Consider the following 57,671-nt stretch of genomic DNA (forward strand, 5'->3'; position numbering starts at 1 on the left):
TCAAAGGAAAGCAAAGGAGTTGCACTGGGGCTTTCGGACGCTGCACCGCCGCAACGAATTGCCGAGGTGGAGACCGAAGATTTACCTCGTTATTGTACGGGCTCTGAGGAGCTTGACCGAGTGCTTGGCGGTGGTGTGATTCCGGGTTCTATGGTGCTGATTGCAGGAGATCCCGGTGTGGGAAAGTCGAGTCTTACGCTTCGGGTATGCGCTGACGTTGCAAAGCTGGGACGAAAGGTACTGTACGTTACAGGTGAGGAAAGCACCAGACAGGTGCGGATGCGTGCTGACAGGCTGGGTGCGATAGCCGATAATCTTTATGTTGTCAGTGAGACAAATCTCGATACGATTTCGACTCATATCGAAAACATAAAGCCTGAGCTTATGGTGATTGATTCAATACAGACTATTTACAGACCTGATATAGAAAGCGCGCCGGGAAGTGTAAGTCAGGTGCGGGAATCAAGCGTTGAGCTGCTTCGCATTGCAAAAACTTTGGGGATTGCCGCGTTTATCATAGGTCACGTAACCAAGGATGGAGGACTTGCAGGCCCAAGAGTATTGGAGCATATAGTAGATACTGTGCTTTTTTTTGAGGGAGAAAAGAATGCGGAATACCGCGTACTCAGAGCTGTAAAGAACAGGTTCGGGAGCACTAATGAGCTTGGACTTTTTGAGATGCGGGATACAGGACTGGTGGATGTACCTGACGCGTCGAAGCTGTTTCTTTCTGACAGAGCGGCAGACCCGGGAACTGTAATCGTTCCGACTGTGGAGGGAACGCGCCCGCTTCTTGTTGAGCTTCAGGCACTTGTGGCAAATACACCTTATCTTCCGCCGCGCAGAACCTCGTATGCTGTAGACATAAAAAGACTGCAGCTTCTGTTGGCAGTGTTGGAAAAAAGAGTGCATCTTTCCATAGGAAACTGTGATGTCTACGTAAAAGCGGCAGGTGGAATAAAAATTGATGAGCCTGCAGCTGACCTTGCGCTTTGCATAGCCATGGCATCAAGCTTTGCCAACCGTGTTCCACGGGATAAAACCATTGTTTTCGGTGAAGTGGGACTTTCCGGTGAAGTGCGTGCCGTCAGTCAGGCGGAGGTTCGTCTCAGGGAAGCTGCGCGTCTGGGCTTTACAGCGGCAGTAATTCCTGAGAAAAATGCCCGTCAGCTTGATGCGAAATCCATCGGAATAAAGATATATCCGGCGGCGTTTGTGGGAGAGGCTTTGAAGCTGGCTCTTCCAAAGTAGTTCGCAAAATACTTGCTGACTTTACAACAAATAACTGGAAATTATTCATTTGCAGACAACTATATAATTTATTAAGGATTTTTTACACGCACGAAAGAATGTGGTATAATCTAGTTGCCGAATTGAATTAGTGTATTGCGTCAAGGAGGTGAATGTTTGCTGCATATTGGTGAAAAGATCGTCTACCCTATTTGTGTTACACGGGTGAGGTCGCGGCAGTCCAGCCGGATGATAGACTCGACTGGAACAGGTTTTTGACTTGAGAGTCATGCCGTTTGGAACAGGAGGTAAAAGTTCCGGTCGATATTGCAGATGATGTTTAACCTTGGGTTATCCGAAAACGAGGAGGAAAGAGTTCGGAATGTTATATTACGTGCGAACCGCTGAATCGTGTGCTTGGCAAAAATAAAAGTTCCCTCTGAGTTGATTCAGCAGTGGAAGTGTTTGTGGATAGAAAAGCTGCATACGCAATCGTATCATTTGAACGATATGGAATATTTGGCGGAAAGCGGTTATATCAGGATTAACACGGCAGATTCCCGTGAAAACTCGTGTATGCGAAAGGATCATACAGGAGGTCGAGGCATGTACGGCGGAATGCTTTGACGTTGGATTCCGCTGTAATAAAATTAAAGACTAAAAAGCAGGCAGGTCGCTTTATGATGAATCTGCCTGCTTTTTCTTTTGTTTTCAGAAAAGCATGGTATATTTCTTACGTTGGAAATAATTCCTGTATTCCCTGATTGACATGGGGGCACAGAAAGTATAATCTGTATTTATGAACTGGTGAAAAATTATTCTGATTCTTATGAATCATGTAAGAGAATAATTTCATCGGATTTAAAATTTTCCATTGAAAGGGGGTGAAATTATGCTTGATAAAATTCTTCGTTTTTTCATCGCGGCTATTATGGCATTTGCCGGCGGTGCGCTTATGCAGCTTGCAAGTCCTGTGCTTACGCGTTTTATCAGCACAGAGATTTTGAAAATGGATATGGGTATTTTCAAAATGACACTTGCTACGCTTGTCTGCGTGCTTATCGGCGCGATTCTCGGCGTTATAGTGGGTCTTCTCATAGCTCCGTATTTCATTACCAAGCTGAAACGCTTTTCTGCATGGGTTGAAGGGCAGCTCAATAAAATGCCGATTCATGATGTCATTGCAGGCGCGGTCGGGTTGGTTATCGGACTCATTCTGGCAGCATTGTTGGGGTCAGCGTTTTCGCATCTCCCTATCGTAGGCAATTATATCCCAATCGTATTCAGTATTGTATTTGGTTATCTCGGCATCGTCATCACAATGAGAAAACGTGAAGATTTCGTGGCTTTGTTTGATTTCATTCCACGTCTCATCCGTGATATCGCGAAGCTTCGCGAGCGTCAGGCGGAAGAAAGTGCGGCAGTGGAGCGCCAGACGGCAGCTTCTCAGCCGGAGCAGAATCTTCCTGCGGCTGTTATTCAGCAGGACAAAGGCTATAAGCTTTTGGATACCAGCGTGATTATCGACGGACGCATAGCAGATATCATACAGACAGGCTTCCTTGAAGGCACACTGCTTATTCCGGTGTTTGTTCTTGAGGAGCTTCAGCACATTGCAGATTCGTCAGATGTTCTGAAACGTACGCGTGGACGCCGCGGATTGGATATTCTGCAGAAAATCCGCACAGAGTCAAGGATGAAGGTCGAAGTGACAAATCAGGACTTTGAGGATATCACGGAGGTCGACTCCAAGCTCGTGCGTCTGGGACAGCTTGTGGGAGGAAAAATCATAACGAATGATTATAATCTGAACAAGGTATCACAGCTTCGCGGAGTTTCGGTGCTTAACATCAATGAGCTTGCAAACGCGGTAAAACCGGTAGTCATACCGGGAGAAACAATGCAGGTTACAATCGTAAAGGATGGTAAGGAACAGGGACAGGGTGTTGCCTACCTTGATGATGGTACAATGATTGTCATTGAGGGCGGCAAACGCTATCTGAACTCCACCATCGACGTAGAGGTAACATCTGCGCTGCAGACTGCTGCGGGCCGCATGATATTTGCAAGACCAAGAAAATGAGTAATACAGCGAAGGGGGCAGAAAAATCTGCCCCTTTTTTGAAAGGAGGAAGCATTGTGGTTTCTGTTGTAGTTCCTGCCGCAGGGCAGGGTAAACGTATGCACGCCGGAATAAACAAGACCTTTTTGACGCTGCTCGGTACGCCGATGCTTGTCCGTACAATGCAAAAACTGTCGGCCTGCAGTAAGGTCGACGAGATTATAGTGGCAGTCGGGGAGGACGAGGTAGAGGGTACAAGAAAGCTCCTTGAGCATGTACCGAATATCAAGCCCTTTGCTATTGTCGCAGGCGGAGCAGAAAGACAGGACTCCGTGGCCAACGGTCTCAGGGCTGTGAGCTTTGAAGCTGATATAGTGCTGGTTCATGATGCTGCACGTCCGATGGTAAGTGTAGAAACGATAGAAAAGGTCATAGACGCCGCAAAAGAAACCGGCGCGGCAATCGCTGCCGTACCTGCCAAGAACACAATAAAGGTTGTGGATGAGGACGGCATAGTGGAAAGCACACCGGAAAGAGCATCCCTTTGGGAGGTACAGACTCCTCAGGGCTTCAAAAAAGACATGCTTATGGAAGCATATCAAAACGCCTACGCGGAAAAATTCCTCGGGACTGACGATGCGAGTCTTGTGGAGCGTTTAGGCTATCCTGTAAAGGTCGTCATGAGTGACTACAGAAATATCAAAATAACAACGCCTGAGGACCTTTTGACAGCAGAGGCATTTCTGGGAAGCGATGCGCTTGACTCGGCAAAGAAGGGGCTCGACGAAGCTAAAAAGGGAATTGATGATGCAGTGAGCTTTGTTGCCGAAAAAGCCGAGGAATTCCGCAAAAAATGGAAGGATGGTACACTCTGATGACACGGTTTGGAATGGGTTATGACGTGCATCGCCTGGTGGAAGGCAGAAAGCTGATTCTTGGCGGTGTTGATGTACCATACGAAAAAGGCCTTTTGGGACACTCGGATGCGGATGTACTTCTTCATGCGATAACGGATGCTCTTTTGGGAGCGGCAGCACTGGGAGATATCGGTAAACATTTTCCCGACACAGATCCAAGGTTTGAAGGGGCAGACAGCCTGAAGCTCCTTGCGCATGCGATGGGGCTTATCCGCGAGAAGGGCTATGAGGTTGGAAATATCGACGCTACAATTGTGGCGCAGAAGCCGAAGCTTGCCCCATACATAGAAGCGATGAGAGATAATATAGCCAAGACACTTGGCGTAGATAAAGACCTTGTAAATGTCAAAGCAACAACCGAGGAAAAGCTTGGCTTCACAGGCAGCGGCGATGGAATGTCCGCTTACGCGGTTGCAGGAATTGAAAAGAAATAAAAAAAGAGAACCCGATGGATGCATAGGTATCCACGGGTTCTTTTGTTTAAGCGGAAAATGGGGAATTTAGGCGTATAAATATGCGGGCAAAAAATAAAATGTCAAAAAATCAAAAATAACTCTTGATTTTTTGACTTGAAGTGTTTATTATAAGACTTGTGATTAGCACTCAGCTATATGGAGTGCTAACAAAAAGAAGAAATCAAATATAGGAGGAAGATAAACATGATTAAGCCATTAGGCGAACGCGTAGTAGTGAAGGTTTCTGAGCAGGATATGAAGACGGCCAGCGGTATCGTACTGCCGGACACAGCAAAAGAAAAACCGCAGCAGGGTGAGGTTGTTGCTGTTGGTAAAGGCAAAATCCTCGACAGCGGCGCACTTGCTCCGATGGATGTCAAAAAAGGCGATACAGTCCTCTTTGCAAAATACTCCGGCAATGAAGTAAAGGTAGACGGTGTTGACTACCTTATCATCCGCCAGAGCGATATCCTCGCAATTCTTTAATAGATAGAATAAAAAATTATTGGAGGCTTTTAATATGGCAAAACAGATTTTATTCGATGAAGATGCACGCCGCGCACTCGAAAGAGGCGTTGATGCACTTGCTAATGCAGTAAAAGTTACACTCGGACCTAAGGGCCGTAACGTTGTTCTCGAGAAGAAATTCGGCGCTCCGACAATCACGAACGACGGTGTTACGATTGCACGCGATATCGAGCTTGAGGATCCGTTTGAAAATATGGGCGCACAGCTCGTCAAGGAAGTCGCAACAAAGACGAACGATGTCGCAGGCGACGGCACGACGACAGCTACAGTTCTCGCACAGGCTATGATTCATGAGGGTATGCGCAACGTTGCTGCAGGTGCTAACCCGATGGTACTCAAAAAGGGTATCGACATTGCAACGAAAGCACTCGTTGAAGAAATCAAGAAAAAATCCAAGAAGGTCGCAAGCCAGGAATCCATCGCTCAGGTTGCTTCCATCTCCTCCTCCGACGAAGAGACAGGCAAGCTCATCGCTGAGGCTATGGAGAAGGTCGGCAAAGACGGTGTTATCACTGTCGAAGAGTCCAAGACGATGGAGACGAACCTCTCCGTTGTTGAAGGTATGCAGTTCGACCGCGGCTACATCTCCCCGTACATGGTAACTGATACGGACAAGATGGAAGCTGTCCTCAAAGAGCCGTACATCCTTATCACGGACCGCAAGATTTCCGCTATCAGCGATATTCTTCCGATTCTCGAAGAAGTTGTTAAACAGGGTAAAGAGCTCATGATCATCGCTGAGGACCTCGACGGTGAAGCTCTTGCTACACTCGTTGTCAACAAGCTCCGCGGCACGTTCCGTGCACTGGCTGTCAAAGCTCCGGGCTTCGGCGACCGCCGCAAGGCTATGCTTGAGGATATCGCAATCCTCACAGGCGGCCAGGTTATCAGCGAAGAGCTGGGCCGCAAGCTCGACAGCGTCACGATTGCTGACCTCGGCCGTGCAAGCCAGGTTCGCGCTTCCAAGGACGAGACGACTATCGTCAAAGGCTATGGCGACGAGAAGCTCATCAAAGCACGTGTTGAGCAGATCAAGAAACAGGTTGCTGAGACATCCTCTGACTTTGATAAAGAAAAACTTCAGGAGCGCCTTGCTAAACTCGCTGGCGGCGTAGCTGTCATCGAAATCGGTGCTGCAACGGAAGTTGAAATGAAAGACAAGAAGCTCCGCATCGAGGATGCTCTGAACGCAACACGCGCAGCTGTTGAAGAAGGTATCGTTGCAGGCGGCGGCACGACTCTCGTTGACATCCAGCCGGCTCTTGACAAAATCAAGGCTGAGGGCGACGTCAAGACGGGTGTTGAGATTGTACGCCGTGCAATCGAGGAGCCTGTTCGTCAGATTGCAAACAACGCAGGCCTCGAAGGCTCCGTTGTTGTTGAGGGCGTAAAGAAGGCCGGCGTAGGCAAAGGCTTCAACGCACTCACAGGCGAATATGTTGACATGATCAAGGCAGGTATCGTTGACCCGGCTAAGGTTACACGTTCCGCACTCCAGAACGCAGCAAGCATCGCAGCTATGGTTCTCACAACGGAAACTCTCGTTGCTGACAAACCGGCTCCGGCTGCAGGACCGGCTATGCCTCCGGCAGGCATGGGTGGCGGAATGCCTGGCATGATGTAAGGTGAAACGAAATTCCGCGAAATATCGAGGGATAATAAATTAACCATGTTAAATAATGGCTAAATAATGGTTAAAAATATTTTTGAATGATAAAATCGGACCTCATTTTGAGGCCCGATTTTTTTCTGCATAATATTATTTGTCCTTATTAAAGCCGGAGCCCTTTGCAAGCTTCTTTTCTTCAGATTTCACACGTCGCTCAAGCTTTTTTATATCCTCGGCGGGTGGTAAAGTTTCTGGAAGAATTCCTCTGTTACATAGCATAGCGCGGACAGCTTTGTTGTTTCCTACGTGTTCGTTGGTTATTGCCGTTTCGCCGAAGAGGTCTTTTTCTTCTGTATTATGGTTAGTCATTTCTGTAGCAAGATTTTTCGCGGCTATTGTAAGTGTAGGCAAAAAATCGGCCAGAGGACGTCCTTTTTTTACATTAAGTTGAGCCTTCATAGCTGCAGTAGATTTACCGAATAAAGCGGCATCACCGGCAGAACGAATCCGTCCAAAACCTCTATCATCGACACCGCGCTCATAGATGTTTTTCGATAAAAGTGTTTCTGATTTAGAAAGGCGTTGCCTAACCTCGAAACGATGGAGAAGATTTAGCCTGTCTTCAATGAGTTCTTGCTTACGTGTTTGCAGAGCAAAATAACTCTGCGCAAAAGCAATTTCATCTTTACGAGGATCTCCGTTCTGTGCAATAAGATAACACGCGTAGCGAGTGAGCTTCAAATCAGGTATTTCACGAGTAGAACCAGAACCCAATGTAACCATTTTCGTGACGTCACGAAAATGGTCTGAAAGCTGAATTTTTGAGGTCTCGCAGGCAACTTTAGCACGTTTGATAGCGGTTTCAAAATTTTCCCATCGAGCATAACCGAGCGCTGACTGAATTTCTCGGGCAAACCAAAATTCAATACCAATTTCCTCGTCATAATGAACTAACTCATCAAACTTTTTTTTCATGTTAATGATTTTTTGTTTATCCATGAATATCGATCCTTTTTAATATGCCAAAATCAATAGTTTTTGATTGCAGTTTTTGGAAAGCCGTTGCACCGGTATGATTATTTATGCACTAATGTTTTATAATCCTATTTTATCAAAAAGAACATACGATTGCAAAACATATATTTGTCATAATATGTTTTAATTTGAATAGATAGTTTTCGTATGAAAGCTTAGGAGATTCGTTGGGAAAATATAAGGTAAAAGTCCTTGTTTTTATTGACATAGGCAGTGAGAAGAAATAAAATGTCTATCTGTGAGTAAAATTATCAGTTAAATTGAAAATTGCGGGAGGGGGGTCATTCTTAGGAGATACAAATTTTAGCAAAAGTGATGAACTTCCCACGCACAGAAATAATATCAGATATTTATTGAGCGTATTCGAATGCATGCATTTATCGTGTGCGAATATGAAATAAACGTAAGGGGTAGAGGATAGTGCCACAAGATTTTTTTGAAAATGTTGGGAGCAGTTTGAAGGTGTTACGCAAAGAAATAGCTGCTATTTCTGAGCTTGATAATATAAAAAGGGATATTGATGAGGTAATTGAAAATATAAACAGTCCGCTGCTGGTTATGGTAATGGGGGAATTTTCCCGAGGAAAATCGACATTTATCAATGCGTTGGTCGGACAGTCTATTGCAATGGTCGATGCAAAGCCGACTACTGCCGTTATCACAAAGCTGTCCTATGGGGAAAAGGACAAAATTACTGTATTTATGCGTGACGGCAGTGTAAAAAATTATGATACGGACAGCTTCGCACGTTTAACTGCACAGGGAAACGATAAAAGCAATAAACTTCATAAAAAAATAGATTATGTAGAGCGTACGCTGCCTATAGACATGCTGAAGTCTATGTCCATAATAGACAGCCCAGGCCTGAATTCTATCAATGATGTACACGAAGCGGCCACCAAAAGATTTATGGATAAAGCAGACACGGTTATTTGGCTGTTTGATGCTAATGATCCCTGTAAACAGACGGAAATAGATGCTCTGAAGAGACTTAATCCGCGTCTTGCTCCACTGGTTCTTGTAAATAAAATTGATGTAATTGATGAGGATGAGGGAGATACACCTGAAAAGGTATTGGCAAAGATAGAGCGCGACCTCTCCAACAATAAGCTGGAGTATCAGAAAATTATTGGCATTTCAGCAAAAATGGCGTTTAAGGGAAAGGTGAATAATAACCAAAAACTGATTACGGCAAGCAATATCAACGAATTTTACGATGCTGTCGATACGATTATTTTGCCTAATAGAGAAAAATTCAAGCGCATATCTATGGTTGATGAATTGGCAAGGGTGTTTTTCTCTGCAGGCAGGATATTGAATGGTAAGCGTGAAGAGAATAATAATAGGAAAAATGCTGATTATTCCGCTTACATTGGAACTGAAGAAAGTCTTGCCTGTGCGTTAGATGAATTGGAAAATGCTGCAGACATTGTAATGACTGAAATAGATTCTGAACAAACAGCGCGCAGAAAACGGCTGAATCCCGCAGAAAAGACATTTTACGGTGCGTTATATTGGCACGGCCTTTTGGAAAAGAAGGATAGAAAAACGGCACAGAAGTATACGGAAGAGGCTGCTGTTCGTGGAGATGCGGTTGCGCAGATGAATCTGGCGGAGATGTATCAAGAGCTTGGACAGGAGGATAGGGCAGAATACTGGTTTCAGCGTTTGGGAAAAACACGTAAAGTTGGTGAGAATGCAGAAAGTGCGTATTCAAAGGCTGAAAAATATGCAAAAGATGGAAAATATACTGAAGCAGTAACGTGGGATTGCAAGGCAGCAGAAGCAGGAAATGCAGATGCAATGGCTAATCGAGGTTATGTGTATGACTATGGTGTTGGTGTAGAAAAAGACAAAGCTGAGGCTTTAAAGTGGTATAAGGAAGCGATTAAAGCAGGTTGTAATGATGCAACTGTAAAAAAGAGAATAAAAGACATAGAAGCAGCGCAAGCATCGGCAAGTGGAGTTCAGAATACCTACCGGGCAGAGAGTACAAATAAAAATTCATCACTCAGTGCCGAAGAAATGTACAGAAAAGCGGAACAATATTATCAAAGGCATAGCTTTGCAGAAGCAGTAAAGTGGTATCGTAAAGCAGCAGAAGTAGGAAATGCAGATGCAATGGCTAGTCTAGGTTATGCGTATGACTATGGTGTTGGTGTAGAAAAAGACAAAGCTGAGGCTTTAAAGAGGTATAAGGAAGCTATTAAAGCAGGCTGCAATGATGCAACTGTAAAAAAGAGAATAAAAGAAATAGAGTCAGCGCAATCATCGGCAAGTGGATTTCAAAACATTTACCAGGCAGAGAGTACAAATAAAAATTCATCACTCAGTGCCGAAGAAATGTACAGAAAAGCGGAACAATATTATCAAAGGCATAGCTTTGCAGAAGCAGTGAAATGGTATCGCAAGGCAGCAGAAGCAGGAAATGCAGATGCAATGTATCATCTGGGTTATGCGTATGAATACGGTAGTGGGGTAAAGAAAGATAAAATAGAAGCAGAAAAGTGGTATAAGAAGGCGGCTGGCGCAGGTTCAGAGTTCGCAAAGAGGAGAATAAAAGGAATAGAACTAGAAATATATAGTAAGGCAACAGAAGCAGGAAATGCAGATGCAATGGCTAATCGAGGTTATGTGTATGACTATGGTGTTGGTGTAGAAAAAGACAAAGCTGAAGCTTTAAAGTGGTATAAGGAAGCGATTAAAGCAGGCTGTAATGATGCAACTGTAAAAAAGAGAATAAAAGAAATAGAGTCAGCGCAATCATCGGCAAGTGGATTTCAAAACATTTACCAGGCAGAGAGTACAAATAAAAATTCATCACTCAGTGCCGAAGAAATGTACAGAAAAGCGGAACAATATTATCAAATGCATAGCTTTGCAGAAGCAGTGAAGTGGTATCGCAGGGCAGCAGAAGCTGGAAATAAGTACGCGATGTATGATTTAGGCTATGCATATGAAATAGGGCGAGGGGTAAAAAAAGATGAGAATGAAGCCGTAAAATGGTATAAGAAATCGGCGGGTGCAGGTTATCGAAAAGCAAAGCAACGCATTGAAGTGGTGGAAAAGAAAAACAGAAAAATATCAGATGTGGAAAAGAAAAACAGAATAATATCAGATGTTGAAAAAATGTACCAAAAGGGTAAATATCACTACGATTTAGGGAAAAAGCATGGCATTGGAAACTTTACGGAGGCTAGAGTGTGTTTTGAAAAAGCAGCTGAAGCAGGGCACATTGCTGCTATGTACTATTTGGGGGATATGTACGCACGAGGGCTTGAGGGATTTAAAAACCTTGAAATAGCATCAAATTGGCTATCAAAAGCGGCGGCTTCCGGATATCTAGGTGCGCAAGAAAGATTAGATGAGGTAAAGAAAGAAAAGGAACAACGAAAGCAAGAAATTGAAAAACGCAAAAGAGAACAAGAAATAGAAAAACGCCCAAGAGAACAAGAAAGTGGTTTTTGCTTCATTACTACTGCTGTCTGCAATAGTTTTCAAAAAACAGATGACTGTTATGAGCTAACTATGTTTCGGTGTTTCCGTGACGGATGGCTAAAGGCGCAGCCGGACGGAGCGAAATTGATTAAGGAATATTACGAGGTTGCTCCGAGTATTGTCAAAGCTATTGATGGTGAGAATAGAGCAAATGAGATTTATCACAGTATCTGGACAGAGTATTTGTCGCCATGCTTAAAAATGCTTGAGGACGGGTGTAATGAGGAATGTAAGGCGATGTATATGCGGATGGTGCTTGTATTGAAGAAGAAATATATTCATTAAATCTGGGGAGTGATTTTATTTGAATTTAAGTAATTATCGACAGAAGGCAACTTCTTTAGCATCATACATGAAGAAAATAAGTGCCCTTGGTGAAGAGCTTAACATGCCAAGTGCATCAGAAGAAGTCACAAGAATCAAGAGACGTCTTGAGGATGAAACGTTTCATCTTGTAGTTGTGGGTGAGTTTTCACGTGGAAAATCTACCTTTGTAAATGCTCTTTTGGGCAGACGGATTCTTCCGTCGAGCAAGAATCCGACTACCGCTATTATCAGCAAAATTGTGTATGGAGATAGCCCTTCCTATCGAATTGTTTACAAGGACAAACGGCAGGAGGCTATGACTGAAGATGTATTCAAAAAAATCACGGCACCTCCTGAGCCGGACGAAAATGATCCTGACTCTGTGATGGAATTTGCAAAAGCACAGAAAGTCATTTCATCAATAGACTTTGCTGAGATTGCATATCCGATGTCTTTTTGCCGTGATAACGTGGAGCTGGTGGATACTCCGGGAACTAATGATTTAAATGTTGGACGTATGGAAATCACCTACGGGTATCTGAATCAGGCAGATGCAGTTATTTTGCTATTGGCGGCGTATCAGCCTCTTACAGCATCTGAGGTACAGTTTCTGAAGGAACGTATACTCGGAAACAAGATACAGGATATTTTCTTTGTTATCAGTCATAAGGATGATTTGGATAATGAGGAACAGGAGAATGAAGTAACAGAGTTCATAAAAAAACATTTGCGTGAGATTTTTCCTGAAGGGTTAAGTTTGGATAATCGCATATTTCTTGTTAACAGTTTGGGCGCAGTTTATTTTCATATGCAGGAGCAGGGTGAGGAGCTGACTGCAAAGCAGGAGCTTAAGGTACCTGATAAATTCAGTGATACAGGATTTCAGGATTTGGAATCTTCACTTGGGGAGTTTCTTTCGAATGAGAAGGGAAAGGTGCTCCTGAGGAAGTATAATCGTGATGTGCAGGGGATTATCAATACCATGCAGCATGATATTTCTGTTAATATTGGTATCGTTATGCATTCTGCTGATGAGATCCGTGAAAAAGCTACAGAGCTATATCCAAAGTTTCAGCAGGCAAAACGCCAAGCAGAGAACATAATCTCAGATATGAGGATGTCTTTCGAGAGTGCTGGTTCGGATATAGAGTATAAATGTCAGTCTGCAGCGAATGCAATGCTGAACAAGGCAAAGAAAGCTGTGGAAACGCTCACTCGGGATATGTCGTCTACTGTTATGCAGGAAGCTATAGAACGTGAGGTTACAGCGGAAAAGAAAAAGTTCATAGATACAACGCTAAAGGAATGGCAGAATATTTTTAATGGTGAAAATGATAAAGCACAGCGCGCTTTGCGTGGTATATGGCATGATATAGATGTTGAGTATCAGCGAAGCTTTAATCTACCTGCTGTTATAGACAATGAAAAATCGTTGACCATTTCAGTAGTAGAGGACGAAAAAAGTTTTTCGAAGCAGGCTTATGCTTTTGCCGGAGATATGTTTCGAAGTGCGGAAAAAGAAGATAATATTTTGGGTGTTATCGGCGGCATAGGTATGGGCGTGATTGCAGGTGCTGTTGGCGTTGTGGCAGATATTTTTAGTGCATTCTTCGGAAATAAGCGTGAGACGTGGCGCGATAAGATACGTGCCGAGGTTGTCCGTACGTACAGCGGGCAGGGAGAGAAAATAGCGAAAGTTATGAAGGCACTGTATAAGGAAAAAACAGAGGCTCTTTGCCGTGACATACAAGGGAGTGTAAATGCCCGTATCGCTGACATGGAGTGGCAGCTGCAAAATATTCTCAGTGAAAAAGAGTCTAAAGAACAGGATGCCGAGAGGAAGAAATCATATCTTCTCTCAAAGCAGGCTGAGCTTAACAAAATCTCCGGTGAACTGAACCGGCTGGTATTGTAATGGGGGACGGCAAATGGAATTGCAACAGGAAAAAGACAGGATGCTTCAAATTTTGACTGAGGTTACTACGAAGCCCTACATACGTAATCATGAAAAAATCATGCAGGGGCTGTGTGAGCTTCAGAATGATATTCAGGGAGATTTTTATACCATAGTAGTGCTTGGAGAATTTAAACGTGGGAAAAGTACTCTGGTGAATGCGCTTTTGGGTACAAGGCTTCTGCCTATGGATGTATTGCCTGAAACTGCAACGATAAATGCCATAATGTACGAGGAAAAGCCGAAACTGGTTGTGGTAAATCGTGATGGTTCGACAAGAACGGGTGAAGTTTCCTATGATTTTCTCAAGAAGTATTCTGCCCGCGAGGAAGGCTCGGATGCAGAGAATGTACGGTATATCAAAATCGGCTATCCATGTGAGCTTTTGAAGAACAGGATTGTTCTCGTTGATACGCCGGGTGTGTCAGACCTCAATGAACAGCGTTCTGAGGTAACATATCAATTCGTACCGAAATCCAATGCAGTTCTTTTCGTTCTAGATGCAAATGCACCGTTGAAGAAAACGGAGAAAGAGTTTATTGATGAACGGCTTCTCCCCTTGGGGATCAATAATATTCTCTTCATCATAAACAAGTACGATGCCGTGGATGAGGACGAAGAAGAGGGGTTTCTTGATACTGTAAAGAAGCGACTGCACAGTGCATTTCAGATGAATGCGGCAGAGGCACAGCTGAGGGATATTACCGTCTATCCGCTTTCAGCCAAGATGGCTTTGCAGGGGATTGAGACAGGCAATGAAAAGCTTATCAAGGCATCCGGATTTGAGGATATAAAAGCAAAGTTAAGCGATATGCTTTTCGAGGGAAAAGTGGAGCAGGAAAAGCTGCAGGGATATCGCAAGCGGCTTCACTGGCTGCTTACTGCGCTGGATAGAGAGATTCAAAGCGAAAAATCTATGAAATCTGCGAGCATAACAGAGCTTGAGGATGCTGCATTTGCACTTCGTCAGATGCTTGAGGAAAAGACATCTGAAGATAATAATGTGGCTGAATACGTTAACTCGGCAAAGTCCAAAATTTACGCTATGGCAGACAAGTCACTGCAGCATTTTCACGGTAAACTGAAAGATAATATCTTTGAGCTTGTGGACGGATACCAGAGTCAGGATTTCAAGAATTTCATTGAAAAGGCTGTTCCAAAGCACATTCAGAGAAATATAGAAAGCTGGATAGGTGTTTATGCGCCTCATGTGGATGAACTTTTAGCGTTGATGGAACGGGAACTGGCGAGAGGGCTCAGTTACCGTTTTAATCAGAAAATCCGTTTAGAGGCTGAAAAAGGGAATGGAATACAGAATATGGGTGCTGTCCTTAACATTGAGGCAGATGATATTTCTAATACGGGTCTGCAGGCGGGGGCTATTACAGCGGCAGGAGCTGTTGCTATCATGGCGGTGCTGAATCCAATACTTGTACCTATACTCAGCATTTGGGGACGGTCAAAGATATTTGACAGTCTTTTGAAGAAAAAACTTGCGGCTGCAAAGGCAGACGTTGTCCCTCAGGTGGAAAGCCAGCTTGGGAAAACAATGCTTGAGCTTCGCGCACATATTCATAGCTATATTGACAAGCGGTGTGTTGTTATCCAGAAGAATACGCAGAATGCGTATGAATTTATCTTGTCAGATATTCAGAAGCAGATTGAGGCGCAGATTGAGGATAAGAAACAAGCGGGGAAAAATGTCCAAAAGGAAATGGACGAGTTGGCAATGCAGTCCAATGAAATTCATAGCTATATGCTAAAACTTTGTGAGGAGGTATGAATCATGAGCTTGTTTGAAATTTTTGATGCGAACTATGGTGATGGTATCTATCAGTCTGTACCTGACGGAATAGGCGGAACAGATATTATTCATGACGGCACGGTTGTAGATCACATGAATAATGACGGTGTGCTGCATTCACATGGGGCGGCAATAAGTACACATAATGTGGATGGCGGAGTAGATATAGTATCGGATGGGCATTTGGTGGTTCATACTCATCCGAATGTTATGGGCGGACACGATGTGTATGGCAGCGACGGACTTCACCATGTAAGTATTCCTAATGTGCATGGCGGGGTGGATATATACGATGGAGATATGCACATTGAGGGAATGACTATGCCTAATGTTCTTGGTGGTGAGGATTATTGGTCGATGAACGGAAACACTGATACGATTCTGAACTATGATGATCCGCTGATGCATTCGAGTGAGTACGTTATGGACCCGTTTACTGTGGGTATGAAATAGAAGTAGTGGCTGACATTGTGACTATAGCGTTATTGCAATTGAACACTCTTAAGATAGGAGGTGATGTCTTAGGACACAGATAGATTAATTAATGCTTTTATCAGTATGAACTAATTTTTAACTAGAAGGGAGGTAAAGTTATGGCACGTTGTTGTAAGTGTGGTAAACAAAAGGAAACGCCTTTTGTGTTTAGAACGGATGAACCTTTATGTAAGGATTGTGCTGCAAAATATGAGCTGTGTACGAAATGTAGTCGTTATTTCGAATATGAGAATATGAACGGGTCGTATTGCACCGCATGTGATATGTTGAGCGAAGATTAATGTTTAAAATCTGTATAGCGAGCATATCTTGATGCTTTTGCTATAAAAAGAGACGCTGAACGATATGTTCAGTGTCTTTTTTTATAACTAAGGAATTATATTTTTATAAACGTTTGTTGTCATGTATACAGTATTATTATGTATAAAATATACTGAATAGTATGTTAACGTGTTATACTTAAAACCGATACGGGCGAGTTATGTTATATGCCTGTTGAGATTATTTTGTCTGTTCAGGTTGTTCGGATGGGCAGGAGGGGGTCTTATATCATGTTTATTACAGGGTGCATAATTGTGCTGGCTACCCTGGTGCTTCTTGTAAAGCATTACGAAGCCAGAATGGTTCTTATTTGTTCGGGTATTTTGATGTGTATTATCGGCGGTGTTGCTATGTCAGGTCTTGATGCCTTCGCAAAGGGCATGAAGAGCGGCATGATTACGTCGGCTTGCTCCAGTATGGGTTTTGCTCTCGCAATGCGCTTCACCGGCTGCGACAAGCACCTCATCAACGGTCTTGCAAAGATTCTTTTGAAGGTCAACTGGCTGTTGATTCCGGGCGTTATCTTCGGTACGTATGCTGTTAATATGGCACTTCCAAGTGCTGCAGGAACGGCAGCTGCCGCAGGTGCTATCTTTATTCCTATTCTCATGGGCGCAGGTGTTCATCCGGCAATGGCTGCTGCCGCTGTTAAGTGCGGTACGTACGGCTCAATGCTGAACCCTGGACTTGCTCATAACCCGTTTGTGGCGCAGATCGCTGGCGTGGATGTCATGGATGTTATCGCGTTCCACTATCGGGCAAATATCGCATCCCTTGTTGTGGGTGCTGTTGCTCTTATGGCTATTGCTTACTTCTTCCATGAAAACAAGGGTCATGTAGCTGAGGGCCTTGAGCTGGAAGAGGATTTCAAGGTAAATCCGATTTTCGCTCTCATGCCTGTTGTTCCTATCGTAATCCTTATTCTCGGTTCTACGGGAATTGTTCCGCTCTTCAAGATGGGTGTTGCTCAGGCAATGATTATCGGTACGGTTCTGACATGTATCATCACACGTACGAATCCGGGCAATCTTGCAAAATCCTTTTTCGAAGGTATGGGGAAGGCATACGGCGATATCATCGGTATTATTATCGCTGCAGGCGTATTCGTTGCAGGTATGAATGCTATGGGACTTATCAAGGCTTTCATCGCTGCTATGATTAACAATCCTGCTATCGTCAAAATCTGTGCTTCTGTCGGACCTTTCATTCTCGGTCTTGTTACAGGCTCCGGTGATGCTGCTACATTTGCCTTCAACGAGGCTGTTACACCGCATGCAGAGGATTTCGGTCTCTCCATCCTGCAGATGGGCTCCATGGCAACTCTCGGCGGTACTCTCGGACGTACAATGTCTCCGATTGCAGGTGCTACGATTATTGTTGCAGGTATCGCAGGAATCAATCCGATGGAGGTTACGCGCCGCAACGGTATTCCGATGATTCTTGCTATGATTGTAGGTATGGCAGTTCTTCTTATGTGATCTCATGCGTTAAAATTTATGAAGAGAACTTCGTTAATCGAGGTTCTCTTTTTATTTTTATCGAAATATATGAATAATGATGATATACTGATGTTATTGATAAATATTCTCCTTTATACAAATATCAGGAGGCAAATATATGAACAGCAGCGTTATAGAAGTTTTGCTGATTCCGTTTTTGGGAACAACTGCCGGAGCGGCTATGGTATTTTTCCTGAAGGACACCATAAGCCCGAGACTGCAGAAAATCTTTCTTGGGTTTGCGGCCGGCGTTATGGTGGCGGCGAGCTTTTGGAGTCTTCTTGCTCCTGCGATAGAGCAGTCGGAGGGTTTGGGGAGGCTTGCCTTTATTCCTGCGGCTGCGGGATTTCTTGTTGGTATGCTGTTTCTGTTGGTGCTGGATGTGGTGACTCCGCACATGCACATGGATATGCAGGAGGAGGGCCCGCAGGAAACAGGACTGAAGAAAACAACAAAGCTGCTTCTGGCAGTTACGCTGCATAACATACCTGAGGGAATGGCGGTCGGTGTAGTGCTGGCAGGCTGGATATACGGTGTAGAAAATATTTCGGGTGCGGGCGCTTTGGCACTTGCCATCGGCATCGCGGTGCAGAACTTTCCTGAGGGGGCAATTGTGTCAATGCCGCTTCTGGCGGAGGGAATGACGAAGTGGAAAACCTTTGTGGCAGGGGTGCTGTCAGGTATCGTAGAGCCTATAGCGGGAATTATTACTATAGCCGCTGCAGGCTTGGTTGTCCCGATTCTTCCGTATTTTTTAAGCTTTGCCGCAGGTGCAATGATGTACGTGGTGGTTGAGGAGCTGATTCCCGAGATGTCAGAGGGGAGTCACTCGAACGTCGCGGTTATTACCTTTGCTGTCGGATTTACGATTATGATGATATTGGATGTTGCTCTCGGATAAGTAAGGCTGCAATTTAGCAGAGGCTTAAAGCCAACGCCGGGTTGCAGTCTTATTTTATTATGATGCTGACAGGTGATGAATAAGATTCACTTTATGAAAAGCAGGATTCAGGAAAAATATATCGAATTATAAAGAATTAGAATGCAGAAGGGAAGTGGAATTTTATGAGTGAACGGATTTTTGTATGCTATCCACGGTGCACGACCTGCAAGAAAGCTGAGAAATGGCTTTCAGACAAGGGTATTGCGGCAAAGGTGAGAGATATCAAGGAGGACAATCCCACGGAGAAGGAGCTTCGCCAGTGGCACAAAAAGAGCGCTCTTCCTCTGAAACGGTTTTTCAATACCAGCGGTCTCAAGTACAAGGAGCTTTCGCTGAAGGATAAGCTTCCTTCTATGAGCGAGGAGGAGCAGTACAAGCTTCTGGCTACCGACGGTATGCTTGTAAAACGCCCTATACTTGTTGATGGAGATAAGGTGCTTGTGGGCTTTAAGGAGCAGGAATGGCAGGATGCGTTGTCCTGATTTTAGGTTTTTGAGATGTTTTGGACAGGAGGTATATGAATGAACTGTAAAAAACTGACTACTATGGTTTTGGCGGCAATGATTGGCTTTGGCAGCGCAGGGATGGCGCCTGTATCGGAGGCTGCAACAAGAGCAGAGCTTGCGCAGATTACTGTCAATCAGAAGGGTTCGGATTTCAAATACTGGAACGAAAAATCTGTACCGTTTCAGAAGCTCAAAAGCTATGTCAAGGATGTAACTAATCCGGGAAGCAAAAACTTCATACCTGTAGAGGACCGCATAGCGGTTTTTGATCTCGACGGAACGCTGGTAGGCGAGACGACTCCGTGTTATTTCGAGTGGATGATGTATCTGGAGCGTGCGCTTAATGACAAGAGCTTTACTCCGAGCCCTGAAGACAGGGAATATGCCGAGGAAGTAAAACAGACAATAGAAGAGGTTGGTATTCCGAATCCAAAGCCTGAGCGCACACGGAATATGCCAAAGGATATGGACCGTCGTGAGGCCATTTCCCAGGAGTCTGTATTTTCGGGTATGACCATGCCTGAATATGAGCAGTTCGTCAAGAATTTTATGGAGACCAAGGCAGAGGGAATGACGAACCTCAAGCGGGGCGAAGCATTTTACCTTCCTATGGTAGAGGTTGTATCCTATCTTCATGCGAATAAATTCAAAATCTTTATCGTGTCGGGAACAGACCGTCAGGCACTGAGAGTCCTGACAGACGGAGTACTGCCCGTTGATAAGGACAATATCATAGGTACTGATATTTTCTATGAAGCATCAAATCAGAACGGTGCTGACGGACTGGATTATCTTTACAAGCATGATGATGAAGTAGTCCGTGGAGAATTTATTCTTAAGAACGTAAAGATGAACAAGGTAGTGAATATTGTCCGTGAGATAGGAAAGCAGCCTGTACTGGCTTTCGGAAATTCTTCCGGTGATTCAAGCATGTTCAACTATACGATATCGAACAACAAGTATAAATCTCTTGCATTCGCGCTGCTCTGTGATGATTTGGAGCGAGAGCTTGGCTGCATGGAAAAGGCAGACAAGATGCGTGAGTCCTGTGAGAAATACGGATGGATTCCTGTTTCCATGCGGGATGATTTCAAGACGATTTATGGAAATAATGTTACCAGGGCTGTTAAATAACTCGAATGCTCTAAAGAAGGTGATTTTATGAATCGGCGCGATTTCCTGAAGCTGATGACAGCAGGTGTCGGATGGCTTCTGTCAGGTGGAATATTCCAATGGCACAGACCTGTGTTGGCGGCAGAGCGTGATTATCACCATATTTTGCTTTTGAGTGACCTGCATCTTCCCTTCAGGACGAAAAAGCATAAGACAGAGGAAGCTCAGGCATTTATCTGGGAGCAAAAGAAAAAGCTGCTTGATACAATAAATTCCTGGGAAGATGTGGACGAGGCGGCACTTTTGGGAGATTACGCGGCACGCTTCGGAAATGAAGAAGAATTCGCCTGCGTGGACAGCTATTTGGCAGGTATAAGGGTTCCATGGTATGCGGTAGCAGGAAATCATGACTATGCGTACCTTGACGGGGATGATGAAAACGGACACCTCCGCCGGTGCGGAACTTATGAAGAACGATGGGAAAAGCTCATGGCATTCACGCGGAGATACAATTTGCCGGATGTGTACTACGCCCGCTCCATCGGAAAATACCGCCTGCTTTATCTGGCACCTGATGCCTGCAGCGAGCAGAATATAGAGCTTTCGGACAGGCAGCTTGCGTGGATAAAAAATGAAATAGCATCCCATCAGAACGGCCCGATACTCTTTTTCTGCCATGCTCCTCTTATGGGGACACTAAGGCAGTATAAAAGTAAAATCAACACGCCGTCAAGGACCGCACAGCCTGATGAGCCGCTGGAGGAAATACTGGCTGACTGCCCCAAGGGAAGCCTCTGGGTGTCAGGACATACGCATACACCTCCTACGGAAGAAAGCTACGCTGATGACAGCGTAAACCGTTTCAACGAAAATCTGGTAAATATTCATAATCCCACTATAGATAAGCGTCATTTGTATACCAACTCGCTTTATCTGTATGATAACCGTATAGCTGTGCGGACCTTCGACCACAAAAACGGTATCTGGGTGGAGGAATTTGACAGGGAATATGAGAATTAGAAGTTGACCTGCAAAAAGCAAAAATAATACCCCTATACGTCGATTAAGATGTATGGGGGTATTGCTTTTAGGATTTGAACCTGTATTAAACCTTGAATCTTCCGATAGCTGTCTGCAGGTCAGTTGCCAGTGTAGCCAAAGCCTGAGATGCGGAAGCAATCTCCTCGCTGGATGCGGACTGCTCTTCAGCGGCTGCCGAGATAGCCTGCGTATGCTCGGAGGTCTTGCGGCTTACATCATCTATATCATCAACTGCGGAGACGATATTCGTTGTGTTGGTGGATACTTTATCTACAGAGGTGCTGATACCGCGTACCTGCTCTTCGATGTCATTGACCATATCCATAATTTTGGAGAACTGCTCGCCGACTTCACGGATAGCGGCAGTACCCTGCTGTACCTCATCTGTACCGCTCTGCATGGAAACAACGGCTTCCTCTGTATCCTTTTGAATTACAGAGATACGCTTCTTGATTTCCTCGGCAGAATCCTGAGACTGTTCTGCAAGCTTACGGACCTCCTCTGCTACTACAGAGAATCCGCGTCCTGCTTCACCGGCTCTTGCAGCCTCGATAGCGGCGTTGAGAGCGAGGAGGTTCGTCTGATCTGCTATAGCGGAGATAGACTCTACAATCTGCCCAATCTGCTGTGAATTTTCGCCAAGCTTCTTTACGACATCGGCAGAGCTCATAACACTCTTTTCAATCTGCTCCATGCGTGTCATAGCACCCTGCATAAGGGATTCACCGCGTATTGCGGCTTCCTTGGTGCTGGCAGAATTCTCGGCAGCCTCACGGGCCTGTACTGTCATGCTGTTGATGTCCTCGGATGCGGAATCAACATTTTCTTTGGCTGTATCAATATTTGTCAGCTGTTTTTCCATGCCGCCTGCGACCTCAACAACTGTTTCAGCAACATTTGTGGCGGCCTGTGCCGACTGCTGCGCACCTGCGGTAAGCTCTTCGGCGGAGGAGGCAAGCTGCTCAGAGGTCGAAGTCATCTGAGATATAAGAGACTTCAGATTCTTATGCATATCATTAAAGGCCTGTGTCAAGGAGCCAATCTCATCAGCAGAGGATACAGGGATATCCGGCATATGGAGATTGCCCTTTGCCATCTCCTTCGCGCTGCCCTCAAGCTCGATGATAGGACGGGTGATGCGTCCGGCAAACTGCAGGCAGAGGAAAGTGATAAGCACGATACCTGCGATGCTCAGGATACCGTAGGTGATTTTCAGACGGTTGAGAGATGCATAAACAAAATCGTAGGGAACGGAAAGACCTAAAATCCAGTTTGTAGACGGAATCGTCATGTAAGCAAAGACCTTTTCGCCTTCAGGACTCTTAAATGTGAAGAAGCCCTCATGATTCTTTGCCATCTCATCGTAATGAGCGCCGATACCGGGGACTGATTTGAGCTCTGACATCGGCTCAAGACCGTTGGAAGCGGCGAGGATTTTACCTGCCTTATCGACTACGATACCGATACCTTCACCGTGGTATTTAAGCTGATCAACCTGTTTGGTAAGAACATCAAGACCTAAATCAGTGCAGAGTGTTCCTCCAAAGCTGCCATTAACCTTGAAAGGTGCTACCGCGGATACAACGAGCTTGTTCGTGTTGCGGTCAACATACGGATCGGTGAAGACTGTCTTGCCTGCCTTCTTGGCATCGTTGTACCAGGGGCGGGTTCTCGGGTCGAGACGGCCTGTGCCGTCGCCTGTCTTGAGGGATGCGAAATATCCGTCCTCAGCACCGATGTTGAGGTCGAGGATATCGGGATCATCCGCAACAAGAGACAGCGAATCAATAGATTTGATACGTGCCATGTCCCCCTTGAAGCCGGTCATGAGACTTGCTGCATAGGTTGCCGATGCCCCTTTTTCGCTGAGCCATCCTTCAAGCTCTTCGCCCTGCGCCTTAATGGTAGCACGAATCTCCTGCGAGATACTCTCTTCAAGATTGTTCTTTGCTGTAATGAAGCCCACTACAGATACTACGGCCAGTAGGAGTCCGACAGCACCTGCCAGCGCAAAAAACTTTTGTCTGATACCCATATAACCATCTCCTTTTAGATTCTCTAAAAATATTTATATAATGTATTCGCTGTAATTTTAATTTTTCCTTCATGAAATAGAAAATAATTTTACAATTTCATGAATTAAAATCTGCCAGACCGTAACCCTTCATTTTGAGCAGTAGGAGACGTGATGCTTTAATCTATTTCTGTGTTTTATTTGGAAACAGTTATATACCCGAATTTTCTCTTGAGGAGCGCATTAATTTGAATTGTATATTAAAACACCCGGTTGCCGATGATTCGGTAACCGGGTGTTTTGGTCGTTAAAGTTTTTTCATTACTGATTGTTTTCGGAATCGTATCCGCCGCCATAGCAGTAGCCACCGCCGTAGCCACCGCAGCCATAGCCTCCGCCGTAACCGCCGCGTCCGCGTCCACGCCCGTATCCGCCGCAGGTATAGTCAGCGTTGACATTCTGCTCGAAAGCCGGTACGTTTTCAGCACGCTCCGGGGCTGCCGCAAAAGCTGTTCCTGTAGTTGCGATGACAACTGCTGCCATCATGGTTAAGATTGTCTTTCTCATTGTAATCTGCCTCCTCAATTTGGTTGATGTTTTCTTTGTTGATTGTATTATATGAGGCAGTTGTGACAAAAATGTGTCAGGAAAATTTTTTTTTAGCGATATGTTACCGTTTCACTCAGAGGCTTGCGGCTGTCGTGAGGAGGAAGGGGCTTTGCGTCAGCGTCGGCATAGCCTATATCAATGAAGATTGTCACGGCTTCGTTGTCAGGAAGTTTAAGAAGCTCATGGGCTTTATCCGGGTCAAAATAATTTACCCAGCATGTGTCAAGCCCCACGGCCTTTGCAGCCAGTACGATATGCGTTGCAACGATGGCCGCGTCCTCTGCCCCTGAGTTATACTTGCCGCCGGGATACTCGAAAACATTGCCTGTGTCATAAGCAATAGCAAGCACCGTAGGTGCGTTGTAGCGGCAGGGCGTAATCTTGTCTGCAATCTCAAGCGAATCCTTGGTTTCAAGGACATAGATGTGCTGCGGCTGATTGTTTTTTGCCGTAGGAGCGAGACGGCCCGCTTCCAAAACCTGTTCAAGTTTTGCAGTTTCTACAGTTTTGTCCGAAAATTTCTTGCACGAATAACGTGCCTTTGCAAGTTCAAGAAAATCCATTGTATTGACCTCCTTACCGAAAAATAACGCGATAAATCTCAGAATCAGGGTATTTTACCGTTTGTGTTTAATGAATGGTAAAGTGATTCTTTTTTTCAATTATACCAGTAAAATATTTTACTGTCTTAGAAATGTCAAAAATTGAGCGGTGTACACTTAAAAATAGATTTCTATGGATTTTGACAAAAAAATTCTTTATAATATCATAGAATGTTAGAAAATTAAGGAAACAACGAATAAGTAAAGTCGTGCTGCCAAAGAGTAATTTTTGTTAGTCAGGGTAGAATACTACTGTGATATGCCTTCGGCAGGACTTGCTTGGCGTGTCTATGAAAATGGAGTGGACTTTTTGAAACTGAACATAAAACATCGCGTTTTGCTGTGGGGACTGTTTGCATCCCTGCTGACCTTCCTGTTGGCGGGCGCGATTTATTTTTATTCTATGTCGGATACGAAGGATGCGTTTGCCAAACAGGGGGCGGCATTGGGGGACGATGTCGCGGAATCCGTAGGGCAGATTTCCGGGCAGGATGCAAAGGAACGTTTGCTGGCATCGGCTGTCCTCAAAGCGCGCCATATCGACCGTGAGCTCGTCCTTATCGGCGAGGATGTGGAATATATGGCGGACCGGATGTCCATGCTTTTGACATCGCCAAACAGGTATCCTCCGAGAACTCTTCAAAGCACTCGGGACAGTGCAAGCATAACATCAGGAACACCTTATATCCATTTCAGCCCAACCCTTTCAAACGCACAAATAGAGAGTGATTTGGCGGAGGAAATCGAGACCGCCGGAAATATTGCCGACACTCTGAGCCTGATGAGCCGTTCCTACAGTGGCTATCGTTCCTGTTTTTTTGTCGTTTCGCGAAAAGGCTATTCGATTTATCTTGACATTACGGCGGACGGAAAAGGAAACGTGCTCCCCGACGGAGAGGCCCGCGAGGATATGCTCTCCGGCTTTGACCCTCGGGAACGGTCGTGGTATGAAATCGGACGAAACGCGAGCAATGCTACATACACTGCACCTTATGCCGGTATCGACGGGCTTCTGAATATCAATTGCGTGGTTCCGTATTATGACGCGGACGGATTCGCCGGCGTTGCGGGTATCGTTTTTCCTATGGAGGAAGCGTATCGTCAGATTGCCGAATTTGTTACCGGCACGTCCGATATAGTGTTTGCTGTTGACCGTCGAGGCGAGGTGGCGTTTTCCTCTTTGGAGTCTGCCGTACTGACTGAGGCACTGGCAGACGCCGATGCCCGGGAGGCTGGAGAAGAATCATTTGCAGCGGCGATTAAGCGCATGACAGCCGGTGAAAGGGCTGTTGTGCCCGTCACCTTGAACGGAGAAGCGTATTATTTGGCATTCGCTCCTATGCCGTCCATCGGCTGGAGCTTTGGCACGCTGGTCAAAACGGACAAGGTAATGGCACCTGCCGTCGAAGCGCGGAAAAACATATTGGATTATACGAGTGAATTCCAGGCCACGCTGGAAGGCATCTTCGCAGATACCACCCGAAATGCTTTTATTGCCCTCGTGATAGCGGCATTGCTTCTCCTGATTGGAAGTGAAACGCTGGCAAGCCGCATTACGAATCCTATACGAAAGCTTGCCGACGGCGTGCGGACGATTGCAGGCGGCAATCTCGAATATAGGCTGGACGTTAAAACAGGCGATGAGATTGAGCTCCTCGCCAACAGCTTCAACAATATGACGGAAGAGCTCTCGGCGTATATGAAAAACCTGGAGCGCACCACCGCAGAAAAAGAACGTATTAAGACGGAGCTCGACCTGGCACGGAATATACAGGACGGTATGCTGCCGAAAGACTTTCCGCATCAAAAGGAATTTGATCTCATTGCGACGATGCACCCCGCAAAGGAGGTCGGCGGCGATTTTTATGATTTCTATTTCCTCGATGAAACTCATCTGGCGGTGACGGTGGCAGATGTGTCAGACAAGGGGATTCCTGCGGCGCTTTTCATGGTCATTGCGAAAACTCTGCTGAAGGACAACACTGTAGGGGCTAAAAATCCCGAAAAGCTGTCGGAAGCCGTAGCAAAGACAAATGAAGCTCTCATCAGCAGTAATCAGGAGGGGATGTTCGTCACCGCCTTTTGCGGTATTCTTGACCTGAAAACAGGGGAATTCATATACGCGAACGCGGGACACAATCCGCCACTTATTCGTCATGGCACGGAATTTTCCTATTTCAAGAAGAGTCGGAACCTGGTGCTTGGCATTATGCCGGGAGAGGCATTTGAGACGGAAACGATTACTCTCGCTCCGGGCGATGCGATTTTCATATATACCGACGGCGTCACCGAGGCGCTGGACACGAACTGCGAAATGTTCAGGGAAAACAGGCTGAAGGAGACGCTTGACAGCACGCCGGAAGGGTCTGATGCTGCCGGGTTGGTTAGTGCGGTCAAAACGACACTTGAAAGCTACACAGAAGGCACCGAACAGTCGGACGATATTACTATGCTTGCCCTCGTATATCACGGAAATAACGGGCCGAAGCCATCTTAAACGGTCAGCACCTGAATATTTTGAGCACTTTCACTATTGAAGACATTGTAAAGGGACAAAAAACGGAGGTATATTCATGGATATCAGTATTACGAAAAAAATTGATGGGGAGACGCTTACGCTGTTTTTGACGGGGCGGTTGGACAAACTCACGGGGCCAACGTTCGACGCGGAATTTCGCGCTTCAATCCCCGGATTCAAAGAGACCGTGCTGGATGTTTCAGGGCTTGAGTATCTTTCCTCTGCAGGACTCCGTTCATTGATTACGGCAAACAATCAAATGAAAAAGCAGGGCGGTGGCCTGACGGTCAAAAATCCGACGCCTGATGTGATGGACATATTCGAGATGACGAATTTCGGGCGGCTGCTCCGGATTGTAAAGGACGAGTATGGCGGGCAGGGCGAAGAGAAGCCCCCGCAATATTATCCATTGCGTCCAATTCAGCGTTGGCTGGTCGATACCCATTTCCAAAAAGCGAACTCGACGATGATGAACATCGGTGCTTTGGTGCGGCTTGATGCATCTATCGATATGGAGCGCATGGCAGATGCACTGAATGATATCCTGTCTTCCTATGATATCTTCCGCTGCCGTTTGCTGTTCCACCCGGAAACGGGAGAGGTCTGCCAGCGCTTCGACGGAGAAGTGGCACGGGTATATGTGGAAACGCTTTCTGACGAGGCTTTTGAAAAACGTAAACTTGACCTCAAGGAACCATATTCAATTATTGACCGTCCGCTCTATCGGGTGCACCTGATGGAGACTCCATCAGGAAAATATATTTACGCGGACTTTTATCATGCCACAGTGGATGGCATGGCAGTCGCACTGATTTTTTGGCGTGAACTCGACAAACGCTATGTGCGTGGAATGGAGAACGCTATTGCACGAAAGGCGCCGAGCTACGCGGAATATGTCCTCGCAGAGTCTAAGATTTCACCGGAAGATTTGGAGGAAGGGCACGCTTACTGGCGAAAAACGCTTGACGGCTTTGATGAGAATAAGCACCTGCCTCCGGCTGATGTCGAAAACGCAGGAGCATGGAAGAAAAACGAGTTTGAAATGCCGTTGAAAACCGCAATTGCCAAAGACTTTTTCAAGGGAAAAGATTTTACGGAAAACACCTTTTTTATGGCGGCGGCGATGCTTGCGATGGCGAAATCCGCAGGGGTTCGCGAGTCCATCATGAGCTGGGTGCACAACGGGCGAATGAACGCTGCAGAGCGTCGCCTGCTGGGACTTATGCTGAATCAGATTCCTATTCGCTGGGATTTCGAGGACGGGCTTACTGTCGATGCGTTCCTACGCGGACTGGAAGCGCGGATTGCGGAAGGAATGAAATATGTCAAAAGTTTGGATGTAGTGTATAACGAGGGGCTCGAAGACCTGTGTGCTACATTCATATTCCAAAAGGGCACCACGGGACGGCGTGGCAGTGCGCGTCTCGGAGGCACGGAAGCCGTGTACGAGGAGATGCCTGAAAACGAATGGTCGGCGGCGGAAAATACGCTGGACATCGAACTTAATGCCCGTACCGACGGGACGTTTTCATTGGTGATGAATTATGATGCCAGCCGCTACTCCGTAGATGCCATGCACCGATTCGCCCGGACGGTGGACGAAATGATAGGGGCGCTCACGGATGGGAATCGGAACGTAACGGAACTTTTAAAAGCGTGAGGATGGCCTATGCACAATAAAACTTGCAGCGCGATTTGTATTCTTGGTCATCTGCTGATGGCTTTCGGAGCGATAGTGTAATGGAAAATTATTCGTCGCTTTCGGCGTATTTTACCCGAAAAATGTTCCTTCGGGCAGTATTGCCAGCCCCTTTGGCAGGCATTGGGCTGGCACTGGCTGAAATGGGTGATACCATTCTGATCGGTCACGCTATCGGTATGGACGGTATTGCCGCCATTGCTTATATTTCCCCACTTTTTCTGCTGGCGACCTTTTTCGTTTTTGGCCTATCAATGGGCGGCGCGGTGGTTTTTTCGACGCTGATGCACGAGGGGGAAAAGAAACAGGCACTGGCAATCTTTAACTTTTTCATGCGCCTCTCCTGCGTCATCGGCTTTGGCATCATGGCGGCGGGGCTTTTCATGGGGGACAGCCTGCTTTATATACTGGGCGCGACACCTGATGAGGGTGTCGTGTTCGATATGGCGAAAAGCTATGTGTTCTACATTCTTCTGGGGATTCCCTTTCAGATTCTGCTGGGCGTGGTGACGGCATATCTTCGGAACGACAATGCCAATGCGTTTTCCGTTGCGCTACAGACGGCGGCTGGCGTCGGCAACCTTATTCTCAGCGCGATTCTGCTGCTCTTTTTCGATTGGGGTGTTGCAGGATGCAGCTTCGGCTTCTTCGCTTCAAACGCGGTTGCGTTTCTCATCGGTTTCCTCTATCTCTTCCTGGGGAAAGGGGAACTCAGAATTCAGCGTGAAACCGCTTCCTTTGCCGATGCGGTTAAGCCGCTGCGGCTTGGCTTTGCAACCTCCTTTGAATACATTTTCGGAGCGATATTTGCTCTTGTTTCCCTTCATATTCTGACGAATCTGGCGGGCACTGAGGGAGCGGCGATTTTTAATATCGTAGAAAATCTGTCGCAGCTTTTCATCTTCATGTACGAACTCATCGGAAAGACGGCACAGCCCATTTTTTCAACGTTTTTCTCGGAATGTAATTTTCGCGAGCTGCACCGTATGTTCAGGTACTGCCTCGTCTATTCGCTGGCGGTGGGCGCCGTTGCAACTATAGCCGCGATTATCTATCCTGAAATCGTGGACCTGTTATTCGGGCTTGAGGACATAAGGGACGCGGCGGCGGCCTATTACGCGGTGCGGGTATTTTGTATCGGGGCGATTTTCATGGGCGTATGTCTCCTGCTGCAAAATTACTTCCAGTCAGAGGAGGATGAGCAGGGCGCATTTCTCGTCGTTTTTTTGCGGCGGATGGGCATAGGCGTTGTCTTGGCACTGGTTCTGTCCCGTTTTGGACTTGATGCCTTTTGGATGGTGTACCCGCTCTCCGAGCTTCTGACGCTGCTGGCTGTTATCGTTTACAAACGCTGCCATGGCGAACGGACGAACATCGACCCTGCGCGGGTATATGCCTCCGCTTTTTACGGCAACGCCAAAAACGTCGTCGAGCATCTGGATGCCATTGACGCTTTCGCAGCCCACTGGGGTGCCGACAAGCACAAGCGGTTTTTGCTTCGCATGGCTTTGGATGAAATATCGGGCCTCATCAACGAACGCGCCACACGCCGCGCCAATACGAACGTCCTGCTGCAGCTTACGCTGATTGCCAAAGAAACTACCGGAATGCAAAGTCCCGAATTTGAGATTCACCTTCGGGACGACGCGAAAAATTTTGACCCATTCCTGATTCCCGTAGGGCCGATTTCTGTCGTGCCGGAGCGGACGGAGGATTTGGACGTGGAGGCACTCGGCATGTACTTTGTCCGAAGCCGCGTTCATAGCTTTTTCTTCAGAAACTACCAAGGCTTCAATACGACAATGATGGTGATATGAGCGGGTTAAAAAATAAAGCTTTTTAATGCTTGATATAGCAATTAAAGTTGCAAAAAAGATTGAGGACAGAGTTGAAAATGTCGGTTTGAACAAAACAGAAAAAGCTGTACTTGGATTGTTGATTGCTTTGATGGAATGCTCCCCGCATGGACTATTGGCACAGCCCCCAATGCCGCACTTGTAAACAGCATGTTGTATAAAGCCATAGCAACCCTGTCGAAAGAAAAACATCCCTTAGTTCATTCAGACCGTGGCTGCCATTATCGTTGACCAGGATGGATTGAACGTATGGAAACCCGAAAACTTACCTGTTCAATGTCGAAAAAGGGATATTCCCCTGATAATTCAGCATGTGAGGGCCTGTTTGGCAGGCTGAAGAATGAAATGTTCTACAACAGGGATTGGAAAGGTGTAAGCATACCGGAATTCATAGATGTCCTCAATGAATATCTTGTTTGGTATAACGAGAAGAGGATTAAAGTGTCACTTGGAAATATGAGTCCCGTAGAGTATAGACAAAGTCTTGGATTAGTCGTATAAACTGTCCAAGAAAATGTCCGCACCCCCCTATAAAATTTGACAACCTAATGTTGTACTTTTTTATATTGGCATTATAATTCGTACAGAGGGACACCTCACAACAGAAGCGAGAGTTTATGACTTTGGAATTCGCATGAAGAGGTTTCTAACAAGCGGGATAAAAGCGGTGAAACTATTGGAGAGAAATAGAAATGAATAAGGATTTATTTCTTCAAAAAGCAACTATTGACTGGAAGAAGATTGACGAGAACAGCTATCTTCATGATATTCTCGCGATTAGCAAGATTAAAAGTCTTTCATTCAATAGTCCTGTAACATTTTTCGTAGGGGAAAATGGAAGTGGAAAATCCACAATGCTTGAGGCAATTGCTATAGCAGCTGGGTTTAACCCCGAAGGTGGAACAAAAAATTATTTTTTTTCAACTTATGATTCTCATTCTGAACTCTGTGATGCAATCCACTTAACGCGTGGTTTACGGAGAGAAAAATGGGGCTATTTCTTTCGTGCAGAGAGCTTTTATAACGTAGCGACGAAAGAGGAAGAATATAGTAGGCTTGGTGGGGTACCACGATGTTACCATGAAAAATCGCATGGGGAAAGTTTTTTTGCCCTGGCGGAAGATAATTTTCGTCCCAATGGTCTCTATTTTCTCGATGAACCTGAGGCAGCACTTTCGCCACAGCGACAGCTTGCATATCTACGGAAAATATATCTCTGCGCTCAAAGAGGGGCTCAGTTCGTAGTTGTTAGTCATTCTCCGATTTTGCTTGGATTGCCTGGTGCTGAGATTTTGGTTTTTGATGACAATAAACCCCATCGGTGCTCTTATGAGCAGACAGACAGCTATGCTGTGACATCACTGTTTATTAATCATCGTGAACGGTTGTTGCGTGATTTGTTGGATGAATAACTGATATGGAGAATTTTATAATTGTAATAAGAACGGTGCTGATTAAGGCAGGTGTGTAATGTGGAAAAGGGATTCATTTATATCATGACAAATCCTGCATTAAGGGATATGGTCAAGATTGGATATGCAGCGGATGTGGAGAAGCGACGGAAGCAGCTTTCTTCGACAGGTCTTCCATATGATTACGAGGTTTATGCTACATATGAAACCTCAGGGAATCTGGAAGATTTGAAGCTTCATAAAATGATTGACAAGCTTAATCCTGATTTGCGTGTTGTTTCCAATAAAGAGTTCTTTGTGATGACTCCACAAGAGGCATACGAATTGTTAGAGAATATAGCAACTATCAGTGGTACAATGGACAAGTTGAAGAAGATTAAGGTTGATGAGACAAAGAAACAGACTGTAAAGAAGCCAGCTGTGAATTTTGCAAAATGTGGTATTCCTGTCGGGGCAGAACTTGTTTTCACGGAAGATCCAACTGTTAAGGTAACAGTTATCAGTGACCGTAAAGTCCAATGGAATGAAGAGGAGACATCTTTGTCAGCTGTGGCTGCTCTGTTAAAGCATTCAAAAGCAATACAGGGTTCTGCTTTTTTTACTTATAACGGAAAATTGATAACCAAGATTGCTGAGGAAACTCAGTGGAATGATTATTGATAATTATAGAGCAATTTTCGTATACCGAAATCAGGGGCAGCGACTATCATATTACCGTTCATTTGTGACGGATAAGTAGCCGTTGATTTTCATTATCTGCAACAATATTGTAAAGACAGAAGACTATTGCACTGATTGTATTTATTCGTTTGTAAGCTTACTGTATGAATTTGAAATACTCATTTTTTAACGAACGTTAATTTTGAGATATACAGCAATAAAAAAGATGGGATTCATCATCCCATCTGCAGAAATCAGTATGCTATGGATAACTTGTTTTTTTGAAGCAGGCTAAGTAGTCTGCTGCTTGGGCCAGAAGGCTTGTTGCGACCGGTTTCCCATGCTTCAACTGTTCTGGTGGATACACCAAGCCATTTTGCGAACAGAGATTGTGTCAGGCCTGTACTTTTTCTAATTTCTTTTATTGTGTCTGCACTATAGTCAACAAGCGGTTCTATCTCTATGGAGATGGTTTCTGATTTTAAGATTTTGTTTCCGGATTTGGCATCAGCAATTGCTTCATCCAAGGCTGCGGACAAAATATCAAATTCCTTACTCATGGTATCACTCCTCGCATTACTGGCCCAGTTTTGGGATTGGACAAAAGGTCACGCTGTAGACGACGTAAGTCGTCATCCTTGAGCTTTAAATTTGCCCATTCCTTCTCAAAACCTGTTCCAAGTATAAATTTGCGTTTTATAAGCATGAAACGACTTCTCCTGAGGGATTAGTTTTATTCTGATGTCATTATACTACGATTTAATGGTAGTTTTCAACAAGAAGGTTCCACATGGTGAAAATTTACGGTTATGCCCGAATCAGCAGAAAAGAGCAGTCTATTGACCGTCAGATCAGAAACATAACAGTAGCATGTCCAGATGTCCATATTGTGCAGGCGGCATATTTTTTATAACTCGGCCCAAAGATGTCACCAACTTCTGTAAGTGGGGTTGGAACAAAGGTGTTATAACATTTTTACAACTTTTTACAACTTATTTATGCAATTTTTTGCCGAGTCAATAAAATAATTAAATTGCTGGAATGCTCGATATATCAAGGATTCAAGGGGGAGTGGGAAAATGGAAAAAATCATATTCATTTGCCACGGCAGCAGACTAACTTATTGACTCAATTCCTTGATTTGACGGGGTTTTTTGTTCGATGGTATCGGTAGTTTACAACTTTTTTACAACTTTTCAAAACATCAATCTTGAGAAGAGCTTCAGCAATGAGTAATAAACGTAAAGATACCGCCCGCTTTCAACGTATTTAGGGATTTACCCCAACGAAGAGAGCGAGCGGTTATATTTTAATGGATTGGGAATAAAACTTTATACTTAGACGTATTATGTCCATGCTAAGTTATATAATAATCATAAAGAAGGAATCAGCCAGCAGATCATATTATGTCTAAGTAAAACAACGAAAGTAAGCCTTTGATGGAGGAGTTGGCTGCAGAGATTGCGGAGTTTACTAAAGGCGAAGAGGAAGGAGGGTCATTTTGAGTATGGCAAAGCTATCTAAGGAGGAAAAGGACAGACTATCCGCAAAGCTATATACCACAACAGATCCGACGAAGATTCTTGAACAGCATGACTCAATGAATCCTCAAAGGATATTCGAGATAGGGAAGGGGCTTCAGTTAGATATAACGATGGAAGAAGCCGAGAAAATCGCCGAAGAGAACCGACTGTTTAATGGAACTATAGCCTTGCAATTAGCCATGACAGAAGAAGAGGTCCGCGCAGCGGTGGAAGTTATGCCGGTATTTTCGGGGGAAGAAAAGGAAGAGTTTATACAGAAGATCTTGGAAGGTGACAAGGAGAGATTTTCAAAATGACGAAAGAATCAAGAAGCGATATGATTTGTCGTTATTGATACAAGAAAAATGGTGGAGCTGTTCGATAAGGGACAAAGATTATAAAAGAAACCTAAGGTTATCCCCTTGGTCTTATGGCCAAGGGGATTTTTTTAGCTGTCCAGATTTATATCATTTTTGACTGAGATAAAATGTACTGCTTTAAACTTTCACGAGGGATTTTCCATACTCTGCCTATTTTAAACCCTTTTAGCTTTCCTGATGACAGTAAAGAATATATAGTATTACGTCCGGCCATCAGCTCTTCGCAGGCCTCCTCTACCGTTATTAGAGATGTGCTTAGATTTTCCATACTTTTTACTCCTTTCAAGGTACTTATATTACGGTAATGTTATTTAAATATAAAAAAACAATACAGTGCTTCAATGAGCATATTTCTTCAAGTTGGTGCGCATATAGTCTTCAATAGCAAAATCAGGTATTTTCCAAGCATTATGCCCTTCTTCTTTGTAGGCTTTTAGTTTTCCTGTACGGATGAGGCCATATATCATCTGTGAGCTGCAAGATAATAATGTGGCAGCTTCAGAAACATAGAACGTGCTTTTATTGATTAACATAGCTTTTCACTCCTTTCTTTTTCGTATTTATTATTATGTTAGCTATTTTGAGATTCCTTTTGATTTCGCTTGGTTGCGTGTGTAAGAGTCGAAAAAAATAAGCATATATCGTATATATGACATTAATTGCCCGGACGATACATCCGGGCATTTTTTATGCTACTTGTAAACAATTTGAGGGAGGAAAAAACATGAAACAGGGACGAACATTAGAGGAACTTGGGCAGGAATTAACAAGACAGAGAAAGGCAAGGAAAGATTATATTTCTGATACTCGATCATTGGAATTTGAGTCAGACAATGGAATTTCGAAGATGAGATTGTTCATGGACGATACGACGCATGAGTTTACTGTGGGAGAGATTGCACATCAGCAGATTGCTAATCGGCTGCAGATTCCTTATCGCTACTACCAGAAAATGCAGGCAGAGTATCCGCAGCTTTTGGACGAGAATGTGAACGGCTGGTTCAATCAGAACTTTGAACGAAGAATGGTAAGAGTGTTGGACGGTAATATCCGTGCATTCCTTTCTGACCGCTATCGCAGACTGGACAATTTGGAGCTTTGCTCTGCGGTACTTCCTGTCATACAGGAAATGAAGAATGCAGAGATAATGAGCTGTGATGTTACGGATCGTCACTTGTATCTGAAGGTGGTAAACAAGAAGCTTAAAGCGGAGGTGGCTTTGGGTGATGTTGTCCAAGCAGGGTTTGTCATTTCTAACAGCGAGGTTGGACTGGGCAGCCTCAAAGTCGAACCACTCATTTACAGGCTCGTCTGTAAGAATGGCTTGATTGTTAAGGATTACACGCAGAAGAGGTATCACGTTGGTAAGCAGGTCGCAAATGATGATGATTCGGCTTATGAGCTTTACTCTGACGCTACTCTTGAGCAGGATGATAAGGCTTTCTTCATGAAGGTACAGGACACGGTGAGATGTGCTATTGACGAGGCTAAGTTTCAGCTGACTGTAGACAAGTTGCGTCAGACAATGCATACGCCCATAGGAAACAATCCGGTACAGGCAGTTGAAGAATTGGCTGACCGTTTTCTCCTTAACCAAAACGAGCGCGGTGATGTACTCAGACAGCTCTTTATGGGTGGAGATAACAGCCGGTATGGCCTGATTAATGCTGTGACAGCTGCAAGCAAATTGGCAGATTCCTATGAAAGAGCTACAGAGCTTGAGCGCATAGGTGGCGAACTTTTAGCAGCACCGATTCCTATGGCGTTGAAATCCGCAAAAACAGAGGATTATGGAGAAAAGAATGTAACGCCGAGATATAAAATGCTGGCGTAAAGCCAGGAGAAAAGGAGTGTATAAGATGTCAACGTATAACTGTAATTGCCTGTCCTACGAAGAACTTCGCGGGCGAATATACGAGTCGGATGGAGCAATCTTAATGAGCCTTGAAACGGAAAAGTCGGCAGAGAGTGTTACTCTCATTTTGAATCCAATACAGACAAAGATTCTGGCAGAAGGGCTGAATAACGTAGCATTTCAGGCTGCTGTGAACATGAAGAATGAAAACCGATTGTACGGAGGTTTGGTTATTGATTTCCCCGTTGAAGTTGTAAATGCGAAACAAAAGTTGGAGAAGTATGAAGCTGCAGAACAGATTAAAGAGAAGCCTGTAGCATAAGGAGGAAGCATTATGCCCAATTTTGCATCAAACACGCTGCGGCTTATCGGGGAGCATGATTTGCTGCAGGCAGTAACCGAAAAAGTAAAAGGAAAACCACCGTATGCGTTTGATTTCAACAAGATTATTCCAATGCCCAAAGAACTTGAGGGGACTTTTTCTCCCATGGAAATAGAACATGCACTTGCGTTTTATTGCTTACGGGAAAAGATTCAGTTACCCGAGGTGAAGGGTTTGTTTCTGCTGAGAGATAAGAATATTCGTGAGCTTGCCAGGTTGTTCCCTGAAGAATCAGCAGAAGAGACTTATAAAGCGGGAAAACGCTGGTATGAGCTTTGGAAGCGTTTCGGATATGTCAGCTGGTATACATGGGCCTGTGATAACTGGGGCACAAAATGGAATGCCTTGGACTCAGACGGCCCTACATGGGAGAGTGATAATGCTGTCATGTACACATTTGACACAGCGTGGTCGGCACCGCTTCCTGTAATTACAAAGCTTTCTTACCAGAACCCTGATATTACATTTGAGCTTGAGGTCATATATGAAGGGGGTGAACCTGCAGACCGTTTCATTATTGAGCGTGGAAATATGACCGACAGGCAGGAAGGTAAACGCATTTTAACAGATGCGAAAAGCGGAAAGGTATACGAAGATTATTGTGATATCCCGGAGGATGCGGATATTGATGAGTCTTATGAGTGGGAAGACAGTTCAACCTTCGACTTAAGTAACTACTTACATGGTATGGCGGGTGAAACACATGGGGCCGCTTACTGAGCTTACCAATGAGGCTTTAAGAGGGATTATCAGTGATCCTTATGAGAAATTTTATGAGGAATATTTTCGGAGGAAAAAACGAGATTCAAGAAGGGGGAAAATATGGGTACGCTTTATGAAATCAATGACGGAATACTAGACTGTATCGATTTTGAGACAGGAGAAATTCTTGATGAGGAACGGCTTGAAAAGCTCAATATGGACCGAAAGATAAAAATTCGCAATATCGCCTGTCTTATTAAAAATTTGAGAGCAGAAGCAAAAGCCTGTGAGGAAGAGGAAAAGATTTTCTGTCAGAGGAAGGTTACTGCAAGGAATAAAGCAGAACGTCTTTCACAGTATCTTTCTGCGAATATTTCTGGCGAAAAATACAGCGAAAAGGAGTTTGTGATTGGCTGGCGAAAATCACAGCAGGTACATATTGCAGACGATGCAAATATTCCGGATGCTTTTATGATTCCTACTCCGTATAAGATTGATAAGATGGGCTTGAAGTATGCATTGCTTCACGGCGAAACATTTGATGGAATATCTTTGGTCGAAAAGAATAATATACAGATTAAGTAAACGGAGAGATGCAGCATGGGAACACTGAAGGATATAGCGATTATTCTCGGTACGATTATTGATGTTATGGATAAAAAGAGGAAATGACATGAGGTGAGCCTGCGGAATTATCCGCAGGCTTTTACTTTTTGGAGGGATTAAAATATGAAAAGTAAAAATAAATTCTACTTGACATAATTGGTATATTGTTACTAAAATGATGACAGAAAGTAATTTGGGAGGTGAACGGAGATGGAAAGTCAGGCACAAACTATAGCGCAATGGATAGAAAAGCAGCCGGAGGATAAAATTCTAACGGCAAATCAGATTTATGCGCAGATGCCAAAAGATATTTCTGAAGCAACATTTTATCAGGCATTAACACGTATGGTAAAGCGGAAGAAGCTTTGTCATTTGACAAAAGGTCTGTATTATCGTCCGCGCCGTTCACGCTTCGGATTGATACCTTTGGGCGAAACCACGATTGTCCAACACTATACGGATAATAAACAGGGAATGGTTATCGGATACCGACTGTATCAGCAGCTTGGTATCACCACACAGATATCCAAAAATGTGGAGATTCTTTCCAACGCCGTACAGGACAACAAAAAGACGATTCAAAATGTAAAGGTTAATCGGCTTGAACTGCGCTTTACAGAGCCGATTCGCTACGCTATTGCAACTCTGGAGCTTTTGCAGAATTACTCGAAGATAGAGGATATTAACCGCAGAAGCATGGCTAAATACATGAAGCGTTTTGCTGAGAATTATTCGGAGGAAGCGGTAAAGACGGTACTGAAAAAGAGAAGGTATAAGAAATCGACCATAGCCTTCTTAGCAATGTTCCTTACGTTTTGGAAGGTGAAACATACGTTGCATGAGTATCTTTCCGCACTCTCGGTTTATGCTATCCCACGTATGGAGGAATTTTATGAATCTGCATAAGCATGAAAGAGATTTTAAAGATTTAAAGGAATTGGCTGCAAGCTTTATTGGAATACCGTCAGTAGCAGTCGGACGGGACTATTATATCGTCATGCTGCTAAAGAAACTCTCTGACAGTGCCTTTGCAGAAGATTGTGTTTTTAAGGGTGGAACATCTCTTAGCAAATGTTATCCGGGCTCTATTGAGCGTTTTTCTGAGGATATTGATTTAACTTACATTCCACAGGAAGAACTTGGGAATAAGCAGTACGATCGCCGTTTGAAGCAGGTTGAAAAGGTAATGACAGAAGGCTTTCGTCTAGAAAAAATCGTTGAAGAGCGGAATGACAGAAATAAAAGTGCCTTTGTTTGGTTTGATGACAGCGATAGTGTTAATGGTCGAATAAAACTGGAAATCGGTTCTAAGGTTCGTCCAGAGCCATATCGCCCGATGAAGGTTAAGACATATATTCAGGAATACTTGGAATCACAACAGTTGGATGAGGAAGTTAAAAATTTTGGATTAACTGAAGTGACGGTTAATGCTCTTGCCATTGAGCGAACATTTTTGGATAAGGTTATGTCTGTTAAGCGACATGCATTTTGCGGAACTCTGTCTGAAAAAATACGTCATGTATATGATGTGACAAGACTTTTCAATTTAACTGAGATACAAGCGTTTCTTGCTAATACAGATGAATTAAAGCGTCTGTTCAAGCTCACTAAAGAGACGGATAGCTTCTATCTGCAGAAACGCAATCTGCCGGAGGATTATACTCCTCTGGGACCCTATGGATTCAGTACGTGGAGAGAGCGTTTTGATGAAAAGGCAAAGCAGAGTTACGAAGTATTGCATGAATCACTTCTTTACACCAATGAAAAACAAGATTTTAATAAGGCGATGGAAACGTTTACTGAATTGGATAGATTGTTTGATTCAATCGGTGAATAAACCTAGCTTGATGATTTGAGTTATTTAATAATAAGGCCTGCGGCGATGTTCCGCAGGCCTTTATTTTTGGAGGGATTGAAATGCAAAAACTGGCAAAGAAGTTCATTGAGGTAATGAAAGAATGCAGCCATATTGCGAAGGCTGGAACCAATAGCTTTCACGGGTATAAATATGCCACGAGTGCTGATGTAATGGATAGGGTAAACTCTTCGTTAGCTAAACATGGTATCGCCAGCGCTGCACGTCCTGAGCTTTTGAGCCTGCAGGACGTTACGACAGTAAAGGGTAATACGGAACATTTAGCCACAGTAAAAATGACGATAGAGCTTACAGATGTGGATTCTGGCGAAAGCTGCTCTATCACGGGGCTTGGTTCTGGGCAGGACGCAGGGGATAAAGCAGTGATGAAAGCACAAACAGCAGCTATAAAATATGCGTATATGCTGAGTCTTGCGGTGTCTACGGGTGATGACCCGGAAGCAGATATTCATACTGATCAGGCTGGTGAGGAGCTGTCTGTGGTACCTTTGAAGCCAAAGCCTATAAGAAAGCGAGTGTCTCAGAATAATGCAACAGTTTGTGTGGACTGCGGGACGCCAATCTCTGACAAGGTATTTGATTTCTCAGTAAAACGGTTTGGTGCTGCTCTCTGCATGGACTGTCAGAAAAATCATCAGGCAGTGTGAAGAAAATAACGCCGGGGATATTCCCCGGCGTTTAATTTTTAATAACACACAACTCATATTTTGTAAAAAGATTTGTATATAGACATATCGTGTCCATGATGAGTGATATGGAGAATTTTGGTATCTTATATAGTCCTATATCCTGCTTAACAGGACAGCCCCACTCTGAAACGAGTAGGGCTGTTTGTTGTGCTTATTTGTCTTTGTTGTCTGGATTGTCAGGGACATCATTATCCTCGCTATTAATCTCTGTTTCGTGCTCGTGCTCGTTCTCACTCTTTTTTGCTGGGGTTTTAAATAAAAGATATAAGCAGCCAAAGAAACACAATGTCTCACTTATGATACCAGAAGGTGTTGGGGGAAAGAGAAGCGTGAATATAGCACCAATAAAGTCTAAGATGCCTGGATTAGCCGGTTTTCCGCCGAATAAATCCATAATGTCTCCTAAAAGAAATAATCCCCATAAACAAGTATATATCAACGCTCTAATACGCCTTGAGAGAACGGATTTGTCTTCCAGTTCATTATTTGTCGCACCAATTATTATCGAAGAATTTATAATCGCAATTATAAATGGGGATTTTGCAGGTGTTGTACTAAAAATCCACCAAGCAATTTTTTCTACTATGAATTCCGCAAGCCAGCACACAATAAGGTATCCGACTATCACCAGTAATACGTTTTTTATAGATGTTTTGTTCACGATAATAACCCCCCTCAAAACTAAAAAACAAAACATGGATCTAGGCGACAGAAAAATTTTATTAGGCTTTTTCCCAGCGAGGTTTATGATGTCCATCTGGACTTGAAGGACACTTGCCAGACCCTGCGGATGGGGTTGCTGTTGGAGCTCCAGCACTTTCAGATCTACTCATACCGCCACCACATTTCTTGCCACAAAAAATACATATCGGTTCCCATTTGACCATACTCATAACAACATCTCCCGTTACATGTTTTTTATGAAACTTTTAAGGCTTGCCCAGACCCATGCTTGTTATTGGTAAATTTATAATTTGAACGATTGCCAAAAAACTTTGAAATCTTAACATTTACAAAGGATTTATTCTACAAAAATTAAAAAATTCCTGCATGCAAAAAAGAATTCTTTAATAAAGTCTTAAATACAAAGACAATTGATTTAAAAAAGTCTGTGAACTTTTTCATTTCGGGAAAAATCAAAAAGCTATAAAAAGGACAACTTAATGTTGTCCTTTTTTTTATATTGGCATTATAATTTACTAAAGAAATAAATTGAATAATTGAAAAATAAGGGGTAATGGAATGATGGAATCCAGCAATGAGAAAATTCAAGAGGTAGGCAAAAATATACAGGAAAAGGCTGCTCTCGTTTGGTCTGTTGCGGATGACCTTGTAGGTGCTTTCAAGCCGCATGAATACGGCCTTGTGGTGCTTCCTATGGCGGTTATCAAGCGTTTTCATGACTGTCTGCTTCCTACCCATGACAAGGTGCTGAAGACTTACGAAGATGTAAAGAATTTAGCTGTAAAAGACGGATTTCTTAAGAAAGCAGCAGGCTATCAGTTTTACAATACAAGCAAGTTTACCTTTGATTTGCTGACGGCAGACCCGGAGAACATAGAAGCAAATTTTGAGGATTTTCTCAATGGATTCTCTGAGAACGTTCAGGACATACTGGCCCGCATGGACTTCTCTTCGCAGGTAAAGCGAATGATTGAAGGCGGGCTTCTTTATCGTGTCGTTTCGGATTTCAACTCGGAAAAGGGAGATTTCTCGCCAGAAAAGATTGCAGCAGTGGATATGGGCTACATCTTTGAAAACCTGGTTCAGAGATTCTCTGAGTCATACAACGAAGAAGCAGGAGCACACTTCACCAGCCGTGATGTCATATACCTCATGTGTGATTTGCTGGTGGCAGGGGATAATAATGCCTTTGAGGATGAAGGCATATCCAAGACTGTATATGATATGACAATGGGCACAAGTCAGATGCTCACCTGTATGGAGGAACGGCTTAAAGCCCTTGATGCCGATGCGGATATTGATGTATTCGGACAGGAGTTCAATCCATTTACATTTGGTATCGCAAAGGCTGACATGCTTATCCGTGGCGGTGATCCGAACAACATGCAGTTCGGAGACACGCTCTCCGACGATAAATTTACCGACTATCACTTTGACTACGTTATTTCAAATCCGCCCTTTGGTATTCCTTGGAAAAGAGAAGAAAAAGAAGTTGAAGCCGAGCACAAGAAAGGTGCTGCAGGACGGTTCGCACCGGGGCTTCCTTCCAAATCTGACGGACAGATGCTTTTCATGCTGAACGGTGTAGCAAAGCTCAAAGAAACAGGCAGAATGGCAATAATACAGAACGGTTCATCACTTTTCACAGGAGACGCAGGAAGCGGACAGTCTGAAATACGCCGTTACCTCATCGAAAATGACTGGCTGGATGCTATCGTGCAGCTCCCGAATGATACCTTCTACAACACGGGTATCGCCACCTATGTATGGGTTATTACGAGAGATAAAGAAGAAAAACGCATAGGAAAAGTGCAGCTTATTGATGCAAGCAACTGCTATACCAGCCGCAGGAAAAATATCGGTAATAAACGTGTAGACATCACCACTGCCTGCCGTGATTTGATTGTGAAAATCTATGGTGACTACGTGGATGGCACATTCAGGGATGTGGACGAAAACGGCAATGAAATCATCGTAAAGAGTAAGGTATTGGACGCTGTAACACTGGGCTATAACAAGATAACTGTTGAGTCCCCTGAGCTGGACGAGGAAGGCAATAAAGTCCTCAAGAGTAAAAAGCCTGTGGCAGATACCAAGAAACGTGATACGGAGAACGTGCCTCTTGATGAGGATATTGATGCCTATTTCAAGCGAGAGGTATTGCCTTATAATCCTGATGCGTGGATTGACAAGAAAAAGACCAAGGTGGGCTATGAGATTCCGTTTACCCGCACCTTCTATGAATATAAGCAGATAGAGCCGGCTGATGTAATTGCCAAACGTATCGAGGAACACGAAAAGAGCTTGATGGCTAAACTCCATGAACTGTTCGGGGAGGAAGCATAATGAAGGCTATAATGCGCGATGAACAGGAAATGAAGGATAGCGGGATTGAGTGGATAGGGAAAATCCCAGCTTCATGGAATATAGAACGCATGAAAAATCAATTTGTTTATAATAAAGGATTAAACATTACTAAGGCAGATTTAGTAGATGAAGGGGTTGCTGTCATTAGTTATGGACAGATTCATGCAAAAAATAACACTGGTACTACGCTAAACCCTGAGTTTTTAAGATACATATCTCCAGACAATATAGCAATTAATGATAAATCGTTGCTTAATATGGGTGATATTGTTTTTGCCGATACATCTGAGGATTATGATGGGTTAGGAAATGCAGTATATATGGACAGTGATACGGAAACCTATGCTGGATATCACACCATTATAGCAAGGCTGAAAAATATTGATTATTCCAAGTATTTTGCTTATCTATTTAAAAGTGATGCATGGAGAGAGCAACTTCGGGTTCGTGCGAGTGGAATAAAGGTATTTAGTGTGACTCAGAGAATGTTAAATGATGTTACATTGATTATGCCGGAAAAAAATGCTATTAGACCTATTATTTCTTATCTTGATGACCGTTGTGGGAAGATAGATGCTCTCATTGCTGAAGCTAAAGCCAGTATTGAGGAATACAAGGAACTGAAACAGGCTGTTATCTATGAGGCTGTTACTAAGGGATTAGATAAGAATGTTGAGATGAAGGATAGCGGTGTTGAATGGATTGATAATATTCCTGCTAACTGGAATTTGGTAAAAATAACGCGTATCCTTGATAAAAATCATCCGTATGCAATTGGCGATGGTGATCATGGTTCTATAAAGACAGATCAATATCTTGATAGTGGAATACCGTTTATTCGAGTACAAAATTTAGGTTGGGGAACTGCTCTGAATTTGGAAAATGTTGTATATATCTCTGAGGAAGATAATAAACAAATTCAAAACAGTACGTTAAGACCTAATGATATTTTGTTTGCAAAGACTGGTGCCACTATAGGTAAGACTGCAATTATGCCAGATAATATTCCAGTTGCTAATACAACTTCTCATGTAGGGAAAATAACGCTTTCTAAAGAACATAATCCTAAATATGTATTTTATGTACTCAGCTCTCAAGTTGGCTACAGACAATTTTGGGATATTGCACTGCAAAAGACTACACGACCAGAGTTGTCTATCGAAGAAACAAAATCAATAAAAATATTACTGCCTCATGATAGAAGTATTGAAGATGATATTGTTAGCTACTTAGATGATAAATTACCTGTTTTTGATCAACTGATTGAGACGAAAATGGCTTTAATCGAAGACCTAGAAGCCTACAAAAAATCCCTGATTTACGAGGTAGTTACCGGCAAGCGGAAGGTGGTGGAGTAAGTGGCAGAGGATGAAAAGCAGTTTGAATCAAAAATAGAGGAATACCTTATTTCTCCTTTTGGCGGATATACGAAGGCGGATGATTCGGGGTATCGTGCGTCTATAGATATGGCGCTGGATATTGAGACTTTGGTTAAGTTCGTAAAAAGCACTCAGCCTCTTGTATGGCAGCGGTTTGAGAAGCAGTGCAATTCGGATGTTAATCGGAAATTCTACAAGTGCTTTGAGGACGCAGTTCTGGCTGACGGACTGCTTTCTGTGTTGAGGCATGGTTTCAGGCATCGCGGTATGGATTTTAAGGTCTGCTATTTTAAGCCGGAGTCTACACTGAATGAGTCTGCTGTAAAGAAGTACAACAAGAATATCTGCCAGTGCATACGCCAGTGGCATTATTCGGCAGATAATAATAACAGTGTGGATATGATGCTGGCTGTTAATGGTATTCCTGTCGTGGCCATTGAACTGAAAAATCAGCTTACGGGGCAGAGCGTAGACAACGCCAAGACACAGTGGATGTATGACCGTGACCCGCGTGAGCCTGCTTTTCGTCTGAATCATCGTGTTCTTGCCTTTTTTGCTGTTGATCTTTACGAGGCAGCAATGACTACAAAGCTGGAATGGGATAATACGTTCTTCCTGCCATTTAATCAGGGCAGCAATGGTGCAGGAAAAGACGGCGGTGCAGGAAATCCGCAGACTGCTGATAATGATTATGTTACAGCCTATGTATGGAAAAAGGTTCTGCAGAAGGACAGTATGCTGGACATAATTCAGAAGTTCATAAATTATGAAGTCACCACGGAAAAGGTCAAGAAGAACGGAAAGACATCTACTGTTACGAAGAAAAAGATGATTTTCCCAAGATTTCATCAGCTTGATGTGGTTCGCAGACTGGTTGCTGATGCCCGTGAGTATGGCCCGGGACGCAATTATCTTATTCAGCATTCCGCAGGTTCGGGAAAGTCTAACTCTATAGCGTGGACAGCATATCGGCTGGCTTCTCTGCACAACGCAAAGAATGAGCCTGTGTTTACTTCTGTTATTATCGTTACTGACAGACGCAATCTGGACGCACAGCTGCAGGAAACAATCACAGGGTTTGACCATACCTTTGGAAGTGTTGAGACAATCGGGGAGAAGAAGACTTCCAAAGATTTGAAGAATGCCATAAACGAGGGTAAGCGTATTGTTGTTACGACTCTGCAGAAATTCCCTGTAATCTATGAAGAGGTCAAGGACTCATCAGGCAAGTGTTTCGCTGTTATTGTGGATGAGGCTCATTCTTCGCAGACAGGTACTTCGGCTATGAAGATGAAGGTGGCTCTTGCCGATACTTCGGATGCGCTGAAGGAGTATGCGGAGCTTGAGGGGAAAGCAGAGGAAGAACTGCTGGATGAGCAGGACAGAATCGTTAAGGAAATGATTTCTCACGGAAAGCATAAGAATCTGTCCTTCTTTGCTTTTACGGCTACGCCGAAGGAGAAAACCCTGGAGCAGTTCGGTACGGAGTATGAGGACGGTTCTTTCCATCCTTTCCATGTCTACTCTATGAGACAGGCGATAGAGGAAGGATTTATTCTCGATGTTCTGCAGAATTATACTACCTACAGAACGTGCTATCAGATTGCAAGGAATGTGGAGGATAATCCTGATGTTCCGCAGTCCAAGGCACTTAAAATGATTCGGAAGTTCAGTGAGCTTCATCCGTATAATATTCAGCAGAAGACGGCACTTATAGTAGAGACGTTCCGTGATGTGACTAAGCAGAAGATAAACGGCAAGGGAAAGATGATGATGGTTACGTCTTCACGCCTTGCTGCTGTCCGTTATTTCCATGAAATCAAGCGGTATCTCAGGACAAGGCATTATGATGATATAGAGATATTGGCAGCATTTTCGGGTAGTATAAAAGATCCTGAAGACCCGTCGGGTATGGAATATACAGAAAGCAGCCTGAATGTGGATTCTGATGGAGCACATGTTTCGGAAGCACAGACTAAGCAGGTATTCCATGATGAGGGCAATATTCTCATAGTTGCTGAGAAGTATCAGACGGGGTTTGATGAGCCACTGCTTCATACAATGATTGTTGATAAGAAGCTGCGTGGAGTTAAGGCAGTACAGACTCTCTCAAGGCTTAACCGTATTCACCCCGACAAGGAAGATACATATATTCTTGATTTCGTTAATACGGAAGAGGATATTTTGAAGGCGTTCCAGCCGTATTATCAGGAGACTTCTCTTGCGCAGGAAATAAATGTCGATACGATTTACAAGGTGCAGAAACAGCTTCGTGAGTTTAAGATTTATGATGATACGGATATTGAGAATGTCTGCAAGATTTATTTTGATGAAAATGCCCGGAAGAATAATAAGACGCAGGCAGCCATTACAAATACGCTTTTGCCTATTCAGCGTAAGTATAACGAGCTTAATCAGGAACAGCGATATCAGGTACGCAAGATGTGCCGTACCTTTGTGAAGTGGTATTCATACATAACGCAGATTGTCCGTATGTTTGATAAGGAGCTTCACAAGGAGTATGTTTTCTGTTCGTATCTCGCAAAGGTTTTGCCTGCTGATCCTGAAGTGCCGTTTGATTTGGGCAACAGGGTAAGGCTTGAGTATTACAGTTTGAAGAAGACTTTTGAAGGTGCTATTGAGCTTGTGAAGGAACAAAAGGGTGAGTTTGACCCGCCTAAACCGAAAAAACCTGTGAAGCAGGAGGAAACGTTAAGTCCTCTTGAGGAGGTTATCGCAAGGATTAATGAGCAGTACGTCGGTGAGTTCACCGAAGGTGACAGGGTGGTTATTACAGCTCTACATGAGAAGCTCAAGAACAATAAGAAACTGCAGAAGGCTGCGAAAAATGATGGCAGGCAGATGTTTACCAACAATGTTTTCCCGAATATCTTCAACGATACGGCACAGCAGGCGTATGCTGAGAGTCAGGAGACATACACTCAGCTTTTCAGGGATTCGGAGAAGTATCATGTGATAATGAATGCACTGGCTTCGGCCCTGTTCAGCGAGTTGAGCCAGCCGCAGTTGTGAGCTGAAATTTGTTCGTTGCGTCCAAAGGAAATATGCCTGTAATACTTATTTGGTAATACAAATCGGTATCCTGGTCTATACTTTTCCTTTCCTTTTGTTTTATATTCATGGTTATGAAGTGTGTATTGCGACATAGGAGGATATTAAATGGGAGAACAATATCGTCTGCATTGTCCGAATTGTGGCTATGAGGTTTGTGTAAATTTAGGCATTGGGTATTTCTATCCTCAGTATTATCTAGAAACAATGGAAGCAGCAAAAGAAGGAAAATTAGGAGCTACATTGAAAAAGTTTCTGGCTGAACATCCGGAAGGGGTTATTAATCCTGCGCTTACACTTGCTCAGTGTGAAAAATGCGGTAACTATAGTTCGGTTCATGACTATACAATGTATCTTCCCAAAAAGAACAAGAAGAAAGAGTGTACTGAAGGTAAATGGTCTGTTGGAGTACCGGGAGAAGATGTAAGCTATATTAGTTCCTTCGAGGATTATGATGTTTACAAGCTGTTTCCTCATCGATGTGGAAGAAGTTTAGAGGAACTCCATATGGTAAAGGAGGACGGAACACCAATAATTATATCTCTGCCGCAGTGTAAAAGGTGCCGAGGTAAAGTTAAGCTCCTCGACAATAGGGATATTGAAAAGCTGAGATGCCCCAACTGTAAAAATCGGCTTTTGAATGCAGAGTTGATTGCGAGGTGGGATTGACGCGGACTCTATAGGTTTAGATTGTGAAAAATACGCAAATCTTCCAGTAGTTGAGGTGTTGAATGTATAATTACAGAATTGGAAATATAACTGATTATGACATATTGGAACAGGTTTATGACTTTTGTAGTGATACTCATAATGAAGATGAACTGTTAAATCATGTGAGAAAAACCTTAAATGCTTTGTTTGCGCTGCATGAATGTTCGTTGTTTCACGCACCGGAGAACTTGGACGACTTTTTTTGGATGCAAATACTGGGTGCATACAAAAATTGCATGGAAAAGAGTAATATACTTTTCCCTGTACGACCAGTAGTTGGGCCTCAATATAATCACTATACCAGTTCAGATGCTGTGGTGAATATTGATAAACGATTAACTAAATTGTTACCGTATTTTTTTGGTATTAGTTATACCACTGCAGAAGAACGCCATAATAATTGGAAGCTGGCTCGTAATCCGAGCAATATTCTGATAGAACATCGTAAGCTATATGATATTCTCTTTTCGTACTGTTATCCGAACGGTAATTTAAGGTACGATGAAAAAGAGGAAAATAACATATTGGGTAATTTTGCAAAACCGTCGATTTTTAGATTTGATAGCATAGCTGCGGGGAGCTATCGTAAAATCATTGAACACATTCACAGTGAACTTATTTACAGAATATCCGGTTCTAATTCGTGGGGAAGGCTTTTTGCTGCGATGGAGGTTGAACAATTTGCATCGCAGATGCGCAGTCTTGCTTTTTCTTTGATAGAGCAGTTGATGAAGCTTGATTCTGATATGAATTATCCGGTTGAAGGGCGTACCACCGTAAAAACGCTTGATAAAAAACGGTGTGGTGACTTATACGATAAAATAATTAAACGGTGTAAAGATATTGACGTCATATCTATTAAAGAAACAGGGAAAAAGGATAAGTACGTCATTCCTATTAACATGGATATCAACGATGATTCCGATGCGGTGATGTATTATGCCTATGCCTTCTTCCGAAATCTTCAAACTTCTGACTATATACAAGAAATGCAGAAGCATCTGGAAAAAAATTGTGATGTTCTTGATAAAATCCTTGATTTATCCTCACATTATAAGGCGAATCGTATGGATCGTTCTTATTGGGAAAGTGTGGATATGGAAGAGTATCCTTATATTCCGTATAAATGTGTAGAGCAATTTGTTGAGAAAGCATGGAATGGTATCATACCGATTGTTTGTATAGATGATTTTGAAAGTGGTAAAGGAGCAGCTTTCTGTAAGAGACATAGAGAGCATATGATAGGTTTTTTACACTTATTCCAATTAATCAATCATAAAATGGATGAAGAATATATATCTGTTATTGATTTGATAGATTTGTTACACCTGTATGTTCGATTGAAGGTTTGCCGTGTTTCTATTCCGACCTCCTCTAACGGTTATATAAAGACAAATCCCACAAAGCCGGTTAAGGTTGATAGTGCCATGAAGTTGCTGCAGGAGGAGTGGGATCTTAGAGCTGAGAACAAACCCGTGCCGGATGAATTGTATATGAAGAATGTTATCATTGAAACGTGGCTTTCTGCGGTCATGTACATGACGATTAAGGGGCTGGACTGTTCTCTTTTTTTAAAACGAATGGATGCTACGCAAAGTCTATTTCATGCGCTGCTTCAACTCGTTCCCTCTATCACAAAGAAAGACGACAAAGATGTTGATTATGAGACAATAATACATGATTTACTAGATTTCAGTAAGAATACAGATGAGCACATCCGATAATCGGATGTGCTTTTTATTTTGGGGTGAAAAAGTGGCTTAGGGCAATTAAAATCGTTTTATCTTAGAATTGTCTTCAGGAGGTGAATGCGATGAAAACAGAAATAGCGCCGGAAGCCAAATACTGTATGACAGTTGAGGAAGCAGCAGCTTACTTCAATGTGGGGATAAAGCGTCTTATTTGCTTGCTTGAATCACCGGAAGGTGCTGATTTGATGCTGATGGTCGGAGTGAAAAGACTGGTTAAGAGAAAGAAAATGGAACAATATCTTGATCGGTTATATTCACTTTAAAAAAACAGAGCTTCAGCGTGGTATAATAACGGTGCTGAAGCTCTTTCTTATACATGAGGAGCAGATGATAATGGCAAAGAGAAAAGATGACAGGAACCGAGTACTGAAAAGGGGGGAAGGGCAAAGACGTGACGGCAGGTACTACTTCAAGTATCAGGATGCAAAAGGCGAGACTCATTTTATTTACAGTTGGAAGCTTGAACCCTATGATGTACCGCCTGCGGGCAAGAAAAATGAATTGTCTCTGAGGGAAATGGAAAGAACAATAGTTCGTAACGTTGAAGATGGGATTCTTGGCTACGACAGCAAGCTTACTGTACTACAGCTGGTTCAGTTGTATCTTCAGCAAAAAACGGGTGTGAGACACAGCACGCAAGCAAACTACACGTTCGTTGTCAACATCCTCAAGAAGGAGCCCTTTGGAAACATGCCGATTGGCCGCGTAAAAATGTCCGATGCGAGGCGCTGGCTTATAAAGCTGCAGAAAAAGGATGGAAGGGGTTATAGTTCGATTCATGCAATCCGCGGTGTCATTAGACCTGCCTTCCAGATGGCGGTAGAAGATGATATGCTGAATAAGAACCCATTCCAATTCGAGCTTGCCACTGTAGTTATGAATGATAGTATAATCCGTCAGGCTATAACTCGGGAACAGGAACGTAGATTTCTTGAGTTTGTGGCGAATGATAAGCATTTCTCACGGTACTATGATGGGATATACATCTTGTTGAATACTGGGCTCAGAATTTCGGAGTTTGTAGGGCTTACAATCAATGATATTGATTTGAAGGCCAAACGTTTGACTGTAGACCATCAGCTACAAAGAACCGGGAAAATGGAGTATATTATTGAAAAGCCTAAAACAGAGGCGGGGAACAGAATTATTCCAATTAATGACAGTGTATGCGAGGCGTTTAAGCGGATAATTGCGAATCGGAAGAAGCCAAAAGTGGAACCGATGATTGAAGGTAAGATCGGGTTTCTGTTTTTGGATAAAAATGACATGCCTATGGTGGCCTTGCATTGGGAGAAGTATTTTCAGCACATTTGTTCAAAGTACAATTCCATATATAAGGTCCAGCTTCCTAAAATAACGCCGCATGTATGTCGTCACACCTACTGCAGCAAAATGGTACACTCGGGAATAAGCCCCAAAACGGTCCAATTTTTGATGGGACATTCTGATATCGGCGTCACGTTAAATACGTATACCCACACCAGCGTTGATTTGGCGGAACAAGAGCTTAAAAAGATGGAATTATAAAAAGTTGTAAACCGAACAATTTTAGAACACTTTTACAACTTTTTTACAACTTTTTACAACTTATTTATGCGGGTTTTTGCAGATTTGTGCCAAATTCCCAAAAAATAAAAATGGCTAGAACCATTGATATATCAAGGTTTTTGAGGAGATACGACTGATGGTGAAAATCATATTTATTTGCCACGGCAATATTTGCCGTTCGCCTATGTGCGAGTCCGTTATGAAGGAGCTCGTGCGTCGTGAAGGGCTGGAGAATGAGTTTGTTATCGCTTCGGCTGCGACTACTACTGAGGAAATCGGGCATGATGTTCACCGGGGGACAAAGGAAGAACTGAGGAAGCACGATATACCCTTCGAACCCCGCAGAGCGCGGCAGCTTACCCGTGACGAGTATGAGGATTGGGATTATATTGTTGCCATGGATACGGAGAATATGGAGGATATTCCATATATTATTGGCGCTGATAAAGAACATAAGGTGCACCGCCTGATGGAATACTGCGGAGAAAACCGTGATGTTGCCGACCCGTGGTATACAGGTAATTTTGCAAAAACATATGATGATGTTCTGCGGGGGTGCAGGGCACTGCTTGAAAAAATTAAAAACGAAAAGTAAATCAGAAAACCCGTTGGTATGATCCGGAAAGAAATTTCGCTGCTCACACTGACGGGTATTTTTATGTAATTTTTATGCTAATAAGTGGTGTTTATGTGGCGCTTTGGAAGGATTTTTAGTGATGGCTGTAGAACTGTGAATAAAATAATGCTGTGGGGCGTAAAAAGTCATACTGAAGTCACATAATGGCAGCAGAATTGAATCAAATATATGATTTTATATTAGGGGGCGGCGTATGTTTGATATATTGGTTGTCGAGGACGACAAAAATCTTAACCGTATGATTTGCACTAAGCTGCAGCAGGCGCAGTATCATGTTTTTCCTGCCTTTGACGGGCTGGAAGCGTTGGATATTATGGACCGTGAGCACATTGATTTGGTAATCAGTGATGTAATGATGCCAAAGATGGACGGTCTTGAACTGGCATCTGCATTAAGAGGCGCAAAGATGACCTTGCCGATTTTAATGATTACGGCAAAGGGACAGATGGAGGATATGGAGAAGGGCTTCCGTGCAGGAACGGATGATTACATGGTAAAGCCTATCCAGCTTCGGGAGCTTCTGCTGCGTGTTGAGGCACTCCTGAGACGGGCGAAGCTGATGAGTGAGAAGCAGCTTCAGATTAAGGGTACTGTTCTGGATTATGCTTCGCTTACCGTGAGTACCGGAGGTCATTCGGAGAGTCTGCCTCCAAAAGAGTTTTATCTTCTGTTCAAGCTGCTTAACAGACCGGGAATTATTTTTACACGGCAGGAGCTTTTGGATGAAATCTGGGGGATGGATAAGGATACGGACAGCAGAAATGTGGATGCGCATATAAAGAAGCTTCGGCACCGCTTCGCAGACAATCCGGATTTTTCAATTGAGACGGTGCGGGGATTGGGGTACAAGGCGGTATTTAAGGAGATTGATTCATGAAGCTCTGGAGAGTAAAAGACGGGAAAAGGCAGCTTGTTATTCCTTTGCGGCTTTATCACAGTCTGTCAACGCTGGCAACATTGGGAATTTGCTGTTTTGTATCAAGCCTTTTGGTGTTTTGTATCAACCATTTTTTTCAGGCGGAGCTTGAACTTCTGCCGGCGCTTGCGGTTTGCAGTGTTATGACGCTGGTTTTTGCTGCTGCGCTTTTGGCGTGGGAGGCAGGCGTTTATATCCGTCCGGCAAGGGCTCTTATGGAAGCAGCAGGGCATGTCGCAGAGGGGGATTTCAGTGTACGTATTCCAAAGTCTGAAGGATTAATCAGTCTTGAGGAGAGCCGTATACTTATTGACCATTTTAATCAGATGGCGAAGGAGCTTCAAAGCATTGACCATATGCAAAAGGGCTTTACCGGGAGTGTTTCTCACGAGTTCAGGACGCCTTTGTCGTCAATAGTAGGTTTTTCGGAGATTTTGCTGGAGGATGGGCTGTCTGACTCTGAGCGCAGGGAATATACGGTTCTTGTGCATGATGAGGCACTCCGCCTGTCGCGCTTGGCGGATAATCTGCTGCGGCTGTCAAAGCTGGATGCACAGGCGATAGTTATGAGGCATGAGCCTATTGATGTTGATGAGCAGATACGGCAGTGTGTCATTCTTCTGGCAGACAGATGGGAACCCAAAAATATTTCATTTGACATTGATTTGCCGCATATGCAGATTGAAGGCGACCCTGATATGACAAAACAGGTTTGGCTGAATCTGATAGATAATGCAGTGAAGTATTCCGATGATGGGAAAGCAATCCACATTTCAGGGCAGATATTTCCTGATTCGGTGTGTGTCAGAATACACGACGAAGGAATTGGAATCCCGAAGGATAAACAGGAGCGTATATTTGAGCGGTTTTATCAGTGTGATGAATCCCATAAGGAAAAGGGACATGGACTTGGCCTGTCCATTGTCAAACGAATTTTAGAGCTTTTGGGAGGACAGATTGGCTGCAGCAGTGAACCGGGCAAAGGGACGGAAATGGCGGTGGCTCTTCCACTGAACCGTCATACGACATGCTGTTTGCGTATTCAGTAAAAATTATGTTTATTTGGTCACATAAAGGTCATAAAAGACTTTTATAATGCCTTCAATCAAAGTTTGCCAAAGGCAAACTTTCCTCTGTGGCATTTTGCCAATGGCACTAGCTGCGCGTCGCGCGAGGCGGGAGATATGCTCACCGCCTGTTATTTGTCCCAGCCCCCACTTACAGAAGTGTGGGACATCTTTTGCCGAGTTATATTATGTTCTGTGAAAATATGTTGTGGAAAAGGAGCGATTTACATGAGTTTACACGGTATTACAAAAGGAACACCATTAGAAAAGATGGCAGAAATGATGGCCCTTGGTGAAGCAAAGGGTACGATGATGTACTACACGCTGGCCCGTCTTGCAAAGGAGCAGGGGCTGGATGATGTTGCGGCACAGTTCGTACAGGCAGCTAATCAGGAAGCAGTACACGCAGGCTTTTACGCTACAGTCAACGGCATGCTGCCGAAGGATTTCTGGCAGCTGGTGCGTGGAGTTATGAGTGCTGAAACCAGCGGTGAAAAGAAGGTCAAGGCCATGGCTGATAAGTTCAGGGAAGCCGGATTTGGTGAAGCTGCCGATGAAATGGAGATTTTTGCAAGGCAGGAAGGCCATCATGGCGTGATGCTGGCTAAAATTTTGGAAAAGCACTGCCCGGGACTGTTTGAAGCAGCGGGTAAAAAGATTTATGTATGCGCGGTCTGCGGATATGAATACGTCGGAGATCTCGACGCCGAGCCTGAGGACTTCGTTTGCCCGCTCTGCGGACAGCCGAAAAAGGTGTTTAGTCTGAAGGACTGAGGTGATTTCGAAAATGACTGATCAGGAAGTAATAAATGCATTTCATATAATGTGGGATAATTTTCCGGAGCCTGTGACTATTACACAGCGAAGCAGAGAGATTATTGCCGTGAACAAAAAAGCGACAGAGATGGGCCTGACCGCAGGGATTAAGTGTTCATCTATCGGAAAACCCGAAGACCATAAGGGCTGCCTGTGCAACAAGGCAATTGATGAAAACAAGTCCGTGCATGTGGCCTATGAAGGCCCGCAGGGCAAGGCATACGGCTTTTGGACTCCGATTACGGAACGTCCTGAATGGATTCTCCACTTCAGTGTTGGTTTGGCCGCAGAATATCTGGAAATAAAGCGCTGAATAAAGTGGAGATTCCACCGGTGTGAGGCTCTTTATCCGATGCTTTGAATGCTTGGAGAGTATAGGAGAAAGTTATGTCTACAAAAATTTATTTAAGCGAAGTTATGATGCCGAGTCAAACGAATCCCAGTGGAAACGTTCATGGCGGCGAATTAATGAAAATGATGGACTCCACCGCTTATGCCGCAGCACGTAAATTCTGTCGTTCAAATGTGGTTACTGCCAGAGTTGATGAATTGGAATTTCACACGCCCATATTGATAGGTGATTTGGTTACGTGCACGGCAGAGGTCATATATGTGGGACGTACTTCGATGGAAGTGGCTGTCAATGTGGAGGTTGAGGTTTTGGAAGCAGAGCAGGGGCCTCAGCATGCTCTGTCTGCTTATTTCACTATGGTAGCTTTGGACCGCAATGGACGTCCGATGGCAGTACCTCCGCTGAAGCTGGAAACAGAGGAAGAAAAAGCAGCTTTCGAGGAGGCTAAAAAGCGTCATGAGCTTTATCATGACCGCAAGAAAAAACGTGAGCAGACGAAGCAAAAACAAGATGACTGCATTTAATTTGTATTGAACGGCCGATGCTTCAGGCCGCAAAAAAAGGTCGACCGGATTTCCGGCCGACCTTTTTTGTGTAAGCTAGTGATTTGTCAGAAGCTCATAGAGTAACTGTTTATTACAGAGCAGACTCAATGAATGCCTTAAGCTCGCCCGTTGTCATGCCACCGACATGATGAGCTACAATCTGTCCGCCTGAGATTATGTAGGACTGCGGGATTGCATCAAGCTTATAAGCTGAGGAAATGGCATTCACATCACCCGTATAGAACGGAATCGAGAAGGATGCGCCCTGACCGCGGAGATAAGCATAAGCGTCATCTGTAGGGTAGTCTACGGAAACTGCAGCGAAGTTTACTCTGTCGCCATAAATCTGATAAACCTCGTTGATGGACGGCATTTCACCTACGCATGGAGGGCACCATGAAGCCCAGAAATTCAAAAACAGCGGTTTGCTCTGAGAAAGCTCTGCGATAGAAGTACTGCTGCCATCGCGAAGATTTATGAGCGCCTGATCGGGTGCAGCTGCAGCCTCGGCTGTGCAGGAAATCTGCGGAGCCAGATCTGTCGGAGCAAAAGCAGGGGCAAATGCGAGAAGTCCCGTTGCAGCGAGAGCCATAAGTGTTTTTTTCATAATGAATTCCTCCTTAGGTTTTTGAACTTTCATTGTTTTTATTCGACAGGCGGTGAAACTGAATCGCCTGAGTCGGACAGGATGAAATGCAGCTGCCGCAGGAAATACATTCGTGATCTCCGGCAATCTTTGTATCCATTTTGCATACGGCTGCGCATTTGCCGCAGTGAATGCAGGATGAAGCGTTGACAGTTATACCAAGCAGAGCATATTTGTTCAGCAGACCGTAAAAAGCTCCGAGAGGGCAGAACCATCGGCAGAATGGGCGGTATATGAATATCATAAGAATGAGGAAAACCGCCAGCAAAGAGAATTTCCATACCGTCAGCCAGCCTGCAGCAGAACGAAGCATCGGGTTGAATGAGAGAAGAGGTACAGCGCCTTCCAAAGTTCCTGCAGGGCAGATAAACTTACAGAAGGCCGGGACGCCGATGCCGGTCATGAAAAAGAAGGCAAACGGCAGTATCAGTACAAAGACAACTGCCCAAAGATATTTCAGGCGGCTGAGTTTTTGTGTCAG

51 protein-coding genes and 1 pseudogene (2 of these 52 cut by a window edge) are annotated in these 57,671 nt (G+C 44.0%); 42 read left to right on the top strand and 10 right to left on the bottom strand.

What is annotated here, in order from left to right; translation table 11 throughout:
• The 6 genes from radA to groL all read left to right on the top strand — a co-directional run.
• Window positions 1-1,251 carry the 3' portion of a DNA repair protein RadA gene (radA, locus tag BUA83_RS03155; protein ID WP_268793923.1) on the top strand. It extends 129 nt beyond the left edge of the window, so 1,251 of the gene's 1,380 nt are visible here — the last part of the coding sequence; the start codon falls outside the window, past its left edge; its stop codon occupies window positions 1,249-1,251.
• 871 nt (window positions 1,252-2,122) lie between these two features.
• The gene (locus tag BUA83_RS03160; protein WP_072934757.1) at window positions 2,123-3,313 is read left to right on the top strand and encodes a PIN/TRAM domain-containing protein; all 1,191 of its coding nucleotides are present in this window, start codon (window positions 2,123-2,125) and stop codon (window positions 3,311-3,313) included.
• Between the two features lie 56 nt (window positions 3,314-3,369).
• Window positions 3,370-4,167: a 2-C-methyl-D-erythritol 4-phosphate cytidylyltransferase gene (ispD, locus tag BUA83_RS03165; protein ID WP_072935059.1), complete on the top strand. Its 798-nt coding sequence runs from the start codon at window positions 3,370-3,372 to the stop codon at window positions 4,165-4,167.
• Window positions 4,167-4,643 carry a 2-C-methyl-D-erythritol 2,4-cyclodiphosphate synthase gene (ispF, locus tag BUA83_RS03170; RefSeq protein ID WP_072934758.1) on the top strand — a complete coding sequence of 159 codons (477 nt, stop codon included), beginning with the start codon at window positions 4,167-4,169 and terminating at the stop codon, window positions 4,641-4,643. Before ispD ends, ispF begins: the two co-directional genes overlap by 1 nt.
• Window positions 4,644-4,868: 225 nt before the next feature.
• Complete coding sequence (gene groES, locus BUA83_RS03175) at window positions 4,869-5,150, top strand: co-chaperone GroES (protein ID WP_072934759.1); 282 nt, start codon at window positions 4,869-4,871, stop codon at window positions 5,148-5,150.
• A gap of 34 nt (window positions 5,151-5,184) precedes the next feature.
• Window positions 5,185-6,816, top strand: coding sequence for a chaperonin GroEL (gene groL / locus BUA83_RS03180; RefSeq protein ID WP_072934760.1), 1,632 nt, complete (start codon window positions 5,185-5,187; stop codon window positions 6,814-6,816).
• A 135-nt stretch (window positions 6,817-6,951) separates the two neighbouring features.
• Here the strand turns inward: groL and dinD are convergent, their stop codons facing one another.
• Window positions 6,952-7,800 (bottom strand): DNA damage-inducible protein D, encoded by an 849-nt coding sequence (gene dinD / locus BUA83_RS03185; protein ID WP_072934761.1) that lies wholly within the window; start codon window positions 7,798-7,800, stop codon window positions 6,952-6,954.
• Between the two features lie 456 nt (window positions 7,801-8,256).
• On the opposite strand from dinD, the gene BUA83_RS03190 reads away from it, so the two are divergent.
• From BUA83_RS03190 to BUA83_RS03230, 9 genes are all read left to right on the top strand, one after another.
• Window positions 8,257-11,619 (top strand): dynamin family protein, encoded by a 3,363-nt coding sequence (locus BUA83_RS03190; protein ID WP_072934762.1) that lies wholly within the window; start codon window positions 8,257-8,259, stop codon window positions 11,617-11,619.
• A gap of 19 nt (window positions 11,620-11,638) precedes the next feature.
• On the top strand, window positions 11,639-13,555 hold the full coding sequence (locus BUA83_RS03195; RefSeq protein WP_159430462.1) for a dynamin family protein: 1,917 nt from the start codon (window positions 11,639-11,641) through the stop codon (window positions 13,553-13,555).
• A 13-nt stretch (window positions 13,556-13,568) separates the two neighbouring features.
• Window positions 13,569-15,377 (top strand): dynamin family protein, encoded by a 1,809-nt coding sequence (locus BUA83_RS03200; RefSeq protein ID WP_072934764.1) that lies wholly within the window; start codon window positions 13,569-13,571, stop codon window positions 15,375-15,377.
• Between the two features lie 3 nt (window positions 15,378-15,380).
• On the top strand, window positions 15,381-15,851 hold the full coding sequence (locus tag BUA83_RS03205; protein ID WP_072934765.1) for a hypothetical protein: 471 nt from the start codon (window positions 15,381-15,383) through the stop codon (window positions 15,849-15,851).
• 593 nt (window positions 15,852-16,444) lie between these two features.
• The gene (gene dcuC / locus BUA83_RS03210) at window positions 16,445-17,692 is read left to right on the top strand and encodes a C4-dicarboxylate transporter DcuC (RefSeq protein ID WP_234988229.1); all 1,248 of its coding nucleotides are present in this window, start codon (window positions 16,445-16,447) and stop codon (window positions 17,690-17,692) included.
• A 139-nt stretch (window positions 17,693-17,831) separates the two neighbouring features.
• On the top strand, window positions 17,832-18,614 hold the full coding sequence (locus tag BUA83_RS03215; RefSeq protein WP_072934766.1) for a ZIP family metal transporter: 783 nt from the start codon (window positions 17,832-17,834) through the stop codon (window positions 18,612-18,614).
• A gap of 164 nt (window positions 18,615-18,778) precedes the next feature.
• The gene (locus BUA83_RS03220) at window positions 18,779-19,138 is read left to right on the top strand and encodes an arsenate reductase family protein (protein ID WP_072934767.1); all 360 of its coding nucleotides are present in this window, start codon (window positions 18,779-18,781) and stop codon (window positions 19,136-19,138) included.
• Window positions 19,139-19,177: 39 nt separating this feature from the next.
• Window positions 19,178-20,296, top strand: coding sequence for an HAD family hydrolase (locus tag BUA83_RS03225; RefSeq protein WP_072934768.1), 1,119 nt, complete (start codon window positions 19,178-19,180; stop codon window positions 20,294-20,296).
• Between the two features lie 27 nt (window positions 20,297-20,323).
• Complete coding sequence (locus tag BUA83_RS03230; protein WP_072934769.1) at window positions 20,324-21,295, top strand: metallophosphoesterase family protein; 972 nt, start codon at window positions 20,324-20,326, stop codon at window positions 21,293-21,295.
• Between the two features lie 85 nt (window positions 21,296-21,380).
• On the opposite strand, the gene BUA83_RS03235 is transcribed toward BUA83_RS03230, so the two are convergent.
• The 3 genes from BUA83_RS03235 to BUA83_RS03245 form a co-directional block, all read right to left on the bottom strand.
• Window positions 21,381-23,351, bottom strand: a complete 1,971-nt coding sequence (locus BUA83_RS03235) for a methyl-accepting chemotaxis protein (protein WP_072934770.1) — start codon at window positions 23,349-23,351, stop codon at window positions 21,381-21,383.
• 300 nt (window positions 23,352-23,651) lie between these two features.
• Complete coding sequence (locus BUA83_RS12715) at window positions 23,652-23,897, bottom strand: hypothetical protein (RefSeq protein WP_072934771.1); 246 nt, start codon at window positions 23,895-23,897, stop codon at window positions 23,652-23,654.
• A 92-nt stretch (window positions 23,898-23,989) separates the two neighbouring features.
• Window positions 23,990-24,502, bottom strand: a complete 513-nt coding sequence (locus BUA83_RS03245) for a nitroreductase family protein (protein ID WP_072934772.1) — start codon at window positions 24,500-24,502, stop codon at window positions 23,990-23,992.
• Between the two features lie 268 nt (window positions 24,503-24,770).
• Here BUA83_RS03245 and BUA83_RS03250 point away from each other — a divergent pair, with 268 nt between their 5' ends.
• The 6 genes and pseudogenes from BUA83_RS03250 to BUA83_RS03275 all read left to right on the top strand — a co-directional run bounded on the left by BUA83_RS03250 (window position 24,771) and on the right by BUA83_RS03275 (window position 32,686).
• Window positions 24,771-27,038, top strand: a complete 2,268-nt coding sequence (locus tag BUA83_RS03250; RefSeq protein ID WP_144340492.1) for a SpoIIE family protein phosphatase — start codon at window positions 24,771-24,773, stop codon at window positions 27,036-27,038.
• A gap of 76 nt (window positions 27,039-27,114) precedes the next feature.
• A complete protein-coding gene (locus tag BUA83_RS03255; RefSeq protein ID WP_072934774.1) occupies window positions 27,115-28,719 on the top strand; it encodes a condensation domain-containing protein in 1,605 nt (534 codons plus the stop codon).
• Between the two features lie 80 nt (window positions 28,720-28,799).
• The gene (locus BUA83_RS03260; RefSeq protein ID WP_072934775.1) at window positions 28,800-30,575 is read left to right on the top strand and encodes an MATE family efflux transporter; all 1,776 of its coding nucleotides are present in this window, start codon (window positions 28,800-28,802) and stop codon (window positions 30,573-30,575) included.
• 114 nt (window positions 30,576-30,689) lie between these two features.
• Window positions 30,690-31,115 (top strand): annotated as a pseudogene (locus BUA83_RS12800) (transposase); the annotation flags it as partial.
• A gap of 191 nt (window positions 31,116-31,306) precedes the next feature.
• On the top strand, window positions 31,307-32,026 hold the full coding sequence (locus tag BUA83_RS03270) for an AAA family ATPase (RefSeq protein WP_072934776.1): 720 nt from the start codon (window positions 31,307-31,309) through the stop codon (window positions 32,024-32,026).
• A 60-nt stretch (window positions 32,027-32,086) separates the two neighbouring features.
• The gene (locus BUA83_RS03275) at window positions 32,087-32,686 is read left to right on the top strand and encodes a GIY-YIG nuclease family protein (RefSeq protein WP_094756438.1); all 600 of its coding nucleotides are present in this window, start codon (window positions 32,087-32,089) and stop codon (window positions 32,684-32,686) included.
• A gap of 254 nt (window positions 32,687-32,940) precedes the next feature.
• Here BUA83_RS03275 and BUA83_RS03280 read toward each other — a convergent pair whose 3' ends face one another.
• Window positions 32,941-33,246 carry a helix-turn-helix domain-containing protein gene (locus tag BUA83_RS03280; RefSeq protein ID WP_072934777.1) on the bottom strand — a complete coding sequence of 102 codons (306 nt, stop codon included), beginning with the start codon at window positions 33,244-33,246 and terminating at the stop codon, window positions 32,941-32,943.
• 947 nt (window positions 33,247-34,193) lie between these two features.
• Here BUA83_RS03280 and BUA83_RS03285 point away from each other — a divergent pair.
• On the top strand, window positions 34,194-34,526 hold the full coding sequence (locus BUA83_RS03285) for a hypothetical protein (protein ID WP_072934778.1): 333 nt from the start codon (window positions 34,194-34,196) through the stop codon (window positions 34,524-34,526).
• A 145-nt stretch (window positions 34,527-34,671) separates the two neighbouring features.
• Here the strand turns inward: BUA83_RS03285 and BUA83_RS03290 are convergent, their stop codons facing one another.
• Together BUA83_RS03290 and BUA83_RS03295 are read right to left on the bottom strand one after the other, a co-directional pair.
• Window positions 34,672-34,857, bottom strand: a complete 186-nt coding sequence (locus BUA83_RS03290) for a helix-turn-helix domain-containing protein (protein WP_072934779.1) — start codon at window positions 34,855-34,857, stop codon at window positions 34,672-34,674.
• A gap of 70 nt (window positions 34,858-34,927) precedes the next feature.
• Complete coding sequence (locus tag BUA83_RS03295; RefSeq protein ID WP_072934780.1) at window positions 34,928-35,122, bottom strand: helix-turn-helix domain-containing protein; 195 nt, start codon at window positions 35,120-35,122, stop codon at window positions 34,928-34,930.
• A gap of 191 nt (window positions 35,123-35,313) precedes the next feature.
• Here BUA83_RS03295 and BUA83_RS03300 point away from each other — a divergent pair, with 191 nt between their 5' ends.
• The 7 genes from BUA83_RS03300 (at window position 35,314) to BUA83_RS03330 (ending at window position 40,657) form a co-directional block, all read left to right on the top strand.
• Entirely contained in the window at window positions 35,314-36,423 is a 1,110-nt protein-coding gene (locus BUA83_RS03300) for a DUF932 domain-containing protein (RefSeq protein ID WP_072934781.1), read from the top strand.
• 25 nt (window positions 36,424-36,448) lie between these two features.
• The gene (locus BUA83_RS03305) at window positions 36,449-36,766 is read left to right on the top strand and encodes a hypothetical protein (protein ID WP_144340493.1); all 318 of its coding nucleotides are present in this window, start codon (window positions 36,449-36,451) and stop codon (window positions 36,764-36,766) included.
• A gap of 12 nt (window positions 36,767-36,778) precedes the next feature.
• Window positions 36,779-37,546 carry a DUF1281 family ferredoxin-like fold protein gene (locus BUA83_RS03310; protein ID WP_072934783.1) on the top strand — a complete coding sequence of 256 codons (768 nt, stop codon included), beginning with the start codon at window positions 36,779-36,781 and terminating at the stop codon, window positions 37,544-37,546.
• A 102-nt stretch (window positions 37,547-37,648) separates the two neighbouring features.
• Window positions 37,649-38,113 carry a siphovirus Gp157 family protein gene (locus BUA83_RS03315; RefSeq protein ID WP_072934784.1) on the top strand — a complete coding sequence of 155 codons (465 nt, stop codon included), beginning with the start codon at window positions 37,649-37,651 and terminating at the stop codon, window positions 38,111-38,113.
• A gap of 231 nt (window positions 38,114-38,344) precedes the next feature.
• On the top strand, window positions 38,345-39,040 hold the full coding sequence (locus BUA83_RS03320; protein WP_072934785.1) for a DUF6088 family protein: 696 nt from the start codon (window positions 38,345-38,347) through the stop codon (window positions 39,038-39,040).
• A complete protein-coding gene (locus tag BUA83_RS03325; protein WP_072934786.1) occupies window positions 39,027-39,971 on the top strand; it encodes a nucleotidyl transferase AbiEii/AbiGii toxin family protein in 945 nt (314 codons plus the stop codon). The genes BUA83_RS03320 and BUA83_RS03325 overlap by 14 nt, the downstream gene beginning before the upstream one ends.
• Before the next feature lie 80 nt (window positions 39,972-40,051).
• Window positions 40,052-40,657, top strand: a complete 606-nt coding sequence (locus BUA83_RS03330; protein WP_072934787.1) for an ERF family protein — start codon at window positions 40,052-40,054, stop codon at window positions 40,655-40,657.
• A gap of 193 nt (window positions 40,658-40,850) precedes the next feature.
• Here BUA83_RS03330 and BUA83_RS03335 read toward each other — a convergent pair whose 3' ends face one another.
• A complete protein-coding gene (locus BUA83_RS03335) occupies window positions 40,851-41,360 on the bottom strand; it encodes a hypothetical protein (RefSeq protein ID WP_144340494.1) in 510 nt (169 codons plus the stop codon).
• 581 nt (window positions 41,361-41,941) lie between these two features.
• Here BUA83_RS03335 and BUA83_RS03340 point away from each other — a divergent pair.
• From BUA83_RS03340 to BUA83_RS03400, 13 genes are all read left to right on the top strand, one after another.
• A complete protein-coding gene (locus BUA83_RS03340; protein ID WP_072934789.1) occupies window positions 41,942-43,729 on the top strand; it encodes a type I restriction-modification system subunit M in 1,788 nt (595 codons plus the stop codon).
• Window positions 43,729-45,108 carry a restriction endonuclease subunit S domain-containing protein gene (locus BUA83_RS03345; RefSeq protein WP_072934790.1) on the top strand — a complete coding sequence of 460 codons (1,380 nt, stop codon included), beginning with the start codon at window positions 43,729-43,731 and terminating at the stop codon, window positions 45,106-45,108. Before BUA83_RS03340 ends, BUA83_RS03345 begins: the two co-directional genes overlap by 1 nt.
• Complete coding sequence (locus BUA83_RS03350; RefSeq protein ID WP_072934791.1) at window positions 45,109-48,162, top strand: type I restriction endonuclease subunit R; 3,054 nt, start codon at window positions 45,109-45,111, stop codon at window positions 48,160-48,162.
• Between the two features lie 147 nt (window positions 48,163-48,309).
• The gene (locus BUA83_RS03355; protein ID WP_072934792.1) at window positions 48,310-48,870 is read left to right on the top strand and encodes a hypothetical protein; all 561 of its coding nucleotides are present in this window, start codon (window positions 48,310-48,312) and stop codon (window positions 48,868-48,870) included.
• Window positions 48,871-48,932: 62 nt separating this feature from the next.
• The gene (locus tag BUA83_RS03360; protein ID WP_072934793.1) at window positions 48,933-50,636 is read left to right on the top strand and encodes a hypothetical protein; all 1,704 of its coding nucleotides are present in this window, start codon (window positions 48,933-48,935) and stop codon (window positions 50,634-50,636) included.
• Window positions 50,637-50,725: 89 nt separating this feature from the next.
• Entirely contained in the window at window positions 50,726-50,926 is a 201-nt protein-coding gene (locus BUA83_RS03365) for an excisionase (protein WP_072934794.1), read from the top strand.
• Window positions 50,927-50,996: 70 nt separating this feature from the next.
• On the top strand, window positions 50,997-52,190 hold the full coding sequence (locus BUA83_RS03370; protein WP_072935062.1) for a site-specific integrase: 1,194 nt from the start codon (window positions 50,997-50,999) through the stop codon (window positions 52,188-52,190).
• A gap of 157 nt (window positions 52,191-52,347) precedes the next feature.
• Complete coding sequence (locus BUA83_RS03375; protein WP_072934795.1) at window positions 52,348-52,806, top strand: low molecular weight protein-tyrosine-phosphatase; 459 nt, start codon at window positions 52,348-52,350, stop codon at window positions 52,804-52,806.
• 235 nt (window positions 52,807-53,041) lie between these two features.
• Window positions 53,042-53,725 carry a response regulator transcription factor gene (locus tag BUA83_RS03380; protein WP_072934796.1) on the top strand — a complete coding sequence of 228 codons (684 nt, stop codon included), beginning with the start codon at window positions 53,042-53,044 and terminating at the stop codon, window positions 53,723-53,725.
• Entirely contained in the window at window positions 53,722-54,813 is a 1,092-nt protein-coding gene (locus BUA83_RS03385; protein WP_072934797.1) for a HAMP domain-containing sensor histidine kinase, read from the top strand. The genes BUA83_RS03380 and BUA83_RS03385 overlap by 4 nt, the downstream gene beginning before the upstream one ends.
• Window positions 54,814-55,059: 246 nt before the next feature.
• Window positions 55,060-55,605 (top strand): ferritin family protein, encoded by a 546-nt coding sequence (locus tag BUA83_RS03390; protein WP_072934798.1) that lies wholly within the window; start codon window positions 55,060-55,062, stop codon window positions 55,603-55,605.
• A gap of 13 nt (window positions 55,606-55,618) precedes the next feature.
• A complete protein-coding gene (locus tag BUA83_RS03395) occupies window positions 55,619-55,960 on the top strand; it encodes a hypothetical protein (protein WP_072935063.1) in 342 nt (113 codons plus the stop codon).
• A 74-nt stretch (window positions 55,961-56,034) separates the two neighbouring features.
• Window positions 56,035-56,523, top strand: a complete 489-nt coding sequence (locus BUA83_RS03400; protein WP_072934799.1) for an acyl-CoA thioesterase — start codon at window positions 56,035-56,037, stop codon at window positions 56,521-56,523.
• Window positions 56,524-56,635: 112 nt separating this feature from the next.
• Here the strand turns inward: BUA83_RS03400 and BUA83_RS03405 are convergent, their stop codons facing one another.
• The gene (locus BUA83_RS03405) at window positions 56,636-57,151 is read right to left on the bottom strand and encodes a TlpA family protein disulfide reductase (protein ID WP_072934800.1); all 516 of its coding nucleotides are present in this window, start codon (window positions 57,149-57,151) and stop codon (window positions 56,636-56,638) included.
• Window positions 57,152-57,164: 13 nt separating this feature from the next.
• Window positions 57,165-57,671, bottom strand: the 3' portion of a protein-coding gene (locus BUA83_RS03410; RefSeq protein WP_072934801.1) for a 4Fe-4S binding protein. The gene runs 339 nt beyond the window's last position; the window shows 507 of its 846 coding nt (coding positions 340-846); the start codon falls outside the window, past its right edge — the gene reads right to left on this strand; it ends in the stop codon at window positions 57,165-57,167.

The sequence above is a fragment of the Schwartzia succinivorans DSM 10502 genome (assembly GCF_900129225.1).
Lineage (GTDB): Bacteria > Bacillota > Negativicutes > Selenomonadales > Selenomonadaceae > Schwartzia > Schwartzia succinivorans.

Bases quoted from the DNA above. Each gene is read 5' to 3' on its own strand.
- BUA83_RS03300 (WP_072934781.1), top strand. From the start codon at position 35,314: ATGAAACAGGGACGAACATTAGAGGAACTTGGGCAGGAATTAACAAGA.
- BUA83_RS03400 (WP_072934799.1), top strand. From the start codon at position 56,035: ATGTCTACAAAAATTTATTTAAGCGAAGTTATGATGCCGAGTCAAACG.
- BUA83_RS03345 (WP_072934790.1), top strand. From the start codon at position 43,729: ATGAAGGCTATAATGCGCGATGAACAGGAAATGAAGGATAGCGGGATT.
- BUA83_RS03405 (WP_072934800.1), bottom strand. From the start codon at position 57,151: ATGAAAAAAACACTTATGGCTCTCGCTGCAACGGGACTTCTCGCATTT.
- BUA83_RS03225 (WP_072934768.1), top strand. From the start codon at position 19,178: ATGAACTGTAAAAAACTGACTACTATGGTTTTGGCGGCAATGATTGGC.
- BUA83_RS03285 (WP_072934778.1), top strand. From the start codon at position 34,194: ATGGCAAAGCTATCTAAGGAGGAAAAGGACAGACTATCCGCAAAGCTA.
- BUA83_RS03255 (WP_072934774.1), top strand. From the start codon at position 27,115: ATGGATATCAGTATTACGAAAAAAATTGATGGGGAGACGCTTACGCTG.
- BUA83_RS03330 (WP_072934787.1), top strand. From the start codon at position 40,052: ATGCAAAAACTGGCAAAGAAGTTCATTGAGGTAATGAAAGAATGCAGC.
- BUA83_RS03340 (WP_072934789.1), top strand. From the start codon at position 41,942: ATGATGGAATCCAGCAATGAGAAAATTCAAGAGGTAGGCAAAAATATA.
- BUA83_RS03355 (WP_072934792.1), top strand. From the start codon at position 48,310: ATGGGAGAACAATATCGTCTGCATTGTCCGAATTGTGGCTATGAGGTT.
- dcuC (WP_234988229.1), top strand. From the start codon at position 16,445: ATGTTTATTACAGGGTGCATAATTGTGCTGGCTACCCTGGTGCTTCTT.
- BUA83_RS03290 (WP_072934779.1), bottom strand. From the start codon at position 34,857: ATGGAAAATCTAAGCACATCTCTAATAACGGTAGAGGAGGCCTGCGAA.
- BUA83_RS03230 (WP_072934769.1), top strand. From the start codon at position 20,324: ATGAATCGGCGCGATTTCCTGAAGCTGATGACAGCAGGTGTCGGATGG.
- BUA83_RS03380 (WP_072934796.1), top strand. From the start codon at position 53,042: ATGTTTGATATATTGGTTGTCGAGGACGACAAAAATCTTAACCGTATG.
- BUA83_RS12715 (WP_072934771.1), bottom strand. From the start codon at position 23,897: ATGAGAAAGACAATCTTAACCATGATGGCAGCAGTTGTCATCGCAACT.
- groES (WP_072934759.1), top strand. From the start codon at position 4,869: ATGATTAAGCCATTAGGCGAACGCGTAGTAGTGAAGGTTTCTGAGCAG.
- BUA83_RS03305 (WP_144340493.1), top strand. From the start codon at position 36,449: ATGTCAACGTATAACTGTAATTGCCTGTCCTACGAAGAACTTCGCGGG.
- BUA83_RS03390 (WP_072934798.1), top strand. From the start codon at position 55,060: ATGAGTTTACACGGTATTACAAAAGGAACACCATTAGAAAAGATGGCA.
- BUA83_RS03215 (WP_072934766.1), top strand. From the start codon at position 17,832: ATGAACAGCAGCGTTATAGAAGTTTTGCTGATTCCGTTTTTGGGAACA.
- dinD (WP_072934761.1), bottom strand. From the start codon at position 7,800: ATGGATAAACAAAAAATCATTAACATGAAAAAAAAGTTTGATGAGTTA.
- BUA83_RS03270 (WP_072934776.1), top strand. From the start codon at position 31,307: ATGAATAAGGATTTATTTCTTCAAAAAGCAACTATTGACTGGAAGAAG.
- groL (WP_072934760.1), top strand. From the start codon at position 5,185: ATGGCAAAACAGATTTTATTCGATGAAGATGCACGCCGCGCACTCGAA.
- BUA83_RS03220 (WP_072934767.1), top strand. From the start codon at position 18,779: ATGAGTGAACGGATTTTTGTATGCTATCCACGGTGCACGACCTGCAAG.
- BUA83_RS03325 (WP_072934786.1), top strand. From the start codon at position 39,027: ATGAATCTGCATAAGCATGAAAGAGATTTTAAAGATTTAAAGGAATTG.
- BUA83_RS03320 (WP_072934785.1), top strand. From the start codon at position 38,345: ATGGAAAGTCAGGCACAAACTATAGCGCAATGGATAGAAAAGCAGCCG.
- BUA83_RS03360 (WP_072934793.1), top strand. From the start codon at position 48,933: ATGTATAATTACAGAATTGGAAATATAACTGATTATGACATATTGGAA.
- BUA83_RS03385 (WP_072934797.1), top strand. From the start codon at position 53,722: ATGAAGCTCTGGAGAGTAAAAGACGGGAAAAGGCAGCTTGTTATTCCT.
- BUA83_RS03375 (WP_072934795.1), top strand. From the start codon at position 52,348: ATGGTGAAAATCATATTTATTTGCCACGGCAATATTTGCCGTTCGCCT.
- BUA83_RS03370 (WP_072935062.1), top strand. From the start codon at position 50,997: ATGGCAAAGAGAAAAGATGACAGGAACCGAGTACTGAAAAGGGGGGAA.
- BUA83_RS03245 (WP_072934772.1), bottom strand. From the start codon at position 24,502: ATGGATTTTCTTGAACTTGCAAAGGCACGTTATTCGTGCAAGAAATTT.
- BUA83_RS03235 (WP_072934770.1), bottom strand. From the start codon at position 23,351: ATGGGTATCAGACAAAAGTTTTTTGCGCTGGCAGGTGCTGTCGGACTC.
- BUA83_RS03365 (WP_072934794.1), top strand. From the start codon at position 50,726: ATGAAAACAGAAATAGCGCCGGAAGCCAAATACTGTATGACAGTTGAG.
- BUA83_RS03395 (WP_072935063.1), top strand. From the start codon at position 55,619: ATGACTGATCAGGAAGTAATAAATGCATTTCATATAATGTGGGATAAT.
- BUA83_RS03310 (WP_072934783.1), top strand. From the start codon at position 36,779: ATGCCCAATTTTGCATCAAACACGCTGCGGCTTATCGGGGAGCATGAT.
- BUA83_RS03280 (WP_072934777.1), bottom strand. From the start codon at position 33,246: ATGAGTAAGGAATTTGATATTTTGTCCGCAGCCTTGGATGAAGCAATT.
- BUA83_RS03260 (WP_072934775.1), top strand. From the start codon at position 28,800: ATGGAAAATTATTCGTCGCTTTCGGCGTATTTTACCCGAAAAATGTTC.
- BUA83_RS03315 (WP_072934784.1), top strand. From the start codon at position 37,649: ATGGGTACGCTTTATGAAATCAATGACGGAATACTAGACTGTATCGAT.
- BUA83_RS03205 (WP_072934765.1), top strand. From the start codon at position 15,381: ATGAGCTTGTTTGAAATTTTTGATGCGAACTATGGTGATGGTATCTAT.
- BUA83_RS03295 (WP_072934780.1), bottom strand. From the start codon at position 35,122: ATGTTAATCAATAAAAGCACGTTCTATGTTTCTGAAGCTGCCACATTA.
- BUA83_RS03160 (WP_072934757.1), top strand. From the start codon at position 2,123: ATGCTTGATAAAATTCTTCGTTTTTTCATCGCGGCTATTATGGCATTT.
- ispF (WP_072934758.1), top strand. From the start codon at position 4,167: ATGACACGGTTTGGAATGGGTTATGACGTGCATCGCCTGGTGGAAGGC.
- BUA83_RS03200 (WP_072934764.1), top strand. From the start codon at position 13,569: ATGGAATTGCAACAGGAAAAAGACAGGATGCTTCAAATTTTGACTGAG.